The organism is Streptomyces sp. NPDC004542, assembly GCF_040610035.1.
GTDB lineage: Bacteria > Actinomycetota > Actinomycetes > Streptomycetales > Streptomycetaceae > Streptomyces.
Genome location: NZ_JBEXLP010000055.1, coordinates 1 through 49,352, shown reverse-complemented (window position 1 = coordinate 49,352; position 49,352 = coordinate 1). Strand labels below are relative to the sequence as shown.

General features: G+C 73.8%; 50 protein-coding genes and 3 pseudogenes. 38 read left to right on the top strand and 15 right to left on the bottom strand.

Features of this window, described 5'->3' with window-relative positions; genetic code table 11:
• The first annotated feature begins 149 nt into the window (after positions 1-149).
• From ABZX30_RS25825 to ABZX30_RS25795, 7 genes are read left to right on the top strand one after another with little or no spacing between them, the layout of a single operon-like run.
• On the top strand, positions 150-1,592 hold the full coding sequence (locus ABZX30_RS25825) for a V-type ATPase 116kDa subunit family protein (protein ID WP_355937454.1): 1,443 nt from the start codon (positions 150-152) through the stop codon (positions 1,590-1,592).
• Positions 1,577-1,990, top strand: a complete 414-nt coding sequence (locus ABZX30_RS25820) for an ATP synthase subunit C (protein ID WP_355937452.1) — start codon at positions 1,577-1,579, stop codon at positions 1,988-1,990. The genes ABZX30_RS25825 and ABZX30_RS25820 overlap by 16 nt, the downstream gene beginning before the upstream one ends.
• A gap of 2 nt (positions 1,991-1,992) precedes the next feature.
• Positions 1,993-2,220: a hypothetical protein gene (locus tag ABZX30_RS25815; RefSeq protein WP_355937450.1), complete on the top strand. Its 228-nt coding sequence runs from the start codon at positions 1,993-1,995 to the stop codon at positions 2,218-2,220.
• On the top strand, positions 2,217-2,726 hold the full coding sequence (locus ABZX30_RS25810; RefSeq protein WP_355937448.1) for a hypothetical protein: 510 nt from the start codon (positions 2,217-2,219) through the stop codon (positions 2,724-2,726). Before ABZX30_RS25815 ends, ABZX30_RS25810 begins: the two co-directional genes overlap by 4 nt.
• A complete protein-coding gene (locus ABZX30_RS25805) occupies positions 2,723-4,501 on the top strand; it encodes a V-type ATP synthase subunit A (RefSeq protein ID WP_355937446.1) in 1,779 nt (592 codons plus the stop codon). Before ABZX30_RS25810 ends, ABZX30_RS25805 begins: the two co-directional genes overlap by 4 nt.
• A complete protein-coding gene (locus ABZX30_RS25800) occupies positions 4,498-5,892 on the top strand; it encodes a V-type ATP synthase subunit B (RefSeq protein WP_355937444.1) in 1,395 nt (464 codons plus the stop codon). Before ABZX30_RS25805 ends, ABZX30_RS25800 begins: the two co-directional genes overlap by 4 nt.
• Complete coding sequence (locus ABZX30_RS25795; protein ID WP_355937442.1) at positions 5,889-6,509, top strand: V-type ATP synthase subunit D; 621 nt, start codon at positions 5,889-5,891, stop codon at positions 6,507-6,509. Before ABZX30_RS25800 ends, ABZX30_RS25795 begins: the two co-directional genes overlap by 4 nt.
• A gap of 66 nt (positions 6,510-6,575) precedes the next feature.
• Here ABZX30_RS25795 and ABZX30_RS25790 read toward each other — a convergent pair whose 3' ends face one another.
• The gene (locus tag ABZX30_RS25790) at positions 6,576-6,998 is read right to left on the bottom strand and encodes an Hsp20/alpha crystallin family protein (RefSeq protein ID WP_355937440.1); all 423 of its coding nucleotides are present in this window, start codon (positions 6,996-6,998) and stop codon (positions 6,576-6,578) included.
• A 176-nt stretch (positions 6,999-7,174) separates the two neighbouring features.
• Here ABZX30_RS25790 and ABZX30_RS25785 point away from each other — a divergent pair, with 176 nt between their 5' ends.
• The 8 genes from ABZX30_RS25785 (at position 7,175) to ABZX30_RS25750 (ending at position 15,504) form a co-directional block, all read left to right on the top strand.
• Positions 7,175-8,572, top strand: a complete 1,398-nt coding sequence (locus tag ABZX30_RS25785; protein ID WP_355937462.1) for a nicotinate phosphoribosyltransferase — start codon at positions 7,175-7,177, stop codon at positions 8,570-8,572.
• Positions 8,573-8,638: 66 nt separating this feature from the next.
• Positions 8,639-8,959, top strand: coding sequence for a DUF1918 domain-containing protein (locus tag ABZX30_RS25780; RefSeq protein ID WP_355937438.1), 321 nt, complete (start codon positions 8,639-8,641; stop codon positions 8,957-8,959).
• Positions 8,943-9,824, top strand: coding sequence for a universal stress protein (locus ABZX30_RS25775; protein WP_355937436.1), 882 nt, complete (start codon positions 8,943-8,945; stop codon positions 9,822-9,824). Before ABZX30_RS25780 ends, ABZX30_RS25775 begins: the two co-directional genes overlap by 17 nt.
• Before the next feature lie 39 nt (positions 9,825-9,863).
• Complete coding sequence (locus ABZX30_RS25770; protein ID WP_355937434.1) at positions 9,864-10,853, top strand: nitroreductase; 990 nt, start codon at positions 9,864-9,866, stop codon at positions 10,851-10,853.
• Positions 10,854-10,885: 32 nt separating this feature from the next.
• A complete protein-coding gene (locus ABZX30_RS25765) occupies positions 10,886-11,326 on the top strand; it encodes a CBS domain-containing protein (RefSeq protein ID WP_355937432.1) in 441 nt (146 codons plus the stop codon).
• Positions 11,316-14,192 (top strand): cation-transporting P-type ATPase, encoded by a 2,877-nt coding sequence (locus ABZX30_RS25760; protein ID WP_355937430.1) that lies wholly within the window; start codon positions 11,316-11,318, stop codon positions 14,190-14,192. The genes ABZX30_RS25765 and ABZX30_RS25760 overlap by 11 nt, the downstream gene beginning before the upstream one ends.
• The gene (locus ABZX30_RS25755; RefSeq protein ID WP_355937428.1) at positions 14,192-14,851 is read left to right on the top strand and encodes a TrkA family potassium uptake protein; all 660 of its coding nucleotides are present in this window, start codon (positions 14,192-14,194) and stop codon (positions 14,849-14,851) included. The genes ABZX30_RS25760 and ABZX30_RS25755 overlap by 1 nt, the downstream gene beginning before the upstream one ends.
• Positions 14,848-15,504, top strand: a complete 657-nt coding sequence (locus ABZX30_RS25750) for a TrkA family potassium uptake protein (protein ID WP_355937426.1) — start codon at positions 14,848-14,850, stop codon at positions 15,502-15,504. Before ABZX30_RS25755 ends, ABZX30_RS25750 begins: the two co-directional genes overlap by 4 nt.
• Positions 15,505-15,537: 33 nt before the next feature.
• Here ABZX30_RS25750 and ABZX30_RS25745 read toward each other — a convergent pair whose 3' ends face one another.
• Both ABZX30_RS25745 and ABZX30_RS25740 read right to left on the bottom strand, forming a co-directional pair.
• Positions 15,538-15,981: a universal stress protein gene (locus tag ABZX30_RS25745; RefSeq protein WP_355937424.1), complete on the bottom strand. Its 444-nt coding sequence runs from the start codon at positions 15,979-15,981 to the stop codon at positions 15,538-15,540.
• A gap of 58 nt (positions 15,982-16,039) precedes the next feature.
• Positions 16,040-16,564 carry a hypothetical protein gene (locus ABZX30_RS25740; protein WP_355937422.1) on the bottom strand — a complete coding sequence of 175 codons (525 nt, stop codon included), beginning with the start codon at positions 16,562-16,564 and terminating at the stop codon, positions 16,040-16,042.
• Positions 16,565-16,843: 279 nt separating this feature from the next.
• Between ABZX30_RS25740 and ABZX30_RS25735 the strand changes: the two genes are divergently transcribed.
• Positions 16,844-17,044: a hypothetical protein gene (locus tag ABZX30_RS25735; RefSeq protein ID WP_355937420.1), complete on the top strand. Its 201-nt coding sequence runs from the start codon at positions 16,844-16,846 to the stop codon at positions 17,042-17,044.
• A gap of 44 nt (positions 17,045-17,088) precedes the next feature.
• Here ABZX30_RS25735 and ABZX30_RS25730 read toward each other — a convergent pair whose 3' ends face one another.
• Genes ABZX30_RS25730 through ABZX30_RS25705 form a run of 6 tightly spaced genes read right to left on the bottom strand, consistent with a single transcriptional unit; the run spans position 17,089 to position 22,272 of the window.
• Positions 17,089-17,595: a hydrogenase maturation protease gene (locus ABZX30_RS25730; RefSeq protein ID WP_355937418.1), complete on the bottom strand. Its 507-nt coding sequence runs from the start codon at positions 17,593-17,595 to the stop codon at positions 17,089-17,091.
• Positions 17,592-18,938, bottom strand: a complete 1,347-nt coding sequence (locus tag ABZX30_RS25725) for a nickel-dependent hydrogenase large subunit (protein ID WP_355937416.1) — start codon at positions 18,936-18,938, stop codon at positions 17,592-17,594. Before ABZX30_RS25725 ends, ABZX30_RS25730 begins: the two co-directional genes overlap by 4 nt.
• A complete protein-coding gene (locus tag ABZX30_RS25720; protein WP_355937414.1) occupies positions 18,935-19,825 on the bottom strand; it encodes an oxidoreductase in 891 nt (296 codons plus the stop codon). Before ABZX30_RS25720 ends, ABZX30_RS25725 begins: the two co-directional genes overlap by 4 nt.
• A 1-nt stretch (position 19,826) precedes the next feature.
• A complete protein-coding gene (locus tag ABZX30_RS25715; protein ID WP_355937413.1) occupies positions 19,827-20,645 on the bottom strand; it encodes an FAD/NAD(P)-binding protein in 819 nt (272 codons plus the stop codon).
• Positions 20,642-21,079 carry a Crp/Fnr family transcriptional regulator gene (locus tag ABZX30_RS25710; RefSeq protein ID WP_355937460.1) on the bottom strand — a complete coding sequence of 146 codons (438 nt, stop codon included), beginning with the start codon at positions 21,077-21,079 and terminating at the stop codon, positions 20,642-20,644. Before ABZX30_RS25710 ends, ABZX30_RS25715 begins: the two co-directional genes overlap by 4 nt.
• Before the next feature lie 17 nt (positions 21,080-21,096).
• Complete coding sequence (locus ABZX30_RS25705; RefSeq protein WP_355937411.1) at positions 21,097-22,272, bottom strand: 4Fe-4S dicluster domain-containing protein; 1,176 nt, start codon at positions 22,270-22,272, stop codon at positions 21,097-21,099.
• A gap of 293 nt (positions 22,273-22,565) precedes the next feature.
• Here ABZX30_RS25705 and ABZX30_RS25700 point away from each other — a divergent pair.
• The 6 genes and pseudogenes from ABZX30_RS25700 to ABZX30_RS25675 form a co-directional block, all read left to right on the top strand.
• Positions 22,566-23,066 (top strand): annotated as a pseudogene (locus ABZX30_RS25700) (AMP-binding protein); the annotation flags it as partial.
• 185 nt (positions 23,067-23,251) lie between these two features.
• Entirely contained in the window at positions 23,252-24,382 is a 1,131-nt protein-coding gene (locus tag ABZX30_RS25695; RefSeq protein WP_355937409.1) for an AMP-binding protein, read from the top strand.
• Positions 24,379-25,404: a pyruvate dehydrogenase (acetyl-transferring) E1 component subunit alpha gene (gene pdhA / locus ABZX30_RS25690; RefSeq protein WP_355937407.1), complete on the top strand. Its 1,026-nt coding sequence runs from the start codon at positions 24,379-24,381 to the stop codon at positions 25,402-25,404. Before ABZX30_RS25695 ends, pdhA begins: the two co-directional genes overlap by 4 nt.
• A complete protein-coding gene (locus ABZX30_RS25685; protein ID WP_355937405.1) occupies positions 25,401-26,474 on the top strand; it encodes an alpha-ketoacid dehydrogenase subunit beta in 1,074 nt (357 codons plus the stop codon). The genes pdhA and ABZX30_RS25685 overlap by 4 nt, the downstream gene beginning before the upstream one ends.
• 1 nt (position 26,475) lies before the next feature.
• The gene (locus ABZX30_RS25680; RefSeq protein ID WP_355937403.1) at positions 26,476-27,882 is read left to right on the top strand and encodes a 2-oxo acid dehydrogenase subunit E2; all 1,407 of its coding nucleotides are present in this window, start codon (positions 26,476-26,478) and stop codon (positions 27,880-27,882) included.
• A 5-nt stretch (positions 27,883-27,887) separates the two neighbouring features.
• On the top strand, positions 27,888-28,169 hold the full coding sequence (locus tag ABZX30_RS25675; RefSeq protein WP_355937458.1) for an acyl carrier protein: 282 nt from the start codon (positions 27,888-27,890) through the stop codon (positions 28,167-28,169).
• Here the strand turns inward: ABZX30_RS25675 and ABZX30_RS25670 are convergent.
• Positions 28,151-29,626 carry an AAA family ATPase gene (locus ABZX30_RS25670; RefSeq protein WP_355937456.1) on the bottom strand — a complete coding sequence of 492 codons (1,476 nt, stop codon included), beginning with the start codon at positions 29,624-29,626 and terminating at the stop codon, positions 28,151-28,153. The two genes, ABZX30_RS25675 and ABZX30_RS25670, sit on opposite strands and share 19 nt — an antisense overlap.
• Before the next feature lie 103 nt (positions 29,627-29,729).
• The gene (locus tag ABZX30_RS25665) at positions 29,730-30,596 is read right to left on the bottom strand and encodes a universal stress protein (RefSeq protein ID WP_355937401.1); all 867 of its coding nucleotides are present in this window, start codon (positions 30,594-30,596) and stop codon (positions 29,730-29,732) included.
• Between the two features lie 198 nt (positions 30,597-30,794).
• Here ABZX30_RS25665 and ABZX30_RS25660 point away from each other — a divergent pair, with 198 nt between their 5' ends.
• The 3 genes from ABZX30_RS25660 to ABZX30_RS25650 are packed head-to-tail and all read left to right on the top strand — an operon-like array spanning position 30,795 to position 32,896.
• Positions 30,795-31,613, top strand: coding sequence for a universal stress protein (locus ABZX30_RS25660; protein ID WP_355937399.1), 819 nt, complete (start codon positions 30,795-30,797; stop codon positions 31,611-31,613).
• Between the two features lie 33 nt (positions 31,614-31,646).
• Complete coding sequence (locus ABZX30_RS25655) at positions 31,647-31,934, top strand: DUF1876 domain-containing protein (protein ID WP_355937397.1); 288 nt, start codon at positions 31,647-31,649, stop codon at positions 31,932-31,934.
• 50 nt (positions 31,935-31,984) lie between these two features.
• Entirely contained in the window at positions 31,985-32,896 is a 912-nt protein-coding gene (locus ABZX30_RS25650) for a DUF1918 domain-containing protein (RefSeq protein ID WP_355937395.1), read from the top strand.
• Here ABZX30_RS25650 and ABZX30_RS25645 read toward each other — a convergent pair.
• A complete protein-coding gene (locus ABZX30_RS25645; protein ID WP_355937393.1) occupies positions 32,829-33,551 on the bottom strand; it encodes a CBS domain-containing protein in 723 nt (240 codons plus the stop codon). The two genes, ABZX30_RS25650 and ABZX30_RS25645, sit on opposite strands and share 68 nt — an antisense overlap.
• Before the next feature lie 136 nt (positions 33,552-33,687).
• Between ABZX30_RS25645 and ABZX30_RS25640 the strand changes: the two genes are divergently transcribed.
• The 3 genes from ABZX30_RS25640 (at position 33,688) to ABZX30_RS25630 (ending at position 38,152) form a co-directional block, all read left to right on the top strand.
• Positions 33,688-34,563 (top strand): universal stress protein, encoded by an 876-nt coding sequence (locus ABZX30_RS25640; protein WP_355937391.1) that lies wholly within the window; start codon positions 33,688-33,690, stop codon positions 34,561-34,563.
• Between the two features lie 58 nt (positions 34,564-34,621).
• Positions 34,622-37,024: a glycosyl hydrolase family 65 protein gene (locus ABZX30_RS25635; RefSeq protein WP_355937389.1), complete on the top strand. Its 2,403-nt coding sequence runs from the start codon at positions 34,622-34,624 to the stop codon at positions 37,022-37,024.
• Positions 37,025-37,297: 273 nt separating this feature from the next.
• Positions 37,298-38,152, top strand: a complete 855-nt coding sequence (locus tag ABZX30_RS25630) for a methyltransferase domain-containing protein (protein ID WP_355937387.1) — start codon at positions 37,298-37,300, stop codon at positions 38,150-38,152.
• A gap of 75 nt (positions 38,153-38,227) precedes the next feature.
• On the opposite strand, the gene ABZX30_RS25625 is transcribed toward ABZX30_RS25630, so the two are convergent.
• Together ABZX30_RS25625 and ABZX30_RS25620 are read right to left on the bottom strand one after the other, a co-directional pair.
• Positions 38,228-38,791: a 2'-5' RNA ligase family protein gene (locus ABZX30_RS25625; protein WP_355937385.1), complete on the bottom strand. Its 564-nt coding sequence runs from the start codon at positions 38,789-38,791 to the stop codon at positions 38,228-38,230.
• A gap of 191 nt (positions 38,792-38,982) precedes the next feature.
• A pseudogene (locus ABZX30_RS25620) lies at positions 38,983-39,252 on the bottom strand (dihydrofolate reductase); the annotation flags it as partial.
• Between ABZX30_RS25620 and ABZX30_RS25615 the strand changes: the two are divergent.
• The 5 genes and pseudogenes from ABZX30_RS25615 to ABZX30_RS25595 form a co-directional block, all read left to right on the top strand.
• Positions 39,247-39,504: pseudogene (locus tag ABZX30_RS25615) on the top strand (TetR/AcrR family transcriptional regulator); the annotation flags it as partial. The pseudogenes ABZX30_RS25620 and ABZX30_RS25615 overlap by 6 nt on opposite strands.
• 130 nt (positions 39,505-39,634) lie before the next feature.
• The gene (locus ABZX30_RS25610) at positions 39,635-40,615 is read left to right on the top strand and encodes a GNAT family N-acetyltransferase (protein ID WP_355937383.1); all 981 of its coding nucleotides are present in this window, start codon (positions 39,635-39,637) and stop codon (positions 40,613-40,615) included.
• The gene (locus tag ABZX30_RS25605; RefSeq protein WP_355937381.1) at positions 40,612-41,952 is read left to right on the top strand and encodes an extracellular solute-binding protein; all 1,341 of its coding nucleotides are present in this window, start codon (positions 40,612-40,614) and stop codon (positions 41,950-41,952) included. Before ABZX30_RS25610 ends, ABZX30_RS25605 begins: the two co-directional genes overlap by 4 nt.
• Entirely contained in the window at positions 41,946-42,914 is a 969-nt protein-coding gene (locus ABZX30_RS25600) for a sugar ABC transporter permease (RefSeq protein ID WP_355937379.1), read from the top strand. The genes ABZX30_RS25605 and ABZX30_RS25600 overlap by 7 nt, the downstream gene beginning before the upstream one ends.
• Positions 42,911-43,780, top strand: coding sequence for a carbohydrate ABC transporter permease (locus ABZX30_RS25595; RefSeq protein ID WP_355937377.1), 870 nt, complete (start codon positions 42,911-42,913; stop codon positions 43,778-43,780). Before ABZX30_RS25600 ends, ABZX30_RS25595 begins: the two co-directional genes overlap by 4 nt.
• Before the next feature lie 34 nt (positions 43,781-43,814).
• Here ABZX30_RS25595 and ABZX30_RS25590 read toward each other — a convergent pair whose 3' ends face one another.
• Positions 43,815-44,462, bottom strand: coding sequence for an ATP-dependent endonuclease (locus ABZX30_RS25590; protein ID WP_355937375.1), 648 nt, complete (start codon positions 44,460-44,462; stop codon positions 43,815-43,817).
• Between the two features lie 369 nt (positions 44,463-44,831).
• Between ABZX30_RS25590 and ABZX30_RS25585 the strand changes: the two genes are divergently transcribed.
• The 5 genes from ABZX30_RS25585 (at position 44,832) to ABZX30_RS25565 (ending at position 49,308) form a co-directional block, all read left to right on the top strand.
• The gene (locus ABZX30_RS25585) at positions 44,832-46,484 is read left to right on the top strand and encodes a protein kinase (protein ID WP_355937373.1); all 1,653 of its coding nucleotides are present in this window, start codon (positions 44,832-44,834) and stop codon (positions 46,482-46,484) included.
• A complete protein-coding gene (locus tag ABZX30_RS25580; RefSeq protein ID WP_355937371.1) occupies positions 46,481-47,176 on the top strand; it encodes a hypothetical protein in 696 nt (231 codons plus the stop codon). Before ABZX30_RS25585 ends, ABZX30_RS25580 begins: the two co-directional genes overlap by 4 nt.
• Positions 47,177-47,508: 332 nt before the next feature.
• Positions 47,509-48,144 (top strand): ParA family protein, encoded by a 636-nt coding sequence (locus ABZX30_RS25575; RefSeq protein ID WP_355937369.1) that lies wholly within the window; start codon positions 47,509-47,511, stop codon positions 48,142-48,144.
• On the top strand, positions 48,141-48,386 hold the full coding sequence (locus ABZX30_RS25570; protein ID WP_355937367.1) for a hypothetical protein: 246 nt from the start codon (positions 48,141-48,143) through the stop codon (positions 48,384-48,386). Before ABZX30_RS25575 ends, ABZX30_RS25570 begins: the two co-directional genes overlap by 4 nt.
• 106 nt (positions 48,387-48,492) lie before the next feature.
• Entirely contained in the window at positions 48,493-49,308 is an 816-nt protein-coding gene (locus ABZX30_RS25565) for an SAM-dependent methyltransferase (protein WP_355937365.1), read from the top strand.
• The last annotated feature ends 44 nt before the right edge of the window (positions 49,309-49,352 follow it).

Genomic DNA, 49,352 nt, shown 5'->3' with positions numbered 1-49,352 from the left:
GCGGCGGGACGGCGCGGTGATGCTGCGGGAGGGCCGGTTCGGCCCGCGGGTGGTCGTGGGCGCGGTCGCCGTGCTGTCCGTGGACGCGTGGCGGGTGCGGGCGGCGCTGGAATCGGCGGCGCGCGGTGGCCGGCCCGGGGCGGTGTTCGATGCCCTGGCCTGAGGCGATGACGCCGGTCCGGATGCGCCGGGTGGCGGTGATCGTGCCGGAGGCGGCCCTGCGGGACGCGCTGGTGCGGATCGCCGAGGCGGGATGCGTGGAGCTGGACCGGGCCGAGGAGGCGGCTGCGGGAGCGGCGGCGGTACGGCTGCGGCGGCTGCGGGGACGTGCCCCCACGGCCGGTGCGGAGGACACCGTATCCGCCGTCCTGGCCGCGGACCTGCCCGACCTCGACCTGCTCGAGGCGCGGCGCAGCGTCGGACTGCTCGCGGGCGAAGCCCAGTTGGAGGAGCGCGCGGAGGGCGCCGTACGACGCGGGGAGGTGGCCGCGCTGGCCGGGTGGTGCCCGGCCGCCGAGGTGCCCCGGGTGGCGGGCCGGCTGGCCGCCGCCGGCGGCGCGCTGGTGCCGCTGCCGTCACCGCGCGGCACTGATCCGCCGACGCTGCTGCGGCCGGGCGGACCCGTCTCCTTCACCCCCCTGGTGACGGCCTACGGGACACCGGCCTATGCGGACCTCGACCCGTCGTGGCCGGCGGGCCTCGCCTACGTCGCGATGTTCGGGATCATGTTCGGTGACGTGGGGCACGGGGCGCTGCTGTTGCTCGGCGCGTTCGCGCTGCGCCTCGGGCGGCCCCGCCGGCTGGCCCGGCTCAGGCGTCTGTGGCCGTTCCTGGCGGGCGCCGGAGCGGCCGCCGTGCTCGCGGGCTTCGCTTACGGAGAGTTCTTCGGGCCGACCGGGCTGCTGCCGGTGCTGTGGCTGAACCCGCTGGACAGTCCCGCACGCCTGCTGGCCGCCGCCGTGGTCCTCGGGGCGGGACTGCTCGCGGTCGCGCACGCGGCCGGCGCGGTCAACCGGGTCCGGGAGAGCGGCTGGGGCTCGGCGTTGTGGGCGGCGTCCGGCTGCGCCGGGCTGCTGTTCTACGTGGGGCTGGCGCTGGCCGCGGCCGGCCTGCTCCTGCACCGGCCGCCCGCCGCCGTCACCGGGGCCGTGCTCGCCGTCATGGGGCTGGCCCTGGTGGCCGTCGGCCTGTTCCAGGCCACGAGGGGCGGCGGCGCCGGATATGCCGAGACAATCGTACGAATGTTCGATGTCGTCGTGCGGACGGGTACCAACACCCTGTCCTTCGCCCGGCTCGCGGCCTTCGGCCTCACCCACGCCGCGCTCGCCGACCTGGTGTGGCGCGGCACCACGGGCCTGGCCGGGCGCGGTGCCGCGGGGATCGCGGGGGCGGTGCTGCTGTTCGCCGTCGGCACGGTCCTCTCGTTCGGCCTGGAGGCCCTGGTGGCCGGTGTGCAGGCCTTGCGGCTGGAGTTCTACGAACTCTTCTCCCGGCTCTTCGAGGCGGAAGGCCGACCGTTCCGTCCGTGGCACGTTCCCCCGGCGGAACCTGCCGACAGCACTACGAAGGTGATGCCATGCTCACCTGGCTGATCGTCCTGCCGGTCCTGGCCGCGGTGCTCGGCGCCGTACGGCTGCTGCGGCGGCGCCGGACCAGACACGCCTTCCGCTGGCTGCTGGCCACGAACCTCGCCCTGCTCGGCTGCGCGTGCGCCGTCCTCGGATCCGCGCTCGCGGGCCCGGCTCAGGCGTCGGCGCAGGCCGCCACGCCCGGTGCGGTCAACGGGTCCGCTCTGATCGGGGCCGCCATCGCGGTGGCCGGAGCCTCGATCGGGGCCGCCATCGCGGTCGCCTACACGGGCGCCGCGGCCCTGGCGGCGCTGAGCGAGCGGCCGGAGATGTTCGGCCGGGCGATGGTGATCGTCGGTCTGGCCGAGGGCATCGCCGTGTACGGCCTGGTGGTCGCGATCCTGCTGATCGGAAAGGCGTGAGGATGGGCACCGTGGCCGCCATCGGCACCTGGACCGGCGTGTGCGGTCTGGCGCTGGCCGGGGTCGACGTGCTGGTCGCCGAGGACCCGGACGCCGTCCGCCGCAGCTGGCGCGCGCTCCCGGACACGGTCGCCCTGGTGATCCTCACCGCCGAGGCCGCCGAGGCGCTGGACGCCGGGGCGACGGCGCCCGGCCCGGCCCGGCCGCTGACGGTGGTGATGCCCCGATGACCACGTCCGTGGACGCACTGGATCCCGTCCGCGCCGAGCTGCTGCGCGCGGCACGGGCCTCGGCCGACGCCGTCCTGGACCGGGCGAGGGCCGACGCGGAGGAGATCCTGCGCGCGGCACGGCGTACCGCCGATGAGGTGCTCGCCCGGGCCCGGGCCGACGGCGCCGCCGACGGCGCCGCCGGCGCGGCCCGGGTGCGGGTGCGAGCGGTGCAGGACGCGTGGGCGGTGGAACTCGCGGCGCGCGCCGAGGCCTACGCCGGACTCGGGGCCGCCGTCCGCGCGGGCGTGCGCCGAGCGCTGGCGCAGGGTGCCGTACCGCGGGAGCGGCTCGCCGAGGCGGCGCGGGCGCTGCTGGGCACACGGGCGCGGGTCACGGATGCCGCAGGGGGCGGAGTGACCGCCGAGGTGCCCGGCCGGCGGGTCGACCTCTCGGCGGACGCCTTCGCCGACCGTGCCGTGGAGCGGCTCGGTGCGCGGGCCGAGACGCTGTGGGGGCCGTCGTGACGCCGTCGGGAGGCCCGGAGGCGGGCCCGCGGGCCACGCGCGCCGGTGCGGGCCCCCTCCCGGTGTCCCGCTCCCGGGTCCTGCGCGTCGCCGGCCCCCTGGTGGAGATCGCCTGTCCCTCCTCCGTCGCCATGCACGACCTGGTGGTGCTCGGCGCCGCCCGGCTGCCGGGCGAGGTGGTCGCCATCCACGGCGACACCGCCACCGTCGAGGCGTACGAGTACACGGGTGGACTGGCCCCCGGGCATCCTGCGGAGCCCCGGGGGCATCCGCTGACGGTGCGCCTGGCCCCGGACCTGCTCGGCGGCGTGTACGACGGCCTGTTGCGTCCGCTGGCCGGCGCCGGCGACCTGCTCACCGCCGGCGGACCGGGTGCGGCGCCGCAGCCGCGCCGTTGGCCGTTCGCACCACGGGTGGCCGAGGGCACGCGGGTCGCGGCCGGGGAGGTGCTGGGGGACATCGGGGCGAGCGTGCCGCTGCGGCTCCTGGTGCCCGCGGACCGCTCGGGCGAGGTGACCCGGCTCGCGGCGGCGGGCGAGCACTCCGCCGACGCGGTGCTCGCGGCGGTGGGCGGGCACGAGGTGCGGATGGCGCAGTTCTGGCCCGTGCGCAGGCCTCGGCCGGTGGCGCGGCGGCTGCCCGCGGACCTGCCGTTGAACACCGGGCAGCGGGCCGTCGACCTGCTCTTCCCGGTGGCGCGCGGCAGCACGGTCGCCGTGCCGGGCGGCTTCGGCACCGGCAAGACCCTGCTGTTGCAGCAGATCGCCAAGTGGTGCGACGCCGACGTGATCGTCTACGTCGGCTGCGGCGAGCGCGGCAACGAGATGGCGGACGTCATCGAGGAACTGGCCGAGCTGACCGATCCGCGGACCGGGGGCCGGCTGGCGGACCGGACGGTGACGATCGCGAACACCTCCAACATGCCGATGATGGCCCGTGAGGCGAGTGTGCACACGGGGGCGACGGTCGCCGAGTACTTCCGTGACATGGGCCTGGACGTCGTCCTGATCGCCGACTCGACCTCCCGCTGGGCGGAGGCCCTGCGCGAGTTCGCCTCCCGCATGGGCGAACTCCCCGCCGAGGAGGGCTATCCGGCGGGGCTCGCCTCCCAGCTGGCCGCGTTCTACGAGCGCGCCGCCGCGGTGCGCACCCTCGGCGGCGCGACCGGCTCCGTCACGGTGATCGGTGCCGTGTCCCCACCGGGCGGCGACCGCACGGAGCCGGTCACGGCACACACGGAACGCTTCGTGCGGTGCCTGTGGAGCCTGGACCGCGATCTCGCCTACGCACGGCACTATCCGGCCGTCTCCTGGGCGGAGTCCTTCTCGCGGGACGCCGCCGCACTGGCCGCCGCGCACACCCGGGCCGGCGACCCGGAATGGGCCCGGCGGCGCGGGCGGGTGGCGCGGCTGCTGGCCGAGGCGGACCGGCTGGCCGACCTCGTCGAGCTGGTCGGCAGCACGGCCCTGCCGGCCCGGGAACGGATCAGCGTGCTCGCGGGGAGACTGCTGCGGGAGGCCCTGATCCAGCAGAACGCGCTGTCACCGGCCGACGCGTACAGCGCCCCCGAGAAGACCGCGGCCCTCGTGGAGGCCGTGCTGACGGTCATCGACCGCTGTCTGGAACTGGTGGACACCGGCACCCGGGCGGACGTCGTGGAGGCGGTGGACTTCACTCCGCTGTTGCGGGCTCGCGAAACGGCCGGACCCGCACAGACCGCTCCCGTGGCGGCGGCCCGCGACACGGTGCTTGCCCGGCTCAAGGAGGCGGCATGAGCGGCCTCGCCGGCATCGAGTACACCGGGATACGGGAACTGCGCGGTCCGCTCGTGGTCGTGGAGGGCGTGCACGGGGTCGGCTGGGACGAGTTCGCCACGATCCTCCTCGGCTCCGGTGAACGACGGCACGGGCTGGTCCTCGAGGCGGACCGGGACCTCGCGGTGGTGCAGGTCCTCGAGGACACGGCCGGCATGGACCGGACCGGCACCCGCGTCGCCTTCTCGGGCACTCCGCTGCGGATCCCGGTCGGCACCGGATGGCTGGGGCGGGTGTGCAACGGGCGGGGCGAACCCGCCGACGGCGGGCCGCCGGTGCTGGGCGGGTCGTACGCGACGGTCGGCGGGGCACCGATCAACCCGGTGCGCCGCGAACCGCCGAACGAGCCGGTGCTGACCGGTGTCGGTGCCGTGGACGTGCTGACCACGCTGGTGCGGGGCCAGAAGCTGCCGGTGTTCTCGGCGGCCGGGCTGCCCCATCTGGAACTGGCCGTGCAGATCGCGGCCCAGGCGGCCTGCGGCGGCGAGGCGTTCTGTGTCGTGTTCGCCGGGATGGGACTCACGCACGCCGACGCGGCGTTCGTCCGGGGCGGGCTGGCCGCCCGCTCCGCCGCACGGGAACTGGCGCTCCTGGTCAACACGGCCGACGACCCGGTGATCGAACGACTGCTCACCCCGCGGCTCGCCCTGACCGTAGCCGAAAGCCTGGCGTTCACCGAGGGCCGTCACGTCCTGGTGGTGATGACCGACATGACGGCCTACGCGGAGGCGCTGCGCGAGGTGTCCGCCGCGCGGGGCGAGATACCGGCCCGCCGGGCCTACCCGGGCTACCTCTACAGCGACCTCGCGTCCCTCTACGAACGCTGCGGGCGGATCAGGGGCCGCCCCGGCTCGGTGACCGTGCTGCCCGTGCTCACCATGCCGGCGGGCGACATCACCCACCCCGTTCCCGACCTGACCGGTTACATCACGGAAGGGCAGATCGTGCTGTCCGCCGAGGTGCACGCGGCCGGGGTGTACCCGCCCGTCGATCCGCTGGCCTCGCTGTCGCGTCTGATGCGCAAAGGCGCCGGGCCGGGCCGGACCCGGGCGGACCATCCTGCCGTGGCCGCGCAACTGATCGCCGCGCTGGCCCGGTCGCGGCAGGTGCGGGAACTCGCCGACCTCATCGGGCGGTCGGCACTCAGCCCCACCGACCTGCGCCACCTCGACCTCGAGGACGCCTTCCGGAACCGGTTCCTCGCCCAGGGCACGGAAGAGAACCGGTCGCTGCGGGAGTCCCTGGACCGGGCCTGGGACGCCCTGCTGACCCTGCCGCGCAGCCAGCTCGGCATGATCCCGGCGGACCTGCTCGACACGCACGCCCCGCCGCGGGACGGGGAGCCGGCGTGAGCACGCGCGGGCGCCGGGTGCGGCCGGGGCGGGCCGGGCGGCTGCGGCTTCGCCGCAACCTCGCCACCGCGCTGCGCGGAGCGGAGCTGCTGGAACGCAAGCTCCGGCTGCTGCTGGACCGGGAGCGCGCGGAACGACGGGCGGCCGAGGACGCGGGTTCGGCGTGGCGGGACGAGCTGGCCGACGCCGACACCTGGCTGGTGCGCGGGGTGCTGCTGGGCGGCGAACAGGCGCTGGCTCAGGCGGTGCCCGCGGACCGGGCGGGCGTCGGCGTCGAGTGGGCCACGCTGATGGGCGTACCCCACCCCGCGGCCGTGACCTGGACGGCCCCCGTCCCCTCCCCGGCGGAGCCGGCACCGCCCAACACCGCGCTCGCGCAGGCCCAGGCGGCCTACCGGTCCGCGGTCCGTGCCGCCGCGGAGTACGCCGCTCACCGGGCGGCCGCCGAGCTGCTCGCCGCGGAGGCCGAACGGACCCGGCAGCGGGTGCGCGCCCTGCGCCGCCGCTGGATACCCCGGCTGCAACAGGAACTGGCCGCGGTGGAGCTGGCGTTGGAGGAGGCCGAACACGAGGAAGCGGTACGCCGCCGCTGGGCCGCCGCCCACCGGACCCGGTGAGAGCGGCGCGGGCAGCGCACGCCGATGGCGGGCCCGTACCGGGGCCCGCCATGCCGTCGACCGGCGTCAGGTGCCGTGCTTGATCTCGACGTGCCTGGCCTCCGCCTTCTCGGCGCCCAGGCCTACGCTGACCGTGAGCATGCCGTCGGTGTAGTCGGCCTTGACGTCGTTCTCGTCGGCGCCGGGCGGCAGCGTCACACTGCGGCTCATCGCGCCGTAACGGATCTCGCTGCGGTTCTTCGAGACGTCCTTCTCCTCGCGCTCGGCCTGGACGGTCAGCACTCCTTCGCTGATGAAGACGTCGATGTCCTCGGGGGTCAGGCCCGGGAGCTCGGCCCGCACCACATAGCGGCCGCCCTCGGTGTAGTCCTCGATGCGGACGGTGTAGAGCTCGCTCATGGCGGGCATCCCGAACCGGGCCGGAAGGTTTTCGAACCAGTCCGGCACCTCCGGGAACGGGAACCTCTGCCTGCGCGTCAGTGTGGCCATCGCGATACCTCCTCGGCTGTGGCGCAGCCTGCCGACACCTCCAGTCCAGCGCGCGCGGGCTCCGGCCGCTGAGGCCGAACAGCCCATACCAGGGGTCCCTGAGGTCCCTGTTTTCCCGCGTGCCCGCGACCAGACTGGTGACCGGGGGACGGACGACCACCTCCGGGGCGATCACCATGTCCGAAGTCACCACCACCGACCTGTACGAAGTGACCATGGCCATGTCCTACCTCCGGGAGGACATGCTGGCCCCGGCCACCTTCAGTCTCTTCGTCCGTGACCTCCCGCCCGGCCGCGGCTTCCTGGTCGCCGCCGGACTGGAGCCCGCCCTGGACTTCCTGGCCGGCTACCGGGTGGAGCGCGCGGACGTCGAGGAGTTCGCGGCCGCGCTGCACCGACCGGTGCGGGACCTCGAACCGCTCCTCGGACTCGCCTTCGAGGGCGAGGTGCGCGCCGTGCCGGAGGGCCGAGCGGTGTTCCCCGGTGAGCCGCTGCTGGAGGTGACCGCCCCGCTGCCGCAGGCCCAGCTCGTCGAGACGTACCTGCTGAACCAGATCTGCCACCAGACGGTGGTGGCGTCCAAGGCGGCCCGCTGCGTCCTGGCCGCCGCCGGACGGCCGGTGGTGGACTTCTCGCTGCGCCGCACCCACGGCCCGTGGGCGGGTGTGCAGGCGGCCCGGCTGGGCGCCCTGGTGGGCTTCGCCGGCACCAGCAACGTCGCCGCCGCCACCGCCCTGGGCATCCCGGCCTCGGGCACGATGGCCCACTCGTACATCGAGGCGTTCCCCGGCGAGGAGGAGGCGTTCCGGGCCTTCGCACGCAGCCATCCGGGCCCCGTCACCTTCCTCGTCGACACCTACGACACCGAGGAGGGCGTGCGGATCGCGGCTCGGGTGCTGCGGGACCTGGGGCGCGGTCCCGGTTGCGCGATCCGGCTGGACAGCGGAGACCTCGACGCCCTCTCGCGCCGGGCACGCGCCGTCCTGGACTCCGCCGGGCCGGCCGGCGTGCGGATCGTGGCCAGCGGCGGACTCGACGAGTACGCGGTGGACCGGCTGGTGCGCGCCGGTGCCCCGATCGACGTGTACGCCGTGGGAACGCGCGTGGGCGTGGCCGCGGACGCCCCGTACCTGGACGCCGCGTACAAGCTCGTCGAGTACGACGGCCGCCCCGTCATGAAGCTGTCCTCGGCGAAGGTCACGGCTCCCGGCCGCAAACAGGTCTTCCGCCGCGCCGGGCGGCCCGACGTCATCGCCCTGTGGCGGGAGGGACCGCCGGACGCGGCACGGCCGCTGCTGCGCACGGTGATGCGCGGCGGCCGCCGGACGGGGCCCCCGGACCGCTGGCAGGACGCTCGCGACCGGTTCCGCGAGGACGTCGCCGCGCTGCCGGGGCCGGCGCTGCGGATCGAGGATCCCGAACCGGTCCGGCCGGTCGTGTCCCGGGCGCTTCAGGAGCTGACGGCCACGGTGCGCGCCGGCCTCGAGGAACGGTTTCGTCCCGATCGCCTCGCCACTGTGCCCGGGTGGGCCCGACGGGGACGAGGCGAGGACCAATGGCCCCTTCAACCCTGACCGCGGCGGGTTTTCCATGAGATCGGCGGCGCGGCTCCGCGCCGGCACAGGGAGGAGGTGAGCGGGATGTCCGCTCCCGCACCGACGAGGAAGGACGACCGGACCGTGCCGGGTGCCGGCGCCGAGGCGACCGGGAACTCGATGCGCGCCCGCGTGGGCGACGAGATCGTCGTCCGCGGCACCGCGGCCGGGGTCGTGGCCCGGGACGGCGAGATCGTGGGACTCCACCATCCGGACGGCAGCCCGCCGTACGACGTCCGCTGGGCCGAGGACGGACGGGTGACCCTGTACTTCCCCGGGCCCGACGCCTACGTCAGGCATCTGACGCACGCGTCGCCGCATCCCGCCGGGCCGGTGACCGGAGGCCGTCATGTCGCGGCCCGCTGAGCGCCGGCGGATCGTGGTGGGCGTCGATCCCGATCCCGGCCGGCGGGCCGCGCTGGCCTGGGCGGCCGACGAGGCCGCCCGCCGTCGGCTACCGCTGCGTCCCGTCCACGTCGAGGGCGTGCCGACCCGGGGATACCGGGGGCGGGAGGTACCGCCTTCCTGGGAGGAATGGAACGAGGCGCTGCACAAGGCCGGAAAGCAGGTGCTCGAGGAGGCCGCGGCTTTCGTCGCGGCACGGCACCCGCAGGTCGAGGTGGATGCCGTGCTCGCGGAGGGCGATCCCGTGTGGGTGCTGCGTGAGCAGAGCCGCGACGCCACGGCCGTCGTCCTGGGCTCACGGCACCTGACCCGGGCCCAGGAGCTGTTCGGCACCGCCTCGATCGCCCTGCCGGTCATGGCACACACGCGTTGCCCCGTGGTCGTCGTGCCGGAGCCGGAGCACATCACCCAGGAGCCCGCGTACTACGTCGTCGGCGTCGATGGCAGCGAACACTCGGCTGCCGCGGTCGACGTGGCGTTCGAGGAGGCGGCCCTGCGGGGTGCCGAACTGCGGGCCCTGTACGTGTGGGAGCCGGGACCGCTGCGGATCTTCGGCGAGTACGACCCGCAGCAGGAGGCCCGCCGGCTGCTCTCCGAGGCGGTGGCCGGCCGCCGGGCCCGCTACCCGGAGGTGGACCTGCGCCACGAACTGGTCGTCGGGCATCCCGTGCAGGTCCTCACCGACGCCTCCGCCCACGCGCTGGGCCTGGTGGTGGGGACCCGGGGCCACGGAGGCTTCACCGGCATGCTGCTGGGCTCGGTCAGCCAGGGAGTGCTGCACCACGCCCGCTGCCCCGTCATCGCCGTTCCGTCGATGCCGGCGTGAGGCCGGGGTCGGCACACCCCGGGGAGAAGGGAAGCCACCGTGACCGGACACCCTCTGGACGTGAACGCCGTCACCGCGCTCGTGGCGGACGCCGCGGCGGCACCCTCGCTGCACAACGCACAGCCGTGGCGGTTCCGCCTGCTGCGCGACACGGGCGTCCTGCGCCTGTACGCCGACCCGGAGCGAAGCCTGCCCCGTACCGATCCGGACGGGCGGGGCCTGCATCTCGGCTGCGGCGCCGCGCTCTTCAACCTGCGCGTGGCCGCCGCCGCGACCGGGCGGGCGCCCGTCGTCCGGCTGCTGCCCGACCCGGACGACGCGGAGCTGCTCGCCGAGGTGGGCCTGCGCGGCTCCGCGGCACCCGACGAGTCACTGGCCCGGCTGCACCCGGCGATCTCCCGCCGTCATTGCAGCCGTCTCCCCTTCCGCGACGAGGACATCCCGGCCGCCGTGACGGACCGGCTGTGCGGCGCGGCCCGTGCCGAGGGGGCCCAACTGCGGTTCGCCGGTGCCTGGCACGTACGGTCGATCGTGGACCTGGCACAGGACGCCGAGGGCCGGGAGGGACTGGACCCGGGACTGCTCGCCGAAAGGGCGCAGTGGGTGCACACGGAACCGTCGGGCGCCGCGGGGGCCCCCGACGGCATCCCCGCCGAGGCGCTCGGCCCCCGTCAACGCGGTACCGCGGCCCCCGTGCGCGACTTCGCCGCCCGCCGTCCGGTGCCGGGGCGTGGCTGGGCGTCCTTCGAGAAGAACCCGCACATCGCTCTGCTGGGCACGGCCCACGACGGGCGCCCGGACTGGCTGCGCGCCGGTCAGGCGCTGGAGCGGGTCCTGCTCCAGGCCACCATGGACGGGCTGGTCTCCTCGATGACGTCCCAGCCCCTGGAATGGCCCGAACTCCGGTGGGCCGTTCGCGACCCGGTCTCCGCCATGGCCCACGTGCAGATGGTGCTCCGGCTCGGTTACGGCCCCGAAGGCCCCGCGAGCCCGCGGCGACCGGTGACCGACCTGCTCGACATCGTGTGAGGCGGGCTGATGGCATGAGGGTCCGCGAGGTCATGACCGCTCCGTCGGTCTCCGTCGCGCCGCACGCGTCCCTGCTCGAGGTCGTCCGGCAGATGACCGGGTCCGCCGTCGGCTCCGTCCTCGTCGTCGAGGACGGAGCGCTGCGCGGCATCGTCACCGACCGCGACCTGGCCCTGCGCGGCCTCGGCGGTGGCCTGGGCCGGGAGTCCCCGGTGGAGGCGGTGATGTCGGCCGAGGTGGTCACGGTCGACGCGGACGACGACGTCCGGGTGGCCTACCGGACGTTCCGCCGCACCGGCGTGCGCCGGCTCCCGGTCCTCGACGGGGACCGGGTGGTGGGGATGCTGACGATCGACGACCTCTTCCTGGACATCTTCCGGCAGCTGGCCGACCTGCTCGGGCCCGTCGCCTGGAGCGTGCTCCAGGAGCCGCCCGGGCCGCCTTCGGCGGCTGGAGCCGGGCATGTCTCCTGAACCGGCCGGGCGGGGAGCGTTCCCGCGTCACCGGCCCGGAGCGGCCACGCTGTACGACGACGGCCCGCGCACGGACGTCGTGGCCCCGGCCGCCGGACCGGCCCCGGACCGGCCCGGCGGCCCCGGTCCGTCCGTGCCGTCCCTGCCCGTCGCGGACGTCTTCGCCGCCCTGGACGCTTCCCCGCGCGGCCTCACGTCGGCCGAGGCCGGCGCCCGGCAGGCCCGCTGCGGTCCCAACGAGCTGCCCGGCGTGGCCCGCGGGCACATGGGGGGGCGGCTGGTCGCACAGTTCACCGACCTCTTCGCGGTGGTGCTGCTCGTCTCCTCCGCGATCACCTTCCTCGCCTACGCACTGGAGCGGCCCCGGGATCCGGCGACGCTCCAGCTGGCGCTGGCGATCCTCGGCGTGGTCCTGCTGAACGCGGGCATCGGTTTCGCGCAGGAGTACTCCGCCGAGCGCACGGCGGAGTCCCTGCAGGCGATGGTGCCGCACACCTGCCGGGTGCTGCGGGACGGGGCTCCGCGGGAACTGCCCGCCCGGGACCTGGTGCCCGGCGATGCCGTGCTCATGGAGGCGGGGGACGCGGTGCCGGCCGACTGCCGGCTGGTCGAGGCACACGACGTCGCCGTCGACAACGCGGCACTCACCGGCGAGAGCGACGCCGTCGCCCGGGTCGCCGGGCCGGTGCCGGCTGGACCGCCGCTGGAGGCGCGCAACTGCGTGTTCATGGGCACCGACGTGGTCGCGGGCACGGGCCGGGCGGTGGTCTTCGCCACCGGCACGGGCACCGAGTTCGGGAGGATCTTCAAGCTCACCGCCGCGGCACCCCGGCAGAAGACCCCGCTGCAGCGCCAGGTCGCGGCCATGGCCCGCCGGGTGGCGGGGGTCGCGCTGGCGACCGGAGCCGTCCTGTTCGCGGTGCGCCTGCCCAGCGGGCAGCCGTTCGTCGACACCTTCGTCTTCTCGCTCGGAGTGATGGTCGCCCTCGTTCCCGAAGGTCTGCCGGCGACGCTCTCGGTGTCGCTGGCGATCGGTGTGCGCCGCATGGCCCGTCGGCACGCGCTGGTCAAGCAACTGCTGGCGGTGGAGGCGCTCGGCTCGACCAGCGTGGTGTGCACCGACAAGACGGGGACGCTCACGCAGGCCGAGATGACCGTCGTACGGCTGTGGGCGAACGGCGTGCCGCACTCCGTGGCCGGGGTGGGATACGCGCCCGTCGGTGCGGTCGCCGGGGCGGGATCCGTGCGGGAGCTGCTGCGGACGGCGGCCCTGTGCTGCAACGCCCGGCTGGTGCCGCCCGCCGGACGTGACGGGTGGCGGGTGCTCGGTGACACCACCGAGGGCGCGCTCCTGGTTGCCGCCATGAAGACCGGCCTGGATCCGGCTGCGGAGGAGGCCCGGACACCGCGGGTGGCGGAGTATCCCTTCGACTCCGTCCGCAAGCTGATGAGCACCGTGCACCGCGAAGGGGACGGCACGTACACCGCGTGCGTCAAGGGGGCGCCGCTGGAGCTGCTCGCCCGCTGCGACACCATCGACCGGGAGGGCACGCGGACACCGCTCACGCAAGCCGGCCGGGCCGAGGTGGCCGCGGCCGCGGACGCCATGGCAGGGCAGGGCCTGCGCGTGCTGGCGGTCGCCCGGCGACGGGTGCCGGACCCCCGCCCGGCGCTCGCGGACGTGGAGTCGCGGCTGACCCTGCTGGGACTCGCCGGGATGTACGATCCGCCGCGCCCGGAGGTGAAGGACGCGGTGGAAGCGTGCCGACGGGCCGGGATCCGCATCGTCATGGTCACCGGCGACCACCCTCTGACCGCGGAGGCCGTCGCCCGCCGCGTCGGCATCGTACGGGGACCCGCGCCGTCCGTGGTCACCGGCGCTCAACTGGACGCGCTGGACGACGACGGCGTGGACGCGCTGCTGACGGGCTCCGCCGAACTGCTGCTGTGCCGGGTCAGTCCCGAGCACAAGATGCGCGTGGTCACCGCCTTGCAGCGGCGCGGTGAGGTCGTCGCCGTCACCGGGGACGGCGCCAACGACGCGCCCGCCCTGAAACACGCCGACATCGGCGTCGCCATGGGCGCCTCCGGCACGGACGTCGCCCGTGAGGCGGCGGTGATGGTGCTGCTCGACGACTCCTTCGCCTCCATCACCGCCGCGGTGGGGCTGGGCCGCTCCGTCTACCGCAACATCCGCAAGTTCCTGGTCTACCTGTTCAGCCACAACATCGCCGAGCTGGTGCCGATCCTGGCGGCGACCTTCACCGGGTTCCCGCTGGTGCCGATCACGGCCGTGCAGATCCTCGCCATCGACCTGGGCTCCGACGTACTGCCCGCGCTCGCGCTCGGCGCCGAGCCGATGGAGGCCGACGTCATGGACAGCCCGCCGCGACCGCGCCGGGAACGGCTGTTCTCGACCGCCGTCATGAGCCGGATCGTCTTCCTCGGCGGCATCCAGGCCCTCGGCGTCTGTGCCGTCTTCTTCTGGCACATCCACGCCTCCGGCATCCCCTACACGGACTTCACCAGGGACGACCCCGTGTACCGGGAGGCGATCACCCTGGTGCAGGCCGGCATCGTCGTCAGCCAGTTCTTCAACGCCCTCGCGGTGCGCACCGACCGGCAGAGCGTCTTCCGGGCAGGTGTGCTGTCCAACCCCTGGCTGATCGGCGCCGGCTGCGTCGGCATCGCCCTGATGGCCGCCATCAGCTACGCGCCGCCACTCCAGGCGGTCTTCCACACCGCACCGCTGGATGCCGCCGACTGGGCGGTCCTCGCCGGATTCGGGGCGCTGCTGCTGGCCGCCGAGGAAGCCCGTAAGTGGGTGCTGCGGCACCGGAGGCGGTCCCCGAAGGGAGGGACGTGATGCGCGTGGTCATCGTGGGCTGCGGCCAGGTCGGTTCCACCCTCGCGGCACAGCTGGTGACCGAGGGCCATGACGTGCGTCTCGTCGACCGGCGCCCCAAGGCGCGCAGGCTGCTGCCGCCAGGCTTCCCCGGCACCTTCCACGTGGGCAACGGCTTCAGCCGTCCCGTGCTGGAAGCGGCCGGGATCGTGCACGCGGACGCGCTCGTCGCGGTCACCTCGGGGGACAACAGCAACATCGTGAGCGCCCGGACCGCCAAGGAGACCTACCGGGTTCCGGTCGTCCTCGCCCTCGTCCACGACCCCAGTCGCGCCGCCATCTACCAGGACCTGGGCATCCCCACGATCTCCAGCGTCCGCTGGGCCGTCGGCCGTATCCACCAGATGCTGCTGCACCGTCACCTCACGTCGGAACTCTCCTTCGGCAACGGCGAGACCCTCCTGGTCCGCTCCGGTCTGCCGGCCTACGTCACCGGACGGCAGCTGACCGAGTTCGACGTGGACGGGGAGATCCGCGTCGTGGAGATCACCCGCGCCGGGAGATCGCTGCTGCCCGCCCACGGTGTCCTCGCCGAACCCGGCGACCTGGTCACCTTCGCCGTCGCGGCGACCGCGCTGAACCGTCTGCGCGGCTTTCTCGACAAGGAGCTGGGAACGTGAAGGTCCTGATCGCGGGTGCGGGCCGCCTCGGCACACAGATCGCCCAGGTGCTGTCCGCCGCCCGCAACGAGGTGACCCTCGTCGAGCACGACGAGGACCGCCTCGCGGAACTCGCGGGCATGCCGTCGGTGCGCCTGGTGGCCGGGGACGCCTGCGAGCCCGCGCTCCTGGAGCGCGCGGGCGCGCCGGCCTGCGACCTCGTCGTGGCCGCCACCGGCCGGGACGAGGACAACCTCGTCATCGGCCTGCTCGCCAAGCGCCGGTTCGGCGTGGGCCGGGTGGCGGCGCGCGTCAACGACGCGGAGAACGCCTGGCTCTTCGACCAGCGGTGGGGCGTGGACGTGGCCGTGCCCGCGGCCACCCCGCTGATCTCGCTCATCGAGGAGGCCACCGGCGCCACGGACACGGTGGCCCTGCTGCGGCTGAGCAAGGCGGGCGTCGAAGTCATCGAGACCGCGATCACCGGGCAGTCCCGGGCCGCGGGGCAGCTGCTGGGTGAGATCACGCTGCCGGCGGGCACCGTCGTCGCCACCGTCGTCCGCGACGGACGCCCCACGGTGCCCGGTCCCGGGGTGCGGCTCCTGCCGGGGGACGAACTCCTGCTCGTCTCGCACGAGGCCACCGAGCAGGAGATCCATGCGGTGTTCCAGTGACCCGGGCGGGCCGTGCCGGACCCCGGACCCGGGTCAGGACGGACCGGAGCGCACGATCACCACCGGGCAGCCGGCGTGCTGCGCCACGTGCTGGCCGACGGACCCGAGCAGCACGCGGGCGAACCCGCCCCTCCCCCGGCTGCCCACCACCAGGACCTCCGCTCCCTCGGCGGCCCGCAGCAGGACGTCGGCGGGGTTGCCGTGCACCACGTGGGTCCTGACCGACTCGGCCGCGTCCGTGCCCAGCACATCGGTCAGCTCCTGCCTCATCCGCCGGCGGGCCTCTTCCTCGTCGACATCCATGTCCACGGCGGGCGCCGACCAGCCGTACCGGCCCGGCAGCTCCCACACGGAGACCGCGTCCACGGTGCCGCCCACGAGGCCCGCGTAGCGCACGGCCCATCGCAGGGCCGCGTACGAGGACTCAGACCCGTCGACACCGACCACCACCTTCGGCCCGGAGGCATCCTTGTCCATCTGTCCCACCTCTCCTACGGATCCCGTACCGACCGACGGCTCGCCCCTTCACTCCCGCTCAGCGGTCGCGGCGCGCCGCCCACAGGGGTTCCACCCGTTCCCATTCGCGGGCCCACCGGGCGCTGCGGCGGTGGTCGAAGGACCTGCCGACGGCCCACCACACGCCGAGAGCGGCGGCCGCGCCGCCGGACGCGGTCCCGAAGCCCACCGCCACGCCGGTGGTCACGGGGAGGTCCCTCCCCGGTGGCGGCGCGGAGACGACACCGCGGCCATCGAGCCACACGGTCGCCGTGGCCCCCCGGTGGAGCCAGGCCCGCACCGGCGCGAGCGCGGTGTGGCCGCCCTCCCGGTCGCTCCACCGGACGAGGGCATGGAATCCGGACTGCGCACCGGCGCGGTCGTCGCTCGACCTCGCGTCCGACAGCAGGTGTGCGGAGACCGGATGGAGCCGTGCCACCCGGGCCTGCCGCGCCTGCGCGGAGTGGCTGTACGTCGCGTACCCGGCGCTCACCGCCGCCAGGGGCAGCGCCACGACGGCGAGGACGGCGAGGAGGGTACGGAGCCTGCGTTCCAGCCGGTCCACCGGACGCTCAAGGGGGTTCCGGGCTGCGTGCGGCCGCCGCGGGGCCCGGTTCTCGGGGGCGCCGAACGCGGTCCGGTGCCAGGGGAGATGCGGTGTCCGCACGGCGGGCCCTCCGCCCTGGAGTCGTCGTTCCGATACCGTTCCAGCGTCTCGCGCCGCACAGCGGGCCCGGTAGGGGCCCGACGGTCCTCGTGAGTGCCGTTCGGCCCCACCGCCGGAAGCGGTTCGGCAGCGATGCTGTGCCTGTCGGGACCGCACCACGCGAAGGGAGGGGAAGCGATGAGCAAGCGCAGGCGAGCCAAGCGGCCGGCCCAGCGCGGAGGCGGCGGTGCCCGGTTGCCGTCGCGGGCCGGGGCCGCCCACGCGACGGGCGGTCCGGTCCTCCACAGCGCCCGCGGCACGGCCGGTGACTGGGTGCTGCTGCCTGGCGGCACATGGCGGCGCGTCGAGACGATCCGGGTGCAGCGGCTGTTCGGCTGAACGCTCCGGACCCGCTGCGGCCCCGGAGCTCGCGGCCGTGCCGTTCACGGCAGAGGCGCTTCCCCGGAGGTGTGCCGCCGCTGGGTCGCCTCGTGGGCCTGCCGGACGGAGGCGGAGGCACGCCCGGCCAGTTCGGGGAGGGCCGAGCGCACCGGTTCGCTCAGTCCCGCGCCCAGTTCGATGCCGGCCACCTCCACGGCGTGCACGACGACGTGCCGGGGGAGCAGGCCGAGGGTGTCCGCGAGAGCGAGGCACTCCCCCAGGCCCAGGGCGTGCGTGCTCGACGCGCCCCTCGCCCGGCCTGCCGCCTCCGACGCCGTCAGGGTGTGCAGCCGGCCGGGCCTGGACGGCTGGAGACGGAGGGCTTCCACGACGACCGCCGTGTCCGCGCCGCGCCACAGTTCGAGCAGCCGGCCGGGGTCGCCGTCGCTGACCGCCAGCACGGTGTCGTCGGGCACCCTGCCCCGCAGGGCCTCCACCACCGCCGGCCCGGCCCCGTCGTCACCGCGCAGGGGGTTGCCCACACCGATCACCACGACCCGGCCGGTCATGCGCGGTCCACCGTCAGGTCGAGGAAGTGGGCGGCGCAGGAGATGCAGGGGTCGTGGTTGCGGATGGCCCGCTCGCACAGGTGGGTGAGCTCCTCGTCGCCGGGCGCGGGTCCCCGCAGGCGGAGGCGTGCCTGGACGGCCCGGCGCACGTCCTCCTCGATGGCCGTCTGGTTCTGGGCCGTGGGAGGGATGATGCGGGCCGCGGTGAGCGTGCCGTCCTCGGCGAGGGCGTACCGGTGGTACAGCAGTCCCCGCGGTGCCTCGGTCGCGCCGGCGCCCGCCGCCCTGCGGGGAACGACGTCGAGGGCGGGCCGCGCCGGCCGTTCGTAGTCCTGGATGATCCTCAGGGCCTCCTCGACGGCGTGCACCACTTCCACGGCGCGTACGACGATGCTGCGGAAGGGGTTGTGGCAGATGTCCCCGGCCGCGGGATCGCCCAGTCCGGCGGCCCTGGCGGCCTCGGCCGCCACCGGGTGGAGCCACCGGCCGCTGACCGCGTAGCGGGCCAGTGGGCCGGTCAGACAGCGGCGGCCGTCGAGCACGGCGGTCAGCGCGGTGCTGTGCGGCACCTGCTCCTCGCGCACATGCTGTTCCAGGTCGCGGACGGGGAACTCGCGCGGTGCCGGCGTCCGGCCGTGGGGGGCGACGACCGTGGGGGTGCCGGAGTCGATGGCGTAGCGGCCCGGCTCGCGCAGCGCGAACAGGTCGTGATCGCTCGCCGCGTCGGGAAAGTCGAACGCCGACACCCAGCGGACGGTCTCCCACGCGTCGTCGCGAGCCTGCCGCAGCCGTTCGGCCAACGGCCTGAGTTCCGCGGGGTCCGGTGTGCGGTAGAAGCCGCCGACACGGATGTTGACCGGGTGGATGGGCCGTCCGCCCAGCTGTTCGAGGATCGCGTTGCCGGTCTGCTTGATCCGCAGGCCGCGCTCGACGGCCGTGCGCTGGTCGCGGGCGAGTTCGACGACGTCGGCCCGGCCGAGGAAGTCGGGGGCGTGCAGCAGGTGGATGTGCAGGCTGTGGCTCTCGATCCATTCGCCGCAGTACAGCAGGCGGCGCAGTTCGGCGAGCGGCCCGTCGACGGTGACGCCGCAGGCGTTCTCGATCGCCAGGCAGGCGCTCATCTGGTAGGCGACCGGGCAGATGCCGCAGATGCGCGCGGTGATGTCCGGTGGCTCGGTGTGGGCGCGACCGATCAGGAAGGCTTCGAAGAACCGGGGTGGTTCGTAGATGCGCAGCCGGGCCTCGGTGACCCTCTCCTCCTTCAGGCGCAGGTACAGAGCGGCTTCGCCTTCCACTCGGGCCAGTGCGTCCAACCGCAGGACGCGGGTTCCGCGATCGGTCATGCCGGCCTTTCCGGGTCGGGTGCTGTTCCTGCCCGAGGGGTGTCCTGCTCCTCGGCCGCGAGATCGGCTACGGGTGCATACTCCGGCGCGGCGGCGTTGAAGGTGCGGAAGACACGCAGGACGTCCGCCTCGCTCATTCCGTCGCGGCGCAGCTGCGCGACCATGGAGCGCAGGTTGGGCCGGCCGGTCGGGCCGAAGCAGCCGTAGCACCCGCGCCCGTACGCGGGGCAGATGGCACCGCAGCCGGCGTGGGTGACCGGGCCCAGGCAGGGCGTGCCGTGGGCCACCGTGACGCAGGTGGTGCCGCGCCTCTTGCACTCGAAGCAGACACTGTGGCCGGGGATCTGGGGGGTGCGTCCGGCCAGGTGGGCGGTGATGACCTCGAGGAGCTGGCGGCGGTCGATGGGGCAGCCGCGGAGTTCGAAGTCGACCGGCACATGGGCGGAGATCGGGGTCGACGTCTCCAGGGTGGCGATGTAGTCCGGGCGGGCGTAGACGGCGGCACGGAACTCGTCGGCGTCCCCGAAGTTGCGCAGTGCCTGGATGCCGCCCGCGGTGGCGCACGCGCCGATGGTCACCAGGCGCCGGGAGATACGCCGGATGTGCCGGATCCGCTCGGCGTCCTCGGCCGTGGTGATGGAGCCCTCGACCAGGGAGAGGTCGTAGGGGCCCCGGCCGGCCGGCTCCGCGCGTCCTCCGCCGGGGCCCTCGGCCGAGGACATCTCCAGGAAGTGCTCGACGCGTACCCGCCCGGTCAGGCCGAGCAGTTCGTCCTCGCAGTCGAGCAGGGTCAGCTGGCAGCCGTCGCAGGAGGCGAACTTCCATACGGCGAGCGTGGGCCGGGGGTCGGGGTCGTCCTGCCGGTGGCTGGCTCGGTCGGTTTCCATGTCACAGCTCCCGTACGGCCAGCAGGTGTTCCACCCGGTCGTAGGCGACGACCGGTCCGTCCCGGCACAGCAGCAGCGAACCGAGCTGGCAGTGGCCGCAGTGGCCGGTCGCGCAGCGCATGTTGCGTTCCAGCGACAGCTGCACGCGGTGGGCGGCCAGGCCCCGGCCCATCAGGGCCCGGGCGGTGTGGCGCATCATCACCTCCGGTCCGCACACCAGCGCCCGGGTCCGCTCCGGGCGGAGGGCGAACGCGTCGACGAGGGTGGTGACGACCCCCACCGAGCCGCGCCAGCCGGGGCCGGGGCGGTCGACGCTCACCCCCACCTCGGCCCGGTGGCGCCAGCGCTCGATGTCCTCCCGGTAGATCAGGTCGTCAGGGGTACGGGTGCCCACCAGGATCACCGGCCTGCCGTAGGCGGCCGGCCGGTCCAGGACCGCGTGCACCACCGGTCGCAGCGGCGCGAGTCCGATGCCGCCGGCGATCACCAGGACGTCCTGGCCGGTCGCCGCCTCGAGGTCCCAGCCGGTGCCGAAGGGCCCGCGCAGCCCGACGGTGTCTCCGGGGCGCAGGCCGTACAGGGCGGCGGAGACCGCGCCCACGGCCCGTACGGTGTGCACGAGGCCCCCGTGCGTGCCGCGCAGGGCGCTGACCGAGACCGGCACCTCACCGACCCCGAACGCGTAGACCATGGCGAACTGGCCCGGGGCGAAGGGCGGGAGCCTCCTGCCGACCGGGACCAGTTCCACGGACCGGGTGTCGGCGGTCTCCGCCCGGGTCCCGGCGACCCGGTACGGCAGCGGCGGCAGCGCGGTGCTCATGGCGGACCGCTCGCGTGGGGTGCGTACAGGTCCAGCAGCCGGATGCGGGTGCCCTGCAGGCGCTCGGCGACCACCGCGGTGAAGCGGCGCATCAGGGCGTAGCCGAGTTCCGGGTCGGCGGCGCACAGAGCGAGGATGTCGCCGGCGGGGAACTCCACGGCCTCCACCGCGGTCACCGCCCGTGCGCCGAGGTCCCACCGGTAGGGCGGGCGGATCCACGACCAGCCCAGCAGCTGCCCCGCGCCGAGCGTCTCCACGAGGGCCTCGGGGTGCCTGCCGGGGACACAGATGTCCAGGGCGACCTCGCCGCTGCGCAGCAGCCAGAAGCGGTCGGCTTCGCCCCCCTCGTCGAACAGGCGCGCGCCGGCCGGGAAGGCCACGTCGAGTGCCACGGCCAGCAACCGCTCGCGCTGTACGAGCGGGAGGAAGTCCATGGGCGGGGGCGGCCCGGTCACGGTGCCTCCCCCGGTGCGCCGGCCCGCGTCCAGTCGTGCAGGGCCGCGGCCTCCTCCGTGATGTCGATGCCGACCGGGCACCACACGATGCAGCGGCCGCAGCCCACGCAGCCGGAGGAGCCGAACTGGTCGTACCAGGTGCCGAGCTTGTGGGTCATCCACTGCCGGTAGCGGCTGCGCGAGGAGGTACGGACGGGCCCGCCGTGCAGCCGGGAGAAGTCCAGGTCGAAGCAGGAGTCCCAGAGCCGCCACCGCTCCGCGTGGTCACCGGTGAGGTCGGTGACGTCCTCGGTGGTCGTGCAGAAGCACGTGGGACACACCATCGTGCAGTTGCCGCAGGTCAGGCAACGCCCGGCGACGTCGTCCCAGCGGGGGGCGTCGAGCGTTTCGGCCATCAGTTCCCGCAGGTCGGCCTCGGGCATGGTCCTGCCCATCCGGTCGGCGGCGCCGGCGACGCCTGCGCGGGCCGCCGCACGGGTGGCGGGGTCCGCCGGGCGGCCGGGCAGTGCGGCCAGGATCTCCTCGCCCTCCCGGCTGCCGCCGCGGATCCAGAAGCGGTGGCCGTCGTCGTCGGCCACCTCGGTGATCACCAGGTCACAGCCGGAGGGGGCCGCGGGCCCCGTGCCCATCGAGACGCAGAAGCAGGTGGCGCCGGGCTCCGTGCACTCGACCGCGATGAGCAGCGCGCCGGCGCGCCGCCCCTCGTACCCGGGGTCGCGGTGGGTCCCGCCGGTGAGCACCCGGTCCTGGACGGCGATGGCCCGCGCGTCGCAGGGACGCACCCCGAGGAAGGCGTAGCGCGGCGGTGAGGTCTCCTCGGGCGTGAACACCGTCTCCTCGCCCACCCGGTCGGCACTCCACTGCCGCACGCGCGGCGGATGCAGGAACTGCTTCCACGACTGGGGGCCCGCCGCGTTCGCGAACGCGGCACCGTCGGTCCGCTCCCGGAGACGGTACGTCCCGGCTTCGAGTTCGACGCCCCACCCGTACGGCAGCTCATCGGCCGACTCCAGCTCCGCCAGCACGATCGCACCGTCCCGGACGGTGGGGCCGACCACGGTGAACCCGCGCCCGGAGAGCACGTCCACGAGCGCGCTCATGCCGTCCTTGCCCGTCACCAGCCCGCCGGACGCGGGCGGCGACGAGGCGTTCACGCCGGGGTCCGCACTCATGGCCGTTCTCCTTCAGCACCGCCTCGGGCCGGTGGCACACCGCAGGTGCCTCGCACAGTCCACGAACGCAGGATTTCCGGTCCGGCACCACACGGGTAGGGCCATGCGGGCCACGGCCCGGGGCCGTTCGTCGCTACCCTCCCGGCCGGCCCGGCGCCCTCCCCCGCCCCTTTCCGCCTCCGGCCGTCCGGCCTGCCAGGGGCTCGACGGCCACGCACGGGGGCCGTTCGGCCCAGTGCGTGCGGCGCCGCCCGGACAGATGGTCGAAGAGGGGCCGCAGGAAGGTGGCTGCCATGCCATGGGAAACGATCCGGAAGGACACACCGCCTCGCGTCGAGCCGAATCTGGACGACTACGAGAAGGTGTGCGCGGGCTTCAGCTGGCCCGAGGCGCGTGCCTGCCTGGAGGGGCTGCCCGGCGGACGCGGACTGAACATCGCGCACGAGGCCGTGGACCGGCACGCCGCGGCGGACCACGCCGCGGCGGTCGCCCTGCGCTGCGTCGGGCGGGACGACTCCGTGACCTGTGTGACGTACGGGGAGCTCGCCCGTTCCACGGCACGGTTCGCCCATGTGCTCCGCGGCCTCGGCATCGGTCACGGCGACCGGGTGGCGACCCTGCTGGGCCGCTGCCCGGAGCTGTACACCGTGGTCCTCGGCACGCTGAAGAACACCAGCGTCCTGTGCCCGCTGTTCTCCGCCTTCGGACCGGACCCGGTGGCCCAGCGGCTGACGCTGAGCGACGCGCGGGTGCTGGTCACCACGGCGGAGCTGTACCGGCGCAAGGTCGCCGGGCAGCGCGGGAGGCTCGCCGCCCTGCGCCATGTGCTGATCGTCGGCGAGGGCGCGGACGAGCTGCCCGGCACCGATTCCCTCACCACGCTGATGGCCGAGGCGCCCGGCACCTTCACCATCCCCCCGACCTCGCCCCACGACTGCTCCACTTCACGAGCGGTACCACGGGCACCCCCAAAGGCGCCGTGCACGTGCACGAGGCGGCCGTCGCCCACTACACGACCGCGCGGTACGCTCTCGATCTGCACGCGGACGACGTGTTCTGGTGCACGGCCGATCCGGGCTGGGTCACCGGCATGTCCTACGGCATCGTCGCGCCGCTCATGCACGGGGTCACGGTCGTGGTGGACGAGGGCGACTACGACGCCCGCCGCTGGTACCGGATCCTCGCCGGTCAGCGGGTCAGCGTCTGGTACACGGCGCCGACGGCCCTGCGGATGCTGATGCGGACGACGCCCCGCTCGGGCCCGTACGATCTGCCCCGCTCGTTCGACCTCGGCGCGCTGAGGTTCGTCGCGTCCGTCGGTGAGCCGCTCAATCCGGAGGCCGTGGTCTGGGGCCGGGACGTCCTCGGGCTGCCGGTGCACGACAACTGGTGGCAGACCGAGACCGGCGCCATCATGATCGCGAACTTCGCCGCCTGCGAGATCCGTCCGGGGTCGATGGGGCGTCCGCTGCCCGGCGTGGAGGCAGCGGTGCTGCGGCGGGGCGAGGACGGCCGCGCGGAGCGGACCGGGGGCCGCGTCACCGTCGTGGACGAGCCCGGCGTGGAGGGTGAGCTGGCGCTCCGGCCGGGCTGGCCGTCCATGTTCCGCGGCTATCTGCACGACGAGCCACGCACCGCGGCGGCCTTCGCGGACGGCTGGTACCTCACCGGCGACCTGGTACGACGTGACGCGGACGGCTGGTACTGGTTCGTCGGGCGCGCGGACGACGTCGTCAAGTCGGCCGGGCACCTCATCGGGCCGTTCGAGGTGGAGAGCGCCCTGATGGAGCACCCGGCGGTCGCCGAGGCCGGTGTCATCGGCCGGCCCGATCCCGTCGCCGGGAACATCGTCAAGGCGTTCGTCACCCTGCGGCCGGACGTCGCGGCGGACGCCCGGACCCGGCAGGAGCTGCTGGCCTTCGCCAGGCGCCGGCTCGGCCCGGCCGTGGCGCCACGTGAGATCGCCTTCGACCAGCACCTGCCGCACACCCGCAGTGGAAAGGTGATGCGCCGTCTGCTGCGGGCACGTGAACTCGGCCTGCCCGAGGGCGACCTCTCCACCCTGGAACAGTCCGGCTCCGCCCAGGACACGACGGAGGCGTCCGCATGAGCACCACCCACGCCCCACGCGGCCCCCGGACCGGGGCCCGGCCGGACCACCAGGCGGCGCACCGCCGTGCCCTGCTGGAGTCGATGCTGCGCGTGCGCCGCTTCGAGGAGCGCTGCGTGGAGCTGTACAGCGCCGCGCGCATCCGGGGTTTCATGCACCTCTACATCGGCGAGGAAGCCGTGGCCGTCGGCGTCAACGAGGCCCTCACGGACGAGGACGCGGTCGTGTCGACGTACCGTGAACACGGCCATGCGCTCGCCCGCGGGGTCCCGGCCGAAGCGATCATGGCGGAGATGTTCGGCAAGGCCACCGGCTGCAGCCGTGGCCGTGGCGGCTCCATGCACCTCTTCGACGCCGGCCGCCGCTTCTACGGCGGCAACGCGATCGTCGGCGGCGGCCTCCCGCTGGCCGCCGGCCTCGCCCTCGCCGACCACATGACCGGCCGCAACCGGGTCACCTGCTGCTTCTTCGGCGACGGCGCCTTCGCCGAGGGCGAGTTCCACGAGACCGCCAACCTCGCCGCGCTGTGGGGACTGCCCCTGCTGCTGGTCTGCGAGAACAACCTGTACGCGATGGGCACGGCCCTGGCCCGCCACCAGGCCCAGACCGACCTCGCGCTGCGTGCCGCCGCGTACGGCATGGTCTCCTGGCCCGTCGACGGCATGGACGTCCTCGCCGTCGAGGACGCCGCCCGGCGGGCAGCCGAAGGGGTGCGCGCCGGCACCGGGCCGCACTTCCTGGAGATGCGCACGTACCGCTTCCGGGCCCACTCGATGTACGACTCCGACCGCTACCGCGACAAGGACGAGATCGAGCACTGGAAGGAGCGCGACCCGGTGGAGGGCCTCGCCCGGCGGATGCGGGAGGCGAAGGAGCTCACCGACAAGGCCCGCACCCTCCTGGAGGACCGCGTGGCCGCCGAGATCGACGGTGCCGTCGAGGTGGCCGACCGGGCGCCCGAAGAGCCCGTCGAGGACCTGCTGAAGTACGTCACCAGCCCGGTGGAGGCGAGCCGGCCATGACCACGACCCACACCCGCACCGCGGACCCCGCCACACCCTCCGACCGGAAGACGACCTACCGGGAGGCGATGCGCGAGGCGATGCGCGAGGCCCTGCGCACCGACGAGCGCGTGTTCCTGATGGGCGAGGACGTGGGCCGCTACGGCGGCTGCTTCGGCGTCAGCCTCGGCCTGCTGGAGGAGTTCGGGCCCGAGCGGATCCGCGACGCCCCGCTGTCGGAGTCCGCGTTCGTCGGCGCCGGCATCGGCGCGGCCCTGGCGGGCATGCGTCCCATCGTCGAGATCATGACCGTGAACTTCAGCCTGCTGGCCCTGGACCAGATCCTCAACAACGCGGCGACCCTGCTGCACATGTCGGGCGGCCAGCTGCCGGTCCCGATCGTCATCCGGATGACCACGGGCGCCGGACGGCAGCTGGCCGCCCAGCACTCGCACAGCCTGGAGGGCTGGTACGCCCACATCCCGGGCCTGCGCGTGCTGGCCCCGGCGACGATCACGGACGCCCGGTACATGCTCGCGCCGGCCCTGGCCGACCCCGACCCCGTGCTGATCTTCGAGCACGGCAGTCTGTACAACGTCTCCGGCGAGCTGCCCGCCCGAACGAGCCCGGTCGACCTCGCACACGCCGCCGTCCGCCGGCCCGGGACGGACGTCTCGGTGATCACCTACGGCGGCTCGCTGCCCAAGGCGCTGGCCGCCGCCGACGACCTGGCGAGCGCCGGCATCAGCGCGGAGGTCGTGGACCTGCGCACCCTGCGCCCCCTGGACGACGCCACCATCGGCGACTCGGTCGCGCGCACGCACCGCGCCGTCGTCGTCGACGAAGGCTGGCGCACCGGCAGTCTCGCCGCGGAGATATCCGCGCGCCTGACCGAACAGCACTTCTACGACCTCGACGCCCCCGTCGAACGGGTGTGCAGCGCCGAGGTGCCCATGCCCTACGCGCGCCGCCTGGAGGAGGCCGCGCTGCCGCAGCCCGCCGGAATCGTCACGGCCGTACGCCGGGCGGTCGGCGCGCCCGTGCCGACGGGTGAGGACGGACCGGGTGCGGCCGCCGGGAGGTCGAGCTGACATGGCCGAGTTCACCATGCCCTCGCTCGGCGCGGACATGGACGAGGGCCTGCTTCAGGAGTGGCTCGTGGGTCCCGGGGACCGGGTGCGCAAGGGGGACGTCGTCGCCGTCGTGGAGACCGACAAGGCGGCCATCGAGGTCGAGTGCTTCCAGTCCGGCACCGTGGGACGGCTGCTCGTCCGGCCGGGGACCCGGGTACCGGTGGGAACACCTCTCGCGGTGATCGAGGCCGAGGGCGCGCCCGTCGCCGGGGCGGGCGGGCCCGAGGAGCCGGTGGGGGCCGAAGCGCAGGCGGCCACCCCCGTGGCCGCCGGTCCTGCCGCCGAGCCGGTGCCGCGGGAGACGGTACGGGGCCCGGCGCGCGCGGCCGAGCCCGCGCCGGACAGCGGGACGGGACCGCTGGTACGGCACCTCGCGCTGCGGCGGGGCGTCGACCTGACCGCCGTGCACGGCACCGGACCTGGCGGGCGGATCACGCGTACCGACGTGGAGCACGCGGCGCCCGCCCCCGCGCCGAGAGTGCGCGCCACCCCGTACGCCCGGCGGCTCGCCGCGGACCTCGGCATCGACCTGACGGCCGTGCCGGGCACCGGGGACGGCGGAGCCGTGCGCGCCGCGGACGTGCGCGCGGCCACGCGTAAGAGCACCGGACGGCACGAGCCGGAGCGGGTGACCGCGCCCCGGCGGGACGGCGAGCGGCACGGGCGGGCGGCTGTGCCGGCCGCCGGTCTCGCCGAACCCCGTACGGACGCCATGCGCCGTACCATCGCCGAGCTGATGAGCCGCTCGAAGCGCGAGATACCGCACTACTACCTGTCGACCACGATCGACTTCGCCGCGGCCGGGGACTGGCTGCGCCGGTTCAACCGCGGCCGTCCGCCCGCCGACCGCCTCGCTCCCGCGGCCCTGCTGTTGAAGGCCGCCGCCACGGCGGCACGTGAGGTGCCCAGCGTCAACGGCTACTGGCAGAACGACGCGTTCGTCCCCGGCTCCGCGGTCGACCTGGGGGTCGCGGTGTCGCTGCGGCAGGGCGGACTGCTCGCGCCGGTCATCCACGGCGCCGACACACTGTCACCCGAGGCCCTCATGGCCGGCCTGAAGGACCTGGTCCAGCGCGCCCGCCGGGGCCGGCTGCGGGGCAGCGAGATGTCCGGCGCGACCCTGACCGTCACCAGCCTGGGCGACCAGGGCGTGGAGACCGTGTTCGGTGTCATCCATCCGCCCCAGGTGGCCCTGGTCGGCTTCGGCGCCGTCGTCGAGCGGCCCTGGGCCACCGGCGGCATGCTCGGTGTGCGCCCGGTGGTGACCGCGACCCTGGCGGCCGACCACCGGGCCACGGACGGTGCCGTGGGGGCGCGCTACCTGACGGCGGTCGACCGGCTGCTGCAGAAACCGGAGGAATGGTGAGTCAGATGAAGCCCCTGGACGACGCGGAGGCCACCGCGGTGGTCAAGGAGTCGATCACCCGGATCATCCCCGACGCGGACTTCACCCGGGTCGGACCGCACGACAGGTTCCGCGATGTGCTCGAACTCGATTCGCTCGACTTCCTCAGCCTGGTCGAACTGCTCTGCGAACGCACGGGGATCCGCATCGACGAAGAGGACTACCCGCAACTGACCACGCTGTCGGACAGCGTACGGTTCCTGGTCGGCAGGTCGCGGGAGAGGGCACCTCAGTCCGGTTCCATGTAGGGGCGGCGGAAGACCGGGGCCTGGCCGGCTCCCCAGGGCCGTACGGCGGCCAGCGCCCGGGCGACCGTGGACTCCAGGGGGCCGCTGCTGTCGATGGCGACGGCCTCGGGCCACGGCGGTTCGCCGGCCGCCATGGCGGCGGCGATGTCGGGGCCGGCATCCGACGGGCCGGCCGCACGCGTGGTCAGACGGGCCGCGGACACGTCGTCCGGCACATGACAGTGCAGGGCCACCAGGTCGGCGCTGGTGCGCGCGGCCACGCCCAGGGCCGCCGCACGCTGTCCCGCGTCGGACCAGGTGGCGTCGAGGACGACGGACTCGCCCGAGGACAGCAGCACGGCCGCGCGATCGAGCAGGGCGGCATAGGTCCTGGCCGTCCACTCCGCCGTGTAGAGGCCCTTCTTGTAGCCGGCGGCCGCGGACTGCTCCACGGGGATGCCGGCCAGTTCCTTGCGGAGGCGGTCACTGCTGAGCAGGGTGACCCCCAGCCGGTCGGCCAGCGCCCCGGACAGGGTGGACTTCCCGCTGCCGGGCAGTCCGCCGACGAGGGTGAGGCAGACGGCGGAGCTGCGCAGGTGGCGCAGTGCCGTCGCGGCCAGCCGCCGCGACGCCGCCTGAGCGCCGGACGCGCCCTGCCGGGCCTGGATCAGGGACACCTTGGCGCGGACGAACGCGCGGTAGGCGATGTAGTGGTGCCACAGGGAAGGGGGCGCGGGATCGCCGGAGAACTCGCCGTACCGGGCCAGGAAGTACGCGGCGGCCTGCGGGGCGCCGAGCTGTTCCAGGTCCATGGCGAGGAAGGCGGCGTCGTCCAGGCCGTCGACGTAGCGGAGCCGGTCGTCGAACTCCAGGCAGTCGAGCACGCGCGGGCCGTCGTCGAGGCAGAAGATGTCCTCGGCGAGGAGATCGCCGTGGCCGTCGACCACCCGGCCCCGCTCGATACGGGAGTCGAACAGCGGTTTGCGGCCGGCGAGGTAGCGGCGGACCAGCCGCTCGGTCTCGGGAACCTCGGCGGGGACGAAGCCCTCGGCGGCCAGCGCGCGGACCTGCGCGAAACCGGCCTCCCACCGCGACAGCAGGGCGTCCCGGGTGCCTTGCTCGTCCACTTCGGGGCCACGGGGCGCGTCCGCGTGCCAGGCGGCGAGGTGACGGGCCACGGTCCGCAGGACGTCGTCGACGTCGGCTCCTTCCCGTACCAGGCGGGACAGACGGCGGTCCGCCGGCATGCGGCGCATCACCACGAGGGGTTCGGGCGCCTGCGCGTCCGGGCCGCGGAACTCGCCCAGCCCCAGGTAGACATCGGGGGCGAAGCGGCGGTTGAGGGCGACTTCGTGCTCGCACGCCGCCCGGCGGGCCGCCACCGTGGTGTAGTCCAGGAACTCCAGATCGACCGGCTTCTTGACCTTGTAGGCGCGGTCGCAGGCGAAGAACACGATCGCGGTGTGGGTCTCGAACACCTCCGCGCGCGGCGGCCGCCCACCCTCGGGCCGGGCACCGGAGCGGAGCGCGGACGCGTCCGTGCGCGCCACCGTCCGCTCCGGTGGCCCGCCGGGCCCGGACTCAGTCATGAGGGACGACGGCGACCGGGCAGCGCCCGTGATGGATGGCCGCCTGCGCCACGGGACCCAGATGGGGCGCGAGGCCCTGACGGTGCCGGCGGCGGCCCACGACCAGCAGCGAGGCGCCTTCGGCGGCCTGTACGACGGCCTTGGCGGGGTTCACGGGACGGACGTCGTCGGCCACCTCCACCCGCGGGTACTTCTCCCGCCACAGGCGGAGCGCCTCGCTCAGCCTCTGGTGCGCTTCGCGTGTCATCTCGTCGATGATCTCGTGGTCCACGCCCCAGGGCACCCGCGCGTGGAGCGGCACGCTGTGGCCGTGCACGGCCAGGAGAGGGATGCCCCTGGCGGCAGCGGTGTGGAAGGCGAAGTCGAGCAGGGCCTCACAGGGCCCGGGGAGTTTCAGGGCCACGACCACCCGGTGGCTCGCGGGAGCCGGACGGTCCTCGCGGCCTTCGGCGCGGACCAGCACCACCGGCCGCTCCGCCCGTGCCACGACGGGCATGCTGACGTCACCCAGGAAGTAGCTCTCGACGGGCTCCAGACCGCGCGAACCCAGCACCGTCATCTCCGACTCCGCAGCCGCTCGGAGCAGCGCGTGCTGAGCGTCGTCGGCGACCAGGTCCGCGACGACGGACAGGCCGGGGTGGCGCGCCTGGAGTTCCGCTCGCGCGGTGCGGACGAGACGCTTCGCCCAGTAGTTCTGATCGACTTCCGCGGGAACGCGGGCCGGTTCCGGCGCCAGCAGCGGCCACGCGTGCAGCAGACGCAGGGGGAGCCGGCGCTTGTCGGCCTCCTCGGCGGCCCAGCGGGCGGCTGCGAGGCTCTCGGGCGAGCCGTCGAGGCCCACGGTGACGGCTGGTTGCATGGCGGCGTCCTCCCTCTCGTAAGAAGCTGGAAGTGACGGTGGAGGAGTCCGGTCGACTGGACGGTGCGGACATGGCCTGTGTGCCGAGCGCGGCGTGTTGTCTCCTTCGAGGATCACCCCGATCCCCTCCGCCACGCATGTGGACCTGTGGCGGAGGGGCCGGGGGCACGACATCGGGCACGAGAGGAGACAGAGCCGGTGGCGATTCCCGTGGTGGTCGGCGTCGACGGATCCGAGGCGAGCCTGGAGGCGGTCGACTGGGCCGCCGACGAGGCTATCCGGCACGGCATGCCGCTCCACATCCTGCACGCGACGGCCGACGGGCACGAGGCGGCGGACCTGATCGCCGCCGCGTCGCAACGGGCCAGGCGGGGCGCCCCCGCCGTGCGGCTGTCGAGCGAGGTGTCGCAGGAGGACGCGGCCTCCGCCCTGATCGACAAGGGCCGCAACGCCTTCGCGCTGGTGCTCGGGTCCAGAGGGCTCGGAGACCTCGCCGGCCTGCTCCTGGGCTCGGTCAGCCTGGCCGTGGCCGCGCGAGCCGACTGCCCTGTCGTCGTGATCCGCGGCGAACCGGCGCACCGGGACACCCGGTTCGGGAACATCGTCGCCGGCGTCGAGGACGAGAAGAGCAGTCTCACGGCACTGGAGTTCGCGCTGCGCGAGGCCCGGGTGCGGCGCTGCCGGCTGGTGGCCCTGCACGCCTGGAGCGCGCCTTTCGGTACTCCCAGTACGTCTCAGGCCCCGTCCTGGCCCCTGGAGGCGCACCTCCGCCCGCCGGCCCAGGTGCTCGACGACGCCCTGCGGGGACTGGCGGAGCGGTACGGCGACGCCGTGGTCGAGCGGCGGCTCATCGAGGCACCGGCACGCCAGGCCCTGCTGGCAGCGGCCTCCGGAGCGGACCTCCTCGTCGTCGGCGCCCGTCCGCGACTCGTGCACCGGGGCCTGCAACTGGGCCTGATCAATCATGCGCTGCTGCACCACGCGCCGTGTCCCACCGTGGTCGTACCGCAGATCTGACCGCCACCCGCCGATGGAGTCAGGAGGAAGGCGATGTCGCACACGGCTGAGTGGAAGGTTCGTCTCCACCTTTTCGAGGACGACGACGGAACGACGAAAGCCCGTGTGGTGCTGGACACCGGCACCACGGCACTCACCGGTCACGGAACGGCACACTGCCATCCGGCGGACACCAACGTGCCGGAGATCGGTGACGAACTGGCGGCAGGCCGGGCCATGCACGATCTCGCGCACCAGCTGCTGAACGTCGCCGGACGCGACATCCAGGGCACGGGTGCGCCCCGGACGAGCAGCCCCGAGCCCGCCGGCTGGCCCATGTGAAACCACCGTGGAGCAGGAGTACCGCACCACTCGAGCAGAGGGCATCGATCATGCGAGCTCACCTCGGCGACCGACTCGTCGTCGAAAGCCCGACGACCGGCGGCGGCAGGCGCGACGGCGAGATCATCGGGCTCCACCACGAGGACGGCACACCGCCCTACGACGTGCGCTGGTCGGACACGGACGAGGTGACGCTCGTCTTCCCCGGACCCGACGCGCACATCCGGCATCCCGAGCGCGGACAGCCCGGGAGCGTCCTTGGGACACCGAACCCCGGCGACATCGGCCGGCGCGTGCGCGAGGCACGCCTCAGGCAGGGAATCGGCCTGGAGGAAACGGCCCGCCGCGCCCGGATGTCGCCCCGCTACCTGGAGCACCTGGAGGAACAGCCGGCCGACCCCTCGATGGGGGCTCTCATCAGGCTGGCCGACGCGCTCGGCACCACCGTTTCCGCCCTGCTGGGCGGAGGCATGGATCTGCCACCCGGCCAGGGCCACGCCCTGCTGCGCCCCCGGCTGCGGGACCTCACCCCGGCCGAATGCCGCACGCTGCTCTCCACGCACGGCGTGGGACGCGTCGCGGTGTCGGCGTCCGACGGCCGCCCGGCGGTCGTCCCCGTCAACTACGAGGTCGTCGACGAAGCCATCGTCTTCCGCACCGCGCCCGACTCCGTGGCCGCGGCGGCGGTGGAGAGGGAAGTCGCCTTCGAGGTCGACCACGTGGACGAGGCCCTGAGCCAGGGCTGGAGCGTGCTCGCCGTCGGCCCCGCGAGCGTCGTGACCGAGCCCGACGCCGTGCGCCGGCTCACCCGGCACGCCCACACCACGCCATGGGCCGGCGGTGCACGCGAGATGTGGGTGTCGATCCGGCCCACGAGCCTGACGGGCCGCCGCATCACTCCGGGCGGTCCTCCGGGAGGTCCTCCGGGAGGTCCTCCGGGAGGTCCTCCGGAAGGTCCGTAGAGGAGGCGGCTTTCTCGCCGCTGAGCCGTGCCTCGACGCCGACCACGCCTTCCAGAGCACGGACGAGGCGCTCGGCGACCCAGATGAGCGAGGTGTCGTGGACGCGTCCGCGCAGCGTGACGACCCCGTCCCGGACGGACACGTGGAGAGCGTGAGCGACCGTGGGGAACAGGTAGGACACCACGGTGCGCCGTACCTCCTCCTCGATGTCCTCGTCCGGCCGCAGGAAGACCTTGAGCAGGTCGCCGCGGCTGACGATGCCGGCGAGCCTCGCCTCGGCATCGACCACGGGCAGTCGTTTGACGTGCTTCTCGGCCATGATCCGGGCGGCCTGGGCCAGCGTGACGTCGGGCCGGACCGTGACGGCGGGTGTGCTCATGAGCTCCTGCGCGGTCACCGCCCCGGCCTTGGCCGGGGCGGACCGGCGACGGACCCGGTCGCGACGGGTGGGCCGGTGCTCCCGGAACTCCTCCTTGCGCAGCAGGTCGGCCTCCGACACGACGCCGACCACCCGCCCCCCGCCCGCCACCACCGGCACGGCACTGACCTGCCGCCGCTCCATGAGCCGCACGATCTCCTGGAACCGCGCACCGCGCCCGACGGTCACCACGGACGGGGTCATCACGTCACTCACGATGTGCGGAGTGTCAGGCATGTCCTGGTCCTTCCGGGCGAGGAACGGGGCCGGGGCCGGGCCGCTATGTCGCGGCGGTTCCCGCACGGTGCGACGGTATTCACAGGTGGGTCTTTCGGCAGCCGGACGGACCGGACAGAGAAGGCGGTGGCGGCACATGGAACTCCCGCTGGTCGTGGGCGTCGACGGATCGGAGTCCAGTCTGCGGGCCGTGGACTGGGCGGTGGACGAGGCAGCGCGGCACGGACTGCCGCTGCATCTGGTGCACGCCTCCCTCTGGGAACGTTACGAAAGGGCCCAGCCCTCCTTCGCCACCGGCCGCCCTGCCGGGGAGGTCATGGCGCAGCACATCATCGCTTCCGGCGTGGAGCGGGCCCGGCTGCGCAATCCCGAGGTGAAGGCGTCGGGCGAGGTACTGCCCGACGATCCCGTGTCCGTGCTGCTGCGGGCGGGGACCGAGGCGTTCGCCCTGGTCTCCGGCTCACGCGGACGTGGCGAGATCGCCGGGCTGCTGCTGGGCTCGGTCGGCCTGGCGGTCGCGGCGCGCGCCGCCTGCCCCGTCATCGTGGTCCGAGGCACGGAGCACAACCTCCGGGGGGCCGCCGGCCGGGTCGTGCTGGGGGTCGGGGACCCGGGCCGCGGCGCGGACGCCGTACGGTTCGCCGTCCGTGAGGCCGAGGCACGGGGCTGCGCCCTGACGGCCGTACGCGCCTGGCGCAACCCGGCCCAGGAGCCCGTGGACCACATGCTGATCGCGGACGACGCGGCCCGGCTGCGCGAGGAGCGCGCCTCGGCCGGCCTCGACGACGCGTTGCGCGAGGTCGTGCGGGAGCACCCCCGGGTCGAGGTCCACCGGCAGCCGGCCGAGGGGCCCGCCCATCGCGTTCTCCTGGAGGCCTCCGCCCGGGCCGATCTGATCGTCGTCGGCGCCCTGCGCCGCGGCGGCCACGTCGGTCTGCAGCTCGGCAGGACCGCCCACGTCCTGCTGCACCACTCCCGGTGCCCGGTCGCCGTCGTCCCCCAGCCTGTCTGAGGCCGGGCCGGCGAGCCGCGGCCCGCAACGGGCTCCGGAGGAGAGGCGAGGGCGGCGGATGACGGACTGGACGTGGGAGTGGGAGGGCTACGACCCCGCCGGCGAGCGGTTGCGGGAGTCCCTGTGCACGCTCGGAAACGGCTACTTCGCCACGCGGGGCGCGGTGCCCGAGTGCCGGACGGGCCTGGTGCACTACCCGGGCACGTACGCGGCCGGCTGCTACGACCGCGTGGAGTCGGCCGTGGCGGGCCGGCGCGTGGTGAACGAGGACCTGGTCAACCTCCCGAACTGGCTGCTTCTCCGGTTCCGGCTGCGCCGCACCGAGGGAGCGTGGGGGCCGTGGTTCTCCCCGGACACGCACGCTCTCCTGGAACACCGGCACACCATGGACCTCCGCCGCGCCACGCTCACCCGTGCCTTCCGGCACCGGAGCGACGAGGCGGGCGTGCTCGGCGTGGAGCAGACCCGGCTGGTGCACATGGGGGACCCTCACCTGGCCGCGCTGCGCACGGTCTTCACGGCCGAGGACTGGTCGGGAGAGGTCGAGATCGAGTCCTGTCTCGACGGGGACGTGATCAACGGCAATGTGCACCGTTACCGTGCCCTGAACCGCCGTCATGTGACCCGGGTGCGGACCGGGGCCGGGGAGCGCCGCACGATCTGGCTGAGCTGCCGGACCAGCACGTCGGACGTCACCGTCGCCATGGCGGCCCGGACGGCCGTCACGGCCGGCCGGGCTCCGGTCCCCTCGGAGTTCAGGCCGGCCCGCCACCGTGCCGTCCACCGCTCGGTGGTGCCGATCGCGCCCGGCCGGCCCGTGACCGTGGAGAAGACCGTGGCGCTGCACACCTCGCGCGACACGGCGATCAGCGACCCGCTCGGCGCAGCGCTCGACCGGGTGTCCACCGCGGCGGACTTCGCCGGCCTGCTGGACTCCCACGCCGCCGCGTGGGAGCGGTTGTGGCGGCGCGCGGACATCCAGGTCCCCGGCGAAGCCGGCCGCATCCTGCGCTTCCATCTGTTCCACGTCCTGCAGACGCTGTCCCCGCACACCGCGGACCTGGACGTGGGTGTCCCCGCGCGGGGACTGCACGGCGAGGCGTACCGAGGTCATGTCTTCTGGGACGAGCTCTTCGTGCTGCCGTACCTCAACCTGCACTTCCCGGAGGTCTCCCGGGGGCTGCTCGACTACCGCCACCGGCGTCTCGCCCGGGCCTGCCGTGCGGCGGCCGCCACGGGCCGTGCCGGGGCGATGTATCCGTGGCAGAGCGGCAGCGACGGCCGCGAGGAGTCCCAGCAGTGGCACCTCAACCCGCACTCGGGGCACTGGCTGCCCGACCACTCCCGGCTCCAGCACCACGTGGGTTCGGCGATCGCCTACAACGTCTGGCAGTACTGCGAGGCCACCGGTGACACGGAGTACCTGCACACCAAGGGCGCGGAGATGCTGCTGCAGATCGCCCGCTTCTGGGCGGACCTCTCCGTCTTCGACGCCGGCCCGGGACGCTACCGGATCCGCGGTGTCGTCGGCCCCGACGAGTACCACGACGGCTACCCGGGTGCCGCCGCGCCGGGCCTGGACGACAACGCGTACACCAACGTGACAGCGGCCTGGGTCCTCACCCGCACCCTGGACCTGTTGCGGCGCCTTCCCGCGTGGCGCCGCGAGGAACTGTTCGAACGCGTCCGGCTGGACAGCGCCGAGCTCCCCGTCTGGGAGGAGATCTCACGGCGGCTGCGGGTGCCGTTCCACCAGGGGGTCATCAGCCAGTTCGAGGGCTACGAGGGCCTGGCCGAGCTGGACTGGGACGCCTACCGGGCGCGCTACGGCAGCATCCGCCGACTGGACCGGATCCTCGAGGCCGAGGGCGACACGGTCAACCGTTACAAAGCGTCCAAGCAGGCCGACGTCCTCATGCTCGGCTACCTCTTCTCGCCCGCCGAGCTGCGGCAGTTGTTCCTGCGCCTCGGGTACGACCTGGACGACGCGATCTGGCGCAGGACCGTCGACTACTACCTGCAGCGCACCAGCCACGGCTCCACGCTCAGCGGGCTCGTGCACGGCCTGGTCCTCGCCAGGGCCAGACGCGCGGAGGCGTGGCAGTACGTCCAGGAGTCCCTGGTGGCGGACATCGCCGACATCCAGGGCGGCACGACCGGTGAGGGCATCCACCTCGGAGCCATGGCCGGAACCCTGGACCTGGTCCAGCGCGGCCTGACCGGACTGGAGACACGCGAGGACGCCCTGTGGCTGGACCCGGTACCCCTCCCCGCCCTCTCCGAGTACGGTTTCTCGCTGCGCTACCGCGGCCACTGGGGCGTCGGCGTACGCCGCAGGAGCAAGCATCTGGAGATCGGTGTGCCCGACTCGGAGGAGTCACCGATCCGCGTGGTGCTGGCCGACCGCGCGGTGACCATCGCCCCCGGGGAGACGTGCACGCTCGTCCTGCCGGAGAGCTGACGCGCGGGCGCCGGGCGCGTCCCGGCGGGAGAATGCCTACAAGGATGGAGTCGATCGTCGGCTCGCGTCGACTCGTCCAACGAAAAAGGATCACGCCCTCTGTCCGGCGCCGCCGTGACATGTGCCGCCGCGGGCCGCCCCGGACAGGAAGTTCAGCCTGCACTCGGTGCCGGTGCCGGTGCCGGTGCCGGTCCGGGAGAAATGGTCGGCGCCGACATCGCCGGGCCCCGTACCATCGGCCCTCCCCGATCCTCGAGTTCCACGAAGGACGTTGTGAACCGCTCCGATCTTTGGGCCCAGGCTCCCGCGCTCGCGGCCGGCATGGCCGCCGCCGATCACACTCCGGACGTCCAGCTGTCCCAGACCCGCTACCGCGCCGCGCTCGTGGCCGGCTGGCGCATCGAGCCCGGCTCGAGGGTGCTGGAACTGGGCTGTGGGCAGGGCGACATGACCGCCGTCCTGGCGGAGGCGGTCGGGCCGGAGGGGCGGGTGGTGGCCGTGGACGTGGCCGAGCCCTCCTACGGTGCACCGGTCACGCTCGGCGAGTCGGCAGCCCGGCTCACGGCGGGCCCCCTCGGGCCGCGCATCGACTTCCGGTTCGGCACGGACGTCCTCGACCCGTCGACCGGCTTTCCCGAAGACGCCTTCGACCATGTGGTACTCGCTCACTGCTCCTGGTACTTCGCCTCCCTCGCGCGGCTGCGGGACACGCTGGCCCGGGTGCGTCCGTGGGCGCGGCGGCTGTGGTTCACCGAGTGGGACCTGACGCCTGCCTCCGGCGACCAGTTGGCGCACCTGCTCGCCGTGCTGATCCAGGGTCAGATCGAGGCGGCGGGTTCACGCGGCCAGGGAAACGTGCGCACGCCCTTCTCCCGTGAGGAACTGCTGCGGCTCCTGCCCGAGGCAGGGTGGACGGCCGACGGCGGCGAGCCGGTCGGCACCGAGGGGCTGCAGGACGGCGACTGGGAGGTCGCCGCCTGTCTCGACATGATCGGAACGGAGGAACGCCTGCCCCAGCTGCCCGAGCAGATGCGGCAGCTCGTGCTGAGCCAGGCCGACGTCCTGCGGGCCGTCGCCGAACCGCGCGGCAACCGGGCGCTCGCCTCGTATTCGGTCACCGCGCGCTGAGCCGGCCGAACCGTCCGGAAAGACGTCCGCCCGCCGCCGGGGCGGGTCCCGCGTGCGGCGCCTGCCGTCGGCCGTTCAGTGCCGGTCCGGTGGCTCGTACCCGCCGGTGACCGGGTCCGGTCCGAGGCAGCGGTGTACCGTGCCGGTGCCCAGCTCGATCGTGGCGCGCGTCCGCATGGGGCCGGCTCCTCGCCGGGAGAGCAGTACGATCTCGGCCACGCGCGCGTGCAGTACGCCGAGCCGGGCGGCGCACGCGGGTGCCAGGACGCGCGGGCTGCGGGTGTGCCCGAGCGAGAGGTGCGGGATGAAGCGCGGGAAGCGCTCCGTGCAGTACGGGAAGGGCCCCGCCAGCGCGCGCCGGAGCTCCGTCCAGGGCTCGGCACCGGCCGCCGCGGGGTCGAGCCACACGGTGGCGTAGGACCGGTGGCGGAAGACACGGACCCCGCAGAGCCGGATGTCGAAGGGCCGGCACCCGGCGGCCGCGGCGGCCAGCAGCGGGAGCGCCACCGGGAAGTCCTCCTCCGGTACGAAGCCGAAGAGCAGGTTCACATGGGGTGGCCAGCGGCGGATCTGCGGGTCGTGCTCGACCCGGATGCGCTGGATCGCGGGCCACAGTCGCGCGGGGGGAATCCACGCCACAGCGGTCCGGGGCGTGGGACCCGACTCGAGGCGGCGGGGACCCGCGGCCGGACCAGGGGCCTCGGCCGCACCGGGCGTCACGGGGTGGGGCACACCTCCAGCATGCGCCCGATGTCCCTCTTCCGCGTCATCCGGACGGCCGTCGGACTTCCGCGAGGCGACGCACCGGGGCGGGCCTGTCGGCGGGTGAGGCGGGTCAGGGTGACGCCGTTGGGGAAGGCGGTGCGCTCGGCGACATCGAAGGCGGTGGGGGTGAAGGCGCCGTCGAAGGCCGGGATCCCGGCACCGGCGACGACGGGGTAGTTCTTGATCACCAGCTCGTCGATCTCGGGCAGGAGGGCGCCCGCCAGCTTGCCGCCCCCGCAGAGCCAGACGTCCAGCCCCGCGCCCTCCTCCCCCCTGAGCTCGCGTACGAGCGCCGACGGATCGCCCGGGACGACGGTGACGGCCGGGTCCGTCTCGAGGCCACCCGTCGCCCCGAACTGCGCAAGGTGCTCACCGCACGGGTGCGGGCCGACATCGACGCCAACGTCGCCTACCACGAGGCCTGCGGCCTCCCGGGCGACGCCATGGCCGTCAAACTGCTCACGCCGGCCCTGAACTGGCTGATCGTCGAACAGCTCACCCTGCCGGACGTCTTCACGGAGGCAGAGCGCGAACACCTGGTGACGGCAGCGGTGGAACGCATCGTGGCGGCGGATCCGAACAAGTAGATCATTGCGGACCTCACGGACACACAAGTACATTCCCTGTCAGCGCTTCGCGTCGCGGTCGCGACCGGGATCGCACCGCTGCACGCGCCGCCGCGTGTCTGCGACCTGCGTCTGGAAGGACAACCCGTCCATGACCGATCCCACGGCGAGATCCCGGGCCGCGATCCGTGGCTTCCGCGCGGGCGACGGTCCGCGGTTGGTGGAGGCATGGCGCCGGAGCGCGCCGGCCGATCCCATCGCCCCGGACCGCTTCCGTTCCCTGGTGCTGCTCGACGCCAACTTCGATCCGGAGGGGCTGCGGGTCGCCGTCGACGGCGGCCGTGTCGTCGGCGCGGCCTACGCGGTGCGCCGCCTGACGCCGATGGCCGGGACGGACCTGGAGCCCGAGCAGGGCTGGATCCCGTTCTTCTTCGTCGAGCCGGCCGTCCGCGGGCGCGGCCTCGGCCGCCGGCTGCTGACCGACGCCCTCGACTGGCTGCACCGTCACGGCCGCACCCGGGTGGACTTCTCCTCGTACACGCCGAACTACGTCCTCCCCGGCCTGGACGCCGAGGCGTATCCGGAGGCGGCCGGGCTCCTTCGGTCCCTGAGCTTTCGCACGGTGTACGAAGCGGCGGCCATGGACCGTGCTCTGGCCGGCTACCGCGTCCCCGCGGACGTCACCTGCCGCCTGCACCGACTGACCGCGCGGGGCTACCGGTTCACCACCCCGGCCGACGACGACCTGGTGCACCTGCTCGCGCTCGCCGGGAGCCGCTTCCATCCCGACTGGGCGCGCGCGATCCGGGAGTGCCTCGTCGCGGGCACACCGCTCGACCGGATCGTCGTGGTCCGGGAGCCTTCGGGCCGCCTGGTGGGCTGGGCGATGCACGGCGCGTACGAGTCGCTGGACGAGCGGTTCGGCCCGTTCGGTGTGCTGGAGGAGGTGCGTGGCACCGGACTCGGCGAGGTCCTGCTCCATCTGGTCCTGGAGCGGATGCGGGCACGCGGTGCGCACTCGGCGTGGTTCCTGTGGACCGGCGAGCAGTCCCCGGCAGGCCACCTGTACCGCAAGGCCGGTTTCACCACGACCCGGTCGTTCCACGTCATGCGCCGGGAGGCCACCGGATGACACCGTCGCGCCCCGCCGGCGGCCTGAGCCGCCGTCACTTCGCGCTCTCCCTCCCCTCGGCGCTGCTCTCCTCCGGCTGCGCCGCGCCGCACCGGGGGACCGGACGCCCCGGGGATCCGATCGTGCTCACCCTGCTCTCCCACTACGCGAGCGGAGACCTCAAGGAGGCCCTGCGGGGTCCGGTCGACGAGTGGAACGCCACCCACGACCGGGTCAAGGTGCGTACCACGGCCGTCGAGTTCACGGACCTGCTGACCACGCTCATGGTCCGGCAGGCCGCGGGCCGGGGCGCCGACATCATCCACCCGTACTGCCTGTGGAACGGCCAGCTCGTCCGGGCCGGCCTCCTGCGGCCCGCTCCCCGGGAGCACGCCGAGGAGATCGGGCGCGGCTACGGCAAGGCCGCGGTCGGCGCCGCGTCGGTGGCGGGCAAGGTCTACGGCTACCCCACCGAGGTGCAGACGTACGCCCTCTACTGCAACGAGCGGCTGCTGCGCGCGGCCGGCATCGGCGGCCCACCGCGGACCTGGCGCGAGCTGGAGGACGCGGCCCGCCGTACCGCCGCACGGGACCGGTACGGCAACACACTGGTCCAGGGGTTCGGGCTGTCGGCCTACGACGACTCCACCACCGTAGGCCAGACGCTCGCCCTGCTCAGCGCCGCCCGCGGAAGGTTCGTCTCCGCCGACGGCAGGAGCACGGCCATCGACTCGCCGGCCGGCCGGGCCGTGTTCGCTCTGGAGCAGCGCCTCGTCGTCCAGGGGGCGAGCGCGCCCGGCGTCAACGTCTACCAGGCGTTCCCGTCCGGGCAGGTGGCCATGGTGATCAGCGCCGGCTGGTGGACCGGAAGCCTGAAGTCCCTGATGGGCGAGGACTACCGCGATGTCCGGGTCGCGCCCGTGCCCGTCCCCGAGGCGGACGACGCGCCCGCCACGCTCTCCACCGGCTTCATGCTCGGGGTCAACACGGCCAGCAGGTATCCGCGCGAGGCCTGGGAGTTCCTGCGCTGGCTCAACACCGAGAAGGTGGGCGTGAAGAGCGCCCGCAAGGGTGCCACAGCGACCCGGATGAGCTCCCTGCAGGTGTCGGTGGGTTCCCTGACCGGCCGCGCCGACGACATGCGCACGCTCCTGGGCGAGGACGGCGATCCGAACCTGCGCCCCTTCCTGGACGCGCTGGCCTACGCGGTACCGGAACCGAACGTACCGGGCGCCCAGCGGGCCAAGTCGCTGCTGCGCGAGAACATCGAGGCGTTGTGGACCGGTCAGCGGTCGGTCGACGAGGCACTGCGCACCACCCGCCGTCAGGTCGATCAGGAGATGTCACGCTCATGGTGAACGCCCTGGCGACCGGCACGTCCGAACGGGCGGCACCCGGCCCCCGGTCCCACGACCCCGCTGCCGGGGGCCGCGGCCGACATCGGCGCCGACGCCGCCAGACCGTCGTCGCGTACCTCTTCCTGGCACCGACGCTGCTGTTCTTCGCGGTCTTCCTGATCCTGCCGCTCGGCTTCGCGCTGCTGCTGTCGGTGTCCCGCTGGGCCGGGTTCGCCCTCGGGGACATCGATCCGGTCGGCCTCGACAACTTCACCGGGCTCTTCGCGGACGGATCGACGTTCCTGGCGCCGGTCCTCACCAACACGCTGCTGTTCGCCCTGGGCACCGTGGTCCTCGCCCTCGCCGGCTCCGTGCTCATCGCCACCTGCATCGACAACCTGCGGTTCCAAGGACTGTGGCGCACCCTGTACTTCCTGCCGATCGTCACGACCGTCGTCGCCGTCGGCAACGTGTGGAAGTACATGTACGAGCCCGGCGGCCTCGTCAACGGCGTCCTCAACGCCGCCGGACTCGACTCGGTGGCGTTCCTGCAGGACCCGGACACCGCGCTGCCGTCGGTCGTGGTCGTCCAGGCCTGGGCCTCGGTCGGCTCGGCGATCCTCGTCCTGACCGCCGGGCTGAAGTCCGTTCCCGAGTCGTACTACGAGGCCGCCTCGCTCGACGGCGCCGGGCCCGTCACCGTCTTCCGGCGGATCACCCTGCCGCTGCTGCGGCCGTCCCTGCTGTTCGTGTGCATCACCCAGTTCCTCACCGGTCTTCAGTCGTTCGCGCTGATCGTCGTGATGACGAAGGGCGGGCCGGGTGACGCGACCCGTGTGGCCGCGCTGGAGATGTACCGGCAGGCCTTCGTCTACGGCGACTGGGGCACGGCCAGCGCCGCCGCCTTCGTGCTGTTCGCGGTGGTCCTCCTGATCACCCTGGTGCAGCTGTGGATGTTCCGGCGCACCGGGGAGGACGTATGAGCCGCCGCCGTTTCCCGTGGCTGTCGTACCTGGTGGTGGTGACCGGCGCCGTACTCACCCTGGTGCCCTTCCTGGACATGGTGCTGACGTCCTTCAAGGGACCCGGCGAGGCCGGCACGCTGCCCTACCGGTTCCTGCCCCAGGCGTTCGACCTGTCCAACTACCGGGCCGCGATCGACCAGCTCGATCTGCCGGTGCTCTTCCGCAACAGCGTCACCGCCACCGCCGTGATCACCGGATCGGTGCTGCTCACCTCGTCACTCGCCGGCTACGCACTCGCCAAACTCCGGTTCCCCGGACGCGACTTCGTCTTCCGGCTCGTGCTGTCGACGATGATGTTCCCACCGTTCCTGTTCTTCGTGCCGCACTTCCTGATCCTGGTGCACTGGCCGCTGGCGGGCGGCAACGACCTGCTCGGCCGTGGCGGCGCGGGTCTGACCGTCAGCCTCGTGGCGCTGGCCATGCCGTTCCTCGTCAACGGCTTCGGGATCTTCCTCATGCGCCAGTTCATGGTCTCGGTCCCGGACGAGGTCCTCGAGGCCGCGCGCATCGACGGTGCCGGCGAGTTCACCGTGTGGTGGCGGATCGTGGTGCCGCAGACCGGGCCGGTCGTGGTGACGCTCGGGCTGCTGGCCTTCGTCGACGCCTGGAACGAGTACATCTGGGCGCTGCTCGTCTCGACCGCCGAGCCGGACGTGATGACCCTGCCCGTCGGCATCCAGCTCCTGCAGGACCACGTCGACCCGGCCCGCACGACGCCCGTCGTCATGGCCGGCCTCGTGCTGAGCGTCCTGCCGGTCCTGACCCTCTTCCTGCTGCTGCAGAAGCACTACATCCGAGGCGTCATGCTCAGCGGCCTCAAGTGAACAGCGCACCCGGGCCCGGCACGGTGAGGCCGTGTCACACGAGCGCGAGGAGGCGTTCCAGCGGCCGGGGAACGCGGTCGAGGTCCAGGTACGCGACGAGCGCCTGTGCGTAGAGCGCCTTGCGACCGCTGTGGGTGCCCATGAAGCGCCGCAGTTGGTGCTCGACGGGCCGTTCCCGCTGCGCCGGCTGGCCCCGGAAGGTCTGGAACGGACGCGTCTCGCCCTGGGCCTCGATCACCTGCTGGACGCCCTCGGCCCCGACGGCGCGGATCAGTTCGTCCTCCAGGTCCGCCACGCAGACGTGGAACCCGAGTGTCTCCAGGCCCGCCTCCGTCGGCCCGAGCCCGACCCGCTCCAGGTGACGCCGGAAAAAGCGCTCCTCGCCGATGTCACACAGACCGGCCAGCGGCAGGCCGAGCCCCGGCGGACCGCACACATCGAGGAAACGCCCGATGTTCGTCGCACCGCCGAGCGGTACCACCGCGACGCCCTCCGCGCCGAGGTCGCGTCCGTGGCGCGTGGCCAGCGCTTCGAGCGCGACCTGATCGCTGCTCCCCTCGACGAGCACGATCCTGCGCACACCGCCGGCCAGCTCCCGGGCCACCGCGGCGGCCGCGCCCGCCCCCGCTCCGCCGGCCGCCCACGCGGCCAGTACCAGGCTCAATCGCCTCGACTCGTCCACGAGACCTCGCTTTCCGACGCCATCCTGGCACGGCTGAGAACCCGTACGCACATACGTTTTCCCGGGGATCGAGCACCCGGACGAGACCGCTGCCGTACGCGTCCGGCGCAGGTGGAGCAGATCGCGACTCAGCCGCCCACCGGCTGTCACCCACCGCCTGTCCGCGCTTGGAAACCGTCGCGGCCTCCTGCTTCTGCCGCCCGGGAGCACCGAGGAAGCCGCCGTGCGTTCCCGTCGGGCAGCGCGGCGGGAGCGGCAGGAGCCGATGGCTGGAACCAGTACGGCCAAAATCGTGTCTTTGTGCGCGTGGCAGGACGCTCCTGGGACGCCCAGGGGCCGCGGGGGCGCCACTGTTCCTGGGAGATGGCGATGAACGCATGGGCAGTGCCGGGGTATTCCGAGTCGCTCGAACTCGGCTCCGGAGCCAGTGGGCGGGTGGTCTGCGCCGTTCACGAGGAGACCGGTGTGCCGGTCGCCGTGAAGTACCTGAGCGAGTCGCTGCGGACCCGCCCGGGCTTCGTGCACGGGTTCCGCGCGGAGGCGCAGCTGCTCGGCGGGCTGGAGAGCCCGTACGTCGCCTGTCTCTACGAGTACGTGGAGGCGACGGAGGGCGCCGCCATCGTGATGGAGCTGGTGGACGGGGTCTCCCTGCGGACGCTGCTGGCCAGGCGGGGTCCGCTGGCGCCGGAGGCAGCACTGACCGTGCTCAAGGGGTCGCTGCTCGGACTGGCCGACGCGCACGGGCTCGGTGTGGTGCACCGGGACTACAAGCCGGAGAACGTACTGGTCACGCCGGACGGGGTGTCCAAGCTCGTCGACTTCGGCATCGCGGTGGACGCCGGGGTGAGCGCCGGCATCGCCGGCACCCCCGCCTACATGGCTCCGGAGCAGTGGACCGGGGCCCCCGCCTCCTTCGCCGGTGACGTGTACGCGGCCACCGCCACGTTCTTCGAGTGCCTGACGGGCCGCAGGCCGTACACGGGTGACAGCCTCGCCGAGCTGGCGTTGCAGCACGTGGAGCGTCCGGTCCCGGCCGAGGACGTGCCCGAGACGGTGCGTTCGCTGGTCCGCCGGGGGCTGGCCAAGTCGGCGGCGGACCGCCCCGCGGACGCGAGGGCGTTCGTCACCGACCTGGAGGAGAGCGCCGTCTCCGGCTACGGGGACGACTGGGAGGAGCGCGGGCGCGGGCTGCTCGCCGCGCTCGTGGCTCTGCTGCTGCGGCCCTCCGTACCCCCGGGTTCCTCCGCCGCCACCGACCAGGCGCTCACCGTGCTCAGCCGGGCGCCGGGCACGGGCCGGCTCCACGAGTGGCGGCCCTCGTGGCCCGGGATCGCCGTGTCCGGGGCCGCGCTGCTGGCGGCTGTCCTGTTCGCCCAGGGCATCGGCCGGGGCTCCGCAGTGGACGCCGGGCAGGCGGCGCAGGTCCTGGCCACCTCGAGCGCCGCCGCGGCCCACGGCGCGAGCCCGCACCCGCCGGGCACGGCCACGCCCTCGGCCCCGACGGGCTCCGCGACGCCCAGCACCGCCCCGTCCCCCTCGGGCGCCGGCACCACGGCGTCGCCCACGGCATCCGGTACCGCCCCGGCCGGCTCCCCCGAACCCACACCGAGCACCGGCGCGACGGCCGCACCCGGCAGCCCATCGGGCTCTCCCACCGCCACGGCCACCGCCACGACCAGCACCTCCGCACCGGCCGCGCCCGGGGTCAACGACGTCACGCTGTCCGGGTTCCGGCAGACGGGCCCGGCGACGGCCACGGCGACCGTCACCGTCACCACGGACGGCACCGGCCCGCTCTCCCTCACCGTCGGCTGGTTCTCGGGCGACACCGGCGGGCAGCCGGGCACGCCGGACGGTCAGCCGGCCTCGTACCGGCGCAGCGGCGCCACGCAGTACACGTTCACCGTCGACCACACCTTCCAGGGCACCGGCTGCTACTGGACGGTGCAGGCCACGACCGCTCCCGCCGCCGCCGGCGGCGCGTCACAGCAACTCCTGACCCGGCAATGCGAGATCCGATGACCACTCCCCCAGAGCACGAGTCCCTGTCGGGCCCGACGGCACCTCAGCTGCCCGTACCCGTCCCCAGGGCCGAGGACAGCGACGACTACAGCGCGACCGTACTGGCCAGCCACTGGATCCAGGGGCCCGACACGGGCACCACCACCACGCTCGTGGACCCGGCAGGGCCACTCACGCGGCCGGACGGCCCGGGGGACACCGTGCTGCGCTTCGGTCCCGGGGTGACCGCCGCGCAGGCACACGGCACGCGCCCGGCGCTGTCCGCCCCGACGGCGCTCGCCACGCGCCCGCCACGCGGTCGCCGGCTGCGTCGCCACGCCCTGCCCGCGCTCGTCGTGAGCGCGGTGCTCCTGTTCCTCTGGTGGCAGGAGCACACGGCCCCGGAGCTGGCCGTGAGCCGGGTCACGGTCCACTCAGCGGACGGAACCCTGGGCTGCGGACGAACCGCCGACATCACCGGTGTCGTCCGCACCAACGGGCGTGAAGGCACCCTGGCCTACCGCTGGGAGCGCAACGACGGCACCTCCTCGGGCCTGCTGCACGCATCCGTCGGCCAAGGACAGCGACTCGCGCGGCTGAATCTCCGGTGGACGTTCCAGGGCCGGGGCCGTTTTCCCGCCGCGGCCACACTGCGCATCCTCTCCCCCACCACCCGGACGGCGACGGTCCGCCTCACCTACGCCTGCCGCTGACCCGACCGTCCTCCCGCGTGCCCCCGCGTGGAGCGCGCCTCGCCCGGTGACTCCCGGCAGCGCACGGCGAGGGCGGCGATGTCGTCGTCGACCCTGCCGCCGCTGTAGCGGAGCAGCGTGCACCCACGTACGGGATGTACTTGGGTGTGTGCCCGGTGCGGCCAGTGGGGGCACCCCCTCCGGGGGAACGTGCGCGGCGTCGCGCGGCAGACGTGACCGGTCGGACAGGCCCTGGCCCATTCGGACGAGCCACCGGCGCCACAGGGTGAACGACGCGGCCGTGTGCCGCGCCGACGGCAGCCGGCCACTCGGGGCCGCTACCGTCGGCTCCCGTGTTGCTCAGCTACGCCTTTGTGAACCTGAAACCCGGAGTGGGAAAGACGACCAGCGCAGTGTGGCTGGCCCACGCTCTTCACGAGTCGGGCATCCCACCGCTGTTGGTGGACAGCGACCCCGCGTCCTCCGCGCTGCGCTGGAGCGAACTGGCCGGTGGTTTTCCGTTTCCCGTGGTCGCCCTGCCCGTGGGCGACGTCCACCGGCGGGTGAACGACTTCCTCGGCAACCGCCAGGCGGTGGTGTTCGATGCCCCACAGCTGGAGGACCACGCCCACATCGCCCGGAGCATCATGAGATACGCGAGCGAGTGGATCGTGCCGGTGACCCCGGCCCCCATCGAGCTGGACCGCATGGCACCGATCGGCGGGGAGATGGGCGACATGCAGTCCTTGCGCGCCCGGCCGGCCCACGCCGCCGTCCTGCTGAACCGTACGAACCGGCCGGACGCCACGCGCACCGGTCCCGACGCCGACGCCCGCGAAGCCCTGACCGAGCGCGGCTTCGACGTGTTGTCCACCCACATCCCGCGGCTCGATCTGTACGCCCAGTCGTTCGGCGGTCCGGTCGACGTCAAGGGCTCGGCCTACATGGACCTCGCGGGCGAGCTCATCGGCCGTCAGGACAGGACGTGAACCAGCGCAAGGACACCTACCGGGCCGCACTGCGGCGCGAACCGCACGGCTCCGCGGCCCGCCAGGCCAAGGTCACCCGGCTGCACACCCGCTACATCCGCCTGACGATCGAACTCGACCCCGCCTTGCGGAGCAGCCTCACCGACTGGCTGACGCCGCCGGTCTCCGCGCTCCTGCACGCGGGCACCGCCGTGCTGCGCCCCCTGACGGCCCGGTGGCCCGGCAGGCGCCCCGGCCCGTGACGGACGACGCCGCTCCGGATCGCCAACCGGGCGGCGGGAGGCGGGTGTTCGGACATAGGTTGGGCCTTGGATGATCCACGCCCCGGCTGAAAGACGGACACACACCATGACCGACCCCGCGACGACACCCGAACCGACGGCCCACCCCACGATCGACACGACGGTGCCGCACTCCGCGCGCATCTGGAACTACTGGCTCGGCGGCAAGGACAACTACCCCGTCGACGAGCAGGCGGGCGACGCGTACACCGCCGTCTTCCCCGGCATCGTCACCATAGCCCGCAGCAGCCGTGCCTTCCTGCGCCGGAACATCGCGTACCTCGTGTCGGAGGCGGGCATCCGGCAGTTCCTGGACGTCGGCACGGGCCTGCCGACCGCGGACAACACCCATGAGGTCGCCCAGCGACTCGCCCCCGAGGCACGGATCGTCTACGTCGACAACGACCCCTTGGTCCTGACCCACGCCCGCGCCCTGCTCCACTCCTCCGACGAGGGGGCGACCGCCTACATCGACGCGGACGTGACGGACCCGGACCGCATCCTCGCGGCGGCCGCCGAGACGCTGGACCTCAGCCGGCCCACCGCGCTCATCCTCAGCAACATCCTGGGGCACGTCGCGGACTACGATCAGGCCCGCTTTGTCGTCGACCGGCTGATGGGTGCCCTGCCGCCGGGCAGCTACCTCTCCATCAACGACGGGTCACGCGGCATCGACCCGGTCTTCGAACAAGCCCAGGACTCCTACAACAACAGCGGTGCCGTCCCGTACAACCTGCGCACCGTCGACGTGATCACCTCGTTCTTCGACGGCTTGGAGCTCATCGAGCCGGGCGTCGTCCCGGTCACGCAGTGGCGTCCCGAGCCCGGTTCACCCGGCCCGGAGATCATCGCCGAACACGGCGGGCTCGCCCGCAAGCCGTAGGCGGTGACGCCCGGCCCCGCACGGCCGTCACGGCCGGCCGTGAC

Coding starts and splice junctions, on each gene's coding strand:
- pdhA (WP_355937407.1), top strand. CDS start 24,379: ATGAGCACCACCCACGCCCCACGCGGCCCCCGGACCGGGGCCCGGCCG.
- ABZX30_RS25650 (WP_355937395.1), top strand. CDS start 31,985: ATGCGAGCTCACCTCGGCGACCGACTCGTCGTCGAAAGCCCGACGACC.
- ABZX30_RS25725 (WP_355937416.1), bottom strand. CDS start 18,938: ATGACCGATCGCGGAACCCGCGTCCTGCGGTTGGACGCACTGGCCCGA.
- ABZX30_RS25735 (WP_355937420.1), top strand. CDS start 16,844: ATGAGCAAGCGCAGGCGAGCCAAGCGGCCGGCCCAGCGCGGAGGCGGC.
- ABZX30_RS25680 (WP_355937403.1), top strand. CDS start 26,476: ATGGCCGAGTTCACCATGCCCTCGCTCGGCGCGGACATGGACGAGGGC.
- ABZX30_RS25765 (WP_355937432.1), top strand. CDS start 10,886: ATGACCGCTCCGTCGGTCTCCGTCGCGCCGCACGCGTCCCTGCTCGAG.
- ABZX30_RS25815 (WP_355937450.1), top strand. CDS start 1,993: ATGGGCACCGTGGCCGCCATCGGCACCTGGACCGGCGTGTGCGGTCTG.
- ABZX30_RS25675 (WP_355937458.1), top strand. CDS start 27,888: ATGAAGCCCCTGGACGACGCGGAGGCCACCGCGGTGGTCAAGGAGTCG.
- ABZX30_RS25775 (WP_355937436.1), top strand. CDS start 8,943: ATGTCGCGGCCCGCTGAGCGCCGGCGGATCGTGGTGGGCGTCGATCCC.
- ABZX30_RS25715 (WP_355937413.1), bottom strand. CDS start 20,645: ATGAGCACCGCGCTGCCGCCGCTGCCGTACCGGGTCGCCGGGACCCGG.
- ABZX30_RS25760 (WP_355937430.1), top strand. CDS start 11,316: ATGTCTCCTGAACCGGCCGGGCGGGGAGCGTTCCCGCGTCACCGGCCC.
- ABZX30_RS25745 (WP_355937424.1), bottom strand. CDS start 15,981: ATGGACAAGGATGCCTCCGGGCCGAAGGTGGTGGTCGGTGTCGACGGG.
- ABZX30_RS25825 (WP_355937454.1), top strand. CDS start 150: ATGCCCTGGCCTGAGGCGATGACGCCGGTCCGGATGCGCCGGGTGGCG.
- ABZX30_RS25820 (WP_355937452.1), top strand. CDS start 1,577: ATGCTCACCTGGCTGATCGTCCTGCCGGTCCTGGCCGCGGTGCTCGGC.
- ABZX30_RS25645 (WP_355937393.1), bottom strand. CDS start 33,551: ATGCCTGACACTCCGCACATCGTGAGTGACGTGATGACCCCGTCCGTG.
- ABZX30_RS25710 (WP_355937460.1), bottom strand. CDS start 21,079: ATGGACTTCCTCCCGCTCGTACAGCGCGAGCGGTTGCTGGCCGTGGCA.
- ABZX30_RS25785 (WP_355937462.1), top strand. CDS start 7,175: ATGTCCGAAGTCACCACCACCGACCTGTACGAAGTGACCATGGCCATG.
- ABZX30_RS25720 (WP_355937414.1), bottom strand. CDS start 19,825: ATGGAAACCGACCGAGCCAGCCACCGGCAGGACGACCCCGACCCCCGG.
- ABZX30_RS25730 (WP_355937418.1), bottom strand. CDS start 17,595: ATGACCGGCCGGGTCGTGGTGATCGGTGTGGGCAACCCCCTGCGCGGT.
- ABZX30_RS25780 (WP_355937438.1), top strand. CDS start 8,639: ATGTCCGCTCCCGCACCGACGAGGAAGGACGACCGGACCGTGCCGGGT.
- ABZX30_RS25600 (WP_355937379.1), top strand. CDS start 41,946: ATGGTGAACGCCCTGGCGACCGGCACGTCCGAACGGGCGGCACCCGGC.
- ABZX30_RS25685 (WP_355937405.1), top strand. CDS start 25,401: ATGACCACGACCCACACCCGCACCGCGGACCCCGCCACACCCTCCGAC.
- ABZX30_RS25665 (WP_355937401.1), bottom strand. CDS start 30,596: ATGCAACCAGCCGTCACCGTGGGCCTCGACGGCTCGCCCGAGAGCCTC.
- ABZX30_RS25755 (WP_355937428.1), top strand. CDS start 14,192: ATGCGCGTGGTCATCGTGGGCTGCGGCCAGGTCGGTTCCACCCTCGCG.
- ABZX30_RS25635 (WP_355937389.1), top strand. CDS start 34,622: ATGACGGACTGGACGTGGGAGTGGGAGGGCTACGACCCCGCCGGCGAG.
- ABZX30_RS25790 (WP_355937440.1), bottom strand. CDS start 6,998: ATGGCCACACTGACGCGCAGGCAGAGGTTCCCGTTCCCGGAGGTGCCG.
- ABZX30_RS25585 (WP_355937373.1), top strand. CDS start 44,832: ATGAACGCATGGGCAGTGCCGGGGTATTCCGAGTCGCTCGAACTCGGC.
- ABZX30_RS25810 (WP_355937448.1), top strand. CDS start 2,217: ATGACCACGTCCGTGGACGCACTGGATCCCGTCCGCGCCGAGCTGCTG.
- ABZX30_RS25800 (WP_355937444.1), top strand. CDS start 4,498: ATGAGCGGCCTCGCCGGCATCGAGTACACCGGGATACGGGAACTGCGC.
- ABZX30_RS25705 (WP_355937411.1), bottom strand. CDS start 22,272: ATGAGTGCGGACCCCGGCGTGAACGCCTCGTCGCCGCCCGCGTCCGGC.
- ABZX30_RS25580 (WP_355937371.1), top strand. CDS start 46,481: ATGACCACTCCCCCAGAGCACGAGTCCCTGTCGGGCCCGACGGCACCT.
- ABZX30_RS25595 (WP_355937377.1), top strand. CDS start 42,911: ATGAGCCGCCGCCGTTTCCCGTGGCTGTCGTACCTGGTGGTGGTGACC.
- ABZX30_RS25565 (WP_355937365.1), top strand. CDS start 48,493: ATGACCGACCCCGCGACGACACCCGAACCGACGGCCCACCCCACGATC.
- ABZX30_RS25640 (WP_355937391.1), top strand. CDS start 33,688: ATGGAACTCCCGCTGGTCGTGGGCGTCGACGGATCGGAGTCCAGTCTG.
- ABZX30_RS25610 (WP_355937383.1), top strand. CDS start 39,635: ATGACCGATCCCACGGCGAGATCCCGGGCCGCGATCCGTGGCTTCCGC.
- ABZX30_RS25605 (WP_355937381.1), top strand. CDS start 40,612: ATGACACCGTCGCGCCCCGCCGGCGGCCTGAGCCGCCGTCACTTCGCG.
- ABZX30_RS25655 (WP_355937397.1), top strand. CDS start 31,647: ATGTCGCACACGGCTGAGTGGAAGGTTCGTCTCCACCTTTTCGAGGAC.